The 55,753-nt window shown below is 59.8% G+C and carries 56 protein-coding genes (1 of these 56 cut by a window edge); 27 read left to right on the top strand and 29 right to left on the bottom strand.

All coding sequences use genetic code 11. The features are described from left to right. Positions 1–76 precede the first annotated feature (76 nt). The 7 genes from dnaA (at position 77) to ACM66T_RS00035 (ending at position 7,823) form a co-directional block, all read left to right on the top strand. On the top strand, positions 77–1,411 hold the full coding sequence (dnaA, locus tag ACM66T_RS00005) for a chromosomal replication initiator protein DnaA (protein WP_416768652.1): 1,335 nt from the start codon (positions 77–79) through the stop codon (positions 1,409–1,411). Between the two features lie 194 nt (positions 1,412–1,605). After that, complete coding sequence (gene dnaN, locus ACM66T_RS00010; RefSeq protein WP_231019527.1) at positions 1,606–2,676, top strand: DNA polymerase III subunit beta; 1,071 nt, start codon at positions 1,606–1,608, stop codon at positions 2,674–2,676. A gap of 116 nt (positions 2,677–2,792) precedes the next feature. After that, positions 2,793–5,105, top strand: coding sequence for a DNA topoisomerase (ATP-hydrolyzing) subunit B (gene gyrB, locus ACM66T_RS00015; protein ID WP_231019529.1), 2,313 nt, complete (start codon positions 2,793–2,795; stop codon positions 5,103–5,105). 3 nt (positions 5,106–5,108) lie between these two features. After that, on the top strand, positions 5,109–6,515 hold the full coding sequence (locus ACM66T_RS00020; RefSeq protein ID WP_231019530.1) for a GGDEF domain-containing protein: 1,407 nt from the start codon (positions 5,109–5,111) through the stop codon (positions 6,513–6,515). Positions 6,516–6,518: 3 nt separating this feature from the next. Further along, on the top strand, positions 6,519–6,902 hold the full coding sequence (gene queF, locus ACM66T_RS00025) for a preQ(1) synthase (RefSeq protein ID WP_231019531.1): 384 nt from the start codon (positions 6,519–6,521) through the stop codon (positions 6,900–6,902). Positions 6,903–6,996: 94 nt separating this feature from the next. After that, a complete protein-coding gene (locus ACM66T_RS00030) occupies positions 6,997–7,338 on the top strand; it encodes a hypothetical protein (RefSeq protein ID WP_231019532.1) in 342 nt (113 codons plus the stop codon). After that, positions 7,338–7,823, top strand: a complete 486-nt coding sequence (locus ACM66T_RS00035; RefSeq protein WP_231019533.1) for a SixA phosphatase family protein — start codon at positions 7,338–7,340, stop codon at positions 7,821–7,823. Before ACM66T_RS00030 ends, ACM66T_RS00035 begins: the two co-directional genes overlap by 1 nt. Here ACM66T_RS00035 and ACM66T_RS00040 read toward each other — a convergent pair. After that, on the bottom strand, positions 7,802–9,088 hold the full coding sequence (locus ACM66T_RS00040; RefSeq protein WP_416768653.1) for a CCA tRNA nucleotidyltransferase: 1,287 nt from the start codon (positions 9,086–9,088) through the stop codon (positions 7,802–7,804). The two genes, ACM66T_RS00035 and ACM66T_RS00040, sit on opposite strands and share 22 nt — an antisense overlap. Before the next feature lie 72 nt (positions 9,089–9,160). Between ACM66T_RS00040 and ACM66T_RS00045 the strand changes: the two genes are divergently transcribed. From ACM66T_RS00045 to eda, 6 genes are all read left to right on the top strand, one after another. Continuing rightward, positions 9,161–9,871 carry a YebC/PmpR family DNA-binding transcriptional regulator gene (locus ACM66T_RS00045; protein ID WP_231019536.1) on the top strand — a complete coding sequence of 237 codons (711 nt, stop codon included), beginning with the start codon at positions 9,161–9,163 and terminating at the stop codon, positions 9,869–9,871. 175 nt (positions 9,872–10,046) lie between these two features. Then, complete coding sequence (pyk, locus tag ACM66T_RS00050) at positions 10,047–11,537, top strand: pyruvate kinase (RefSeq protein ID WP_231019537.1); 1,491 nt, start codon at positions 10,047–10,049, stop codon at positions 11,535–11,537. A 15-nt stretch (positions 11,538–11,552) separates the two neighbouring features. Next, on the top strand, positions 11,553–13,019 hold the full coding sequence (gene zwf / locus ACM66T_RS00055) for a glucose-6-phosphate dehydrogenase (RefSeq protein ID WP_231019538.1): 1,467 nt from the start codon (positions 11,553–11,555) through the stop codon (positions 13,017–13,019). Further along, positions 13,006–13,701 carry a 6-phosphogluconolactonase gene (gene pgl / locus ACM66T_RS00060; RefSeq protein ID WP_231019539.1) on the top strand — a complete coding sequence of 232 codons (696 nt, stop codon included), beginning with the start codon at positions 13,006–13,008 and terminating at the stop codon, positions 13,699–13,701. The genes zwf and pgl overlap by 14 nt, the downstream gene beginning before the upstream one ends. A gap of 9 nt (positions 13,702–13,710) precedes the next feature. After that, a complete protein-coding gene (gene edd, locus ACM66T_RS00065; protein ID WP_416768654.1) occupies positions 13,711–15,543 on the top strand; it encodes a phosphogluconate dehydratase in 1,833 nt (610 codons plus the stop codon). Continuing rightward, positions 15,540–16,166 (top strand): bifunctional 4-hydroxy-2-oxoglutarate aldolase/2-dehydro-3-deoxy-phosphogluconate aldolase, encoded by a 627-nt coding sequence (gene eda / locus ACM66T_RS00070; RefSeq protein ID WP_231019541.1) that lies wholly within the window; start codon positions 15,540–15,542, stop codon positions 16,164–16,166. Before edd ends, eda begins: the two co-directional genes overlap by 4 nt. A 3-nt stretch (positions 16,167–16,169) precedes the next feature. Here the strand turns inward: eda and ACM66T_RS00075 are convergent, their stop codons facing one another. Next, the gene (locus tag ACM66T_RS00075; RefSeq protein WP_231019542.1) at positions 16,170–16,568 is read right to left on the bottom strand and encodes a hypothetical protein; all 399 of its coding nucleotides are present in this window, start codon (positions 16,566–16,568) and stop codon (positions 16,170–16,172) included. A gap of 88 nt (positions 16,569–16,656) precedes the next feature. Beyond that, positions 16,657–17,187, bottom strand: coding sequence for a DUF5615 family PIN-like protein (locus ACM66T_RS00080; protein ID WP_231019544.1), 531 nt, complete (start codon positions 17,185–17,187; stop codon positions 16,657–16,659). Between the two features lie 240 nt (positions 17,188–17,427). Between ACM66T_RS00080 and ACM66T_RS00085 the strand changes: the two genes are divergently transcribed. The 3 genes from ACM66T_RS00085 to ACM66T_RS00095 are packed head-to-tail and all read left to right on the top strand — an operon-like array spanning position 17,428 to position 18,455. Then, entirely contained in the window at positions 17,428–17,694 is a 267-nt protein-coding gene (locus ACM66T_RS00085; RefSeq protein ID WP_231019545.1) for a hypothetical protein, read from the top strand. 43 nt (positions 17,695–17,737) lie between these two features. Then, a complete protein-coding gene (locus tag ACM66T_RS00090; RefSeq protein WP_231019546.1) occupies positions 17,738–18,217 on the top strand; it encodes an MOSC domain-containing protein in 480 nt (159 codons plus the stop codon). Then, complete coding sequence (locus tag ACM66T_RS00095; RefSeq protein ID WP_231019547.1) at positions 18,204–18,455, top strand: hypothetical protein; 252 nt, start codon at positions 18,204–18,206, stop codon at positions 18,453–18,455. The genes ACM66T_RS00090 and ACM66T_RS00095 overlap by 14 nt, the downstream gene beginning before the upstream one ends. Before the next feature lie 8 nt (positions 18,456–18,463). Here the strand turns inward: ACM66T_RS00095 and ACM66T_RS00100 are convergent, their stop codons facing one another. Both ACM66T_RS00100 and ACM66T_RS00105 read right to left on the bottom strand, forming a co-directional pair. Continuing rightward, positions 18,464–19,660, bottom strand: coding sequence for an OmpP1/FadL family transporter (locus ACM66T_RS00100; RefSeq protein WP_231019548.1), 1,197 nt, complete (start codon positions 19,658–19,660; stop codon positions 18,464–18,466). A gap of 299 nt (positions 19,661–19,959) precedes the next feature. After that, the gene (locus tag ACM66T_RS00105; protein WP_231019549.1) at positions 19,960–20,976 is read right to left on the bottom strand and encodes a flavin monoamine oxidase family protein; all 1,017 of its coding nucleotides are present in this window, start codon (positions 20,974–20,976) and stop codon (positions 19,960–19,962) included. Between the two features lie 340 nt (positions 20,977–21,316). Here ACM66T_RS00105 and ACM66T_RS00110 point away from each other — a divergent pair, with 340 nt between their 5' ends. The 3 genes from ACM66T_RS00110 (at position 21,317) to proB (ending at position 24,379) form a co-directional block, all read left to right on the top strand. Beyond that, positions 21,317–21,655 (top strand): ferredoxin-thioredoxin reductase catalytic domain-containing protein, encoded by a 339-nt coding sequence (locus tag ACM66T_RS00110; RefSeq protein WP_416768655.1) that lies wholly within the window; start codon positions 21,317–21,319, stop codon positions 21,653–21,655. Between the two features lie 87 nt (positions 21,656–21,742). Continuing rightward, complete coding sequence (gene recQ / locus ACM66T_RS00115; protein ID WP_231019550.1) at positions 21,743–23,536, top strand: DNA helicase RecQ; 1,794 nt, start codon at positions 21,743–21,745, stop codon at positions 23,534–23,536. 81 nt (positions 23,537–23,617) lie between these two features. After that, a complete protein-coding gene (proB, locus tag ACM66T_RS00120; protein ID WP_231019551.1) occupies positions 23,618–24,379 on the top strand; it encodes a glutamate 5-kinase in 762 nt (253 codons plus the stop codon). Here the strand turns inward: proB and ACM66T_RS00125 are convergent. The 4 genes from ACM66T_RS00125 to selD all read right to left on the bottom strand — a co-directional run bounded on the left by ACM66T_RS00125 (position 24,366) and on the right by selD (position 27,980). After that, positions 24,366–25,064: a DUF429 domain-containing protein gene (locus ACM66T_RS00125; protein WP_231019552.1), complete on the bottom strand. Its 699-nt coding sequence runs from the start codon at positions 25,062–25,064 to the stop codon at positions 24,366–24,368. The two genes, proB and ACM66T_RS00125, sit on opposite strands and share 14 nt — an antisense overlap. Further along, positions 25,055–25,702, bottom strand: coding sequence for a uracil-DNA glycosylase (locus ACM66T_RS00130; protein ID WP_345970200.1), 648 nt, complete (start codon positions 25,700–25,702; stop codon positions 25,055–25,057). Before ACM66T_RS00130 ends, ACM66T_RS00125 begins: the two co-directional genes overlap by 10 nt. Beyond that, the gene (mnmH, locus tag ACM66T_RS00135; protein WP_416768656.1) at positions 25,674–26,825 is read right to left on the bottom strand and encodes a tRNA 2-selenouridine(34) synthase MnmH; all 1,152 of its coding nucleotides are present in this window, start codon (positions 26,823–26,825) and stop codon (positions 25,674–25,676) included. Before mnmH ends, ACM66T_RS00130 begins: the two co-directional genes overlap by 29 nt. A 123-nt stretch (positions 26,826–26,948) precedes the next feature. Beyond that, on the bottom strand, positions 26,949–27,980 hold the full coding sequence (selD, locus tag ACM66T_RS00140) for a selenide, water dikinase SelD (protein ID WP_231019556.1): 1,032 nt from the start codon (positions 27,978–27,980) through the stop codon (positions 26,949–26,951). Between the two features lie 93 nt (positions 27,981–28,073). On the opposite strand from selD, the gene ACM66T_RS00145 reads away from it, so the two are divergent. Beyond that, entirely contained in the window at positions 28,074–28,553 is a 480-nt protein-coding gene (locus ACM66T_RS00145; protein ID WP_231019557.1) for an HAD family hydrolase, read from the top strand. A gap of 4 nt (positions 28,554–28,557) precedes the next feature. Here ACM66T_RS00145 and ACM66T_RS00150 read toward each other — a convergent pair whose 3' ends face one another. Genes ACM66T_RS00150 through ACM66T_RS00175 form a run of 6 tightly spaced genes read right to left on the bottom strand, consistent with a single transcriptional unit; the run spans position 28,558 to position 35,929 of the window. Beyond that, positions 28,558–30,381 (bottom strand): mechanosensitive ion channel domain-containing protein, encoded by a 1,824-nt coding sequence (locus ACM66T_RS00150; RefSeq protein WP_416768657.1) that lies wholly within the window; start codon positions 30,379–30,381, stop codon positions 28,558–28,560. Between the two features lie 13 nt (positions 30,382–30,394). Continuing rightward, positions 30,395–31,195: a magnesium transporter CorA family protein gene (locus tag ACM66T_RS00155; protein ID WP_416768658.1), complete on the bottom strand. Its 801-nt coding sequence runs from the start codon at positions 31,193–31,195 to the stop codon at positions 30,395–30,397. Between the two features lie 45 nt (positions 31,196–31,240). After that, complete coding sequence (locus ACM66T_RS00160; RefSeq protein ID WP_416768659.1) at positions 31,241–32,032, bottom strand: inositol monophosphatase family protein; 792 nt, start codon at positions 32,030–32,032, stop codon at positions 31,241–31,243. Further along, on the bottom strand, positions 32,033–33,715 hold the full coding sequence (gene pgm, locus ACM66T_RS00165) for a phosphoglucomutase (alpha-D-glucose-1,6-bisphosphate-dependent) (protein ID WP_416768660.1): 1,683 nt from the start codon (positions 33,713–33,715) through the stop codon (positions 32,033–32,035). Between the two features lie 57 nt (positions 33,716–33,772). Continuing rightward, a complete protein-coding gene (locus ACM66T_RS00170) occupies positions 33,773–35,659 on the bottom strand; it encodes a mechanosensitive ion channel family protein (protein ID WP_416768661.1) in 1,887 nt (628 codons plus the stop codon). Between the two features lie 60 nt (positions 35,660–35,719). Then, entirely contained in the window at positions 35,720–35,929 is a 210-nt protein-coding gene (locus tag ACM66T_RS00175) for a hypothetical protein (RefSeq protein ID WP_231019563.1), read from the bottom strand. Between the two features lie 252 nt (positions 35,930–36,181). Between ACM66T_RS00175 and ACM66T_RS00180 the strand changes: the two genes are divergently transcribed. Further along, positions 36,182–38,278: a TonB-dependent receptor gene (locus ACM66T_RS00180; protein ID WP_231019564.1), complete on the top strand. Its 2,097-nt coding sequence runs from the start codon at positions 36,182–36,184 to the stop codon at positions 38,276–38,278. A 12-nt stretch (positions 38,279–38,290) separates the two neighbouring features. Then, positions 38,291–39,661, top strand: a complete 1,371-nt coding sequence (locus tag ACM66T_RS00185; RefSeq protein WP_231019566.1) for a 4Fe-4S binding protein — start codon at positions 38,291–38,293, stop codon at positions 39,659–39,661. A 15-nt stretch (positions 39,662–39,676) separates the two neighbouring features. On the opposite strand, the gene ACM66T_RS00190 is transcribed toward ACM66T_RS00185, so the two are convergent. Then, positions 39,677–40,369, bottom strand: coding sequence for a MerR family transcriptional regulator (locus ACM66T_RS00190; RefSeq protein ID WP_231019567.1), 693 nt, complete (start codon positions 40,367–40,369; stop codon positions 39,677–39,679). A 91-nt stretch (positions 40,370–40,460) separates the two neighbouring features. On the opposite strand from ACM66T_RS00190, the gene ACM66T_RS00195 reads away from it, so the two are divergent. The 5 genes from ACM66T_RS00195 (at position 40,461) to ACM66T_RS00215 (ending at position 43,136) form a co-directional block, all read left to right on the top strand. Further along, a complete protein-coding gene (locus ACM66T_RS00195) occupies positions 40,461–40,973 on the top strand; it encodes a YeeE/YedE thiosulfate transporter family protein (protein ID WP_231019568.1) in 513 nt (170 codons plus the stop codon). Next, positions 40,970–41,569, top strand: coding sequence for a YeeE/YedE thiosulfate transporter family protein (locus tag ACM66T_RS00200; RefSeq protein ID WP_231019569.1), 600 nt, complete (start codon positions 40,970–40,972; stop codon positions 41,567–41,569). Before ACM66T_RS00195 ends, ACM66T_RS00200 begins: the two co-directional genes overlap by 4 nt. 48 nt (positions 41,570–41,617) lie before the next feature. Beyond that, complete coding sequence (locus ACM66T_RS00205; protein WP_231019570.1) at positions 41,618–42,148, top strand: carboxymuconolactone decarboxylase family protein; 531 nt, start codon at positions 41,618–41,620, stop codon at positions 42,146–42,148. Beyond that, entirely contained in the window at positions 42,145–42,591 is a 447-nt protein-coding gene (locus ACM66T_RS00210; RefSeq protein WP_231019571.1) for a DsrE family protein, read from the top strand. The genes ACM66T_RS00205 and ACM66T_RS00210 overlap by 4 nt, the downstream gene beginning before the upstream one ends. A gap of 134 nt (positions 42,592–42,725) precedes the next feature. After that, the gene (locus tag ACM66T_RS00215) at positions 42,726–43,136 is read left to right on the top strand and encodes a DUF1566 domain-containing protein (protein ID WP_231019572.1); all 411 of its coding nucleotides are present in this window, start codon (positions 42,726–42,728) and stop codon (positions 43,134–43,136) included. Positions 43,137–43,142: 6 nt separating this feature from the next. Here the strand turns inward: ACM66T_RS00215 and ACM66T_RS00220 are convergent, their stop codons facing one another. From ACM66T_RS00220 to ACM66T_RS00280, 13 genes are all read right to left on the bottom strand, one after another. Then, complete coding sequence (locus tag ACM66T_RS00220; RefSeq protein WP_231019573.1) at positions 43,143–43,811, bottom strand: EF-hand domain-containing protein; 669 nt, start codon at positions 43,809–43,811, stop codon at positions 43,143–43,145. Positions 43,812–43,876: 65 nt separating this feature from the next. Further along, complete coding sequence (locus tag ACM66T_RS00225) at positions 43,877–44,584, bottom strand: pirin family protein (RefSeq protein WP_231019574.1); 708 nt, start codon at positions 44,582–44,584, stop codon at positions 43,877–43,879. 116 nt (positions 44,585–44,700) lie between these two features. Continuing rightward, positions 44,701–45,150, bottom strand: a complete 450-nt coding sequence (locus ACM66T_RS00230; protein ID WP_231019575.1) for a MarR family winged helix-turn-helix transcriptional regulator — start codon at positions 45,148–45,150, stop codon at positions 44,701–44,703. A 104-nt stretch (positions 45,151–45,254) separates the two neighbouring features. Then, a complete protein-coding gene (locus tag ACM66T_RS00235; protein ID WP_231019576.1) occupies positions 45,255–46,076 on the bottom strand; it encodes a DUF4405 domain-containing protein in 822 nt (273 codons plus the stop codon). A 32-nt stretch (positions 46,077–46,108) separates the two neighbouring features. Then, entirely contained in the window at positions 46,109–46,546 is a 438-nt protein-coding gene (locus tag ACM66T_RS00240) for a heme-binding domain-containing protein (protein ID WP_231019577.1), read from the bottom strand. 12 nt (positions 46,547–46,558) lie between these two features. After that, positions 46,559–49,630 carry an efflux RND transporter permease subunit gene (locus ACM66T_RS00245; RefSeq protein WP_231019578.1) on the bottom strand — a complete coding sequence of 1,024 codons (3,072 nt, stop codon included), beginning with the start codon at positions 49,628–49,630 and terminating at the stop codon, positions 46,559–46,561. Continuing rightward, positions 49,627–50,673, bottom strand: coding sequence for an efflux RND transporter periplasmic adaptor subunit (locus ACM66T_RS00250; protein ID WP_231019580.1), 1,047 nt, complete (start codon positions 50,671–50,673; stop codon positions 49,627–49,629). Before ACM66T_RS00250 ends, ACM66T_RS00245 begins: the two co-directional genes overlap by 4 nt. Further along, positions 50,670–51,857 carry a TolC family protein gene (locus ACM66T_RS00255; protein WP_231019581.1) on the bottom strand — a complete coding sequence of 396 codons (1,188 nt, stop codon included), beginning with the start codon at positions 51,855–51,857 and terminating at the stop codon, positions 50,670–50,672. Before ACM66T_RS00255 ends, ACM66T_RS00250 begins: the two co-directional genes overlap by 4 nt. 76 nt (positions 51,858–51,933) lie before the next feature. Next, positions 51,934–52,239, bottom strand: coding sequence for a hypothetical protein (locus ACM66T_RS00260; RefSeq protein WP_231019582.1), 306 nt, complete (start codon positions 52,237–52,239; stop codon positions 51,934–51,936). A 62-nt stretch (positions 52,240–52,301) separates the two neighbouring features. Beyond that, positions 52,302–53,567, bottom strand: coding sequence for a DUF2202 domain-containing protein (locus ACM66T_RS00265; RefSeq protein ID WP_416768662.1), 1,266 nt, complete (start codon positions 53,565–53,567; stop codon positions 52,302–52,304). 72 nt (positions 53,568–53,639) lie between these two features. Continuing rightward, positions 53,640–54,434: a class I SAM-dependent methyltransferase gene (locus tag ACM66T_RS00270; protein WP_416768663.1), complete on the bottom strand. Its 795-nt coding sequence runs from the start codon at positions 54,432–54,434 to the stop codon at positions 53,640–53,642. Beyond that, positions 54,415–55,251, bottom strand: coding sequence for a substrate-binding domain-containing protein (locus ACM66T_RS00275; RefSeq protein ID WP_231019585.1), 837 nt, complete (start codon positions 55,249–55,251; stop codon positions 54,415–54,417). The genes ACM66T_RS00270 and ACM66T_RS00275 overlap by 20 nt, the downstream gene beginning before the upstream one ends. Further along, positions 55,251–55,753: the final stretch of a TonB-dependent receptor gene (locus tag ACM66T_RS00280; protein ID WP_345970231.1), read on the bottom strand. 1,468 nt of this gene lie beyond the right edge of the window; only the last 503 of its 1,971 coding nucleotides appear in the window; its start codon lies beyond the right edge, outside the window; it ends in the stop codon at positions 55,251–55,253. The genes ACM66T_RS00275 and ACM66T_RS00280 overlap by 1 nt, the downstream gene beginning before the upstream one ends.

A 55,753-nucleotide genomic window follows, 5' to 3' on the forward strand; every position in this document is an offset into this window, starting at 1 on the left:
GCATTATGCCTCAAATTGTCTGCTATAATTCACATCATTATTCACATTGTGGAAATTATAGCGAACGGGAGCTGCGATGACGATCGGCGATACGATTCTGGAGATGCTTAAAGAGGAGATCAGCGAGGTCGAATACAACCGCTACGTCAAGCAGATGAGCTTTCTTTCCAAAGCGTCGCGCAGCGACCTCGCCGTCTTCGAAGTGCCCAACCCCCTCGTCGCCAGCTGGATCAAGAACCGCTACGCCGCCAAGATCGCCCACCTCTTCGAGATCAAGACCGGGAGCACGCGGGAGGTCAATATCCGCGTCAAAAAGGCCAAAGGCGCCGCCGGAAAAAGCAGCACGGCCGCCACGGTTGCCCCGGCCGAGGGGCCCAAGCACTCCATGCTCAACCCCGCCTACACCTTTGAGAACTTCGTCGCCGGCAGTTCCAACCAGTTCGCCTACGCCGCGGCCAAAAGCGTCAGCGAACGGCCGGGGCAGGTCTACAACCCCCTCTTTATCTACGGGGGGGTAGGACTGGGCAAGACCCACCTGATGCAGGCCATCGGCAACGTCATGCTCCTGCAGGGCAAAACCGTCGTCTACACCTCGGTCGAACAGTTCGTCAACGACTTTACCCGCCACCTGCGCAACCAGACGATGGACCGCTTTAAAGAGAAGTACCGCCAGTGCGACCTGCTGCTGATCGATGACGTCCAGTTCCTCAGCAACAAGATCCAGACCCAGGAGGAGTTTTTTCACACCTTCGAAACCCTGCGCAGCGAGGGCAAACAGATCGTCCTCACTTCCGACAAACCCCCCAAGCGGATCGCCGGCCTGGAAGCGCGGCTGCAGAGCCGCTTCGAATGGGGGCTTGTGGCCGACATCCAGCCGCCGGAGCTGGAGACGAAGATTGCGATCATCAAGAAAAAATGCGAGATCAACCGGGTTATTCTCGGCGACGACGTCGTCAACTATATTGCAACCGTCATCGACAACAACACCCGGGAGATCGAGGGGATCCTCTCCAAGCTGCACGCCTACTCCCAGCTGATGCACCAGGAGATCACCCTCGATTTCGCCAAAAACGCCCTGCGCGAGCAGCTCCAGGAGAAGAGCGACAACATCTCCATCGACGGGATCATGAAGACCATCGCCAAAGAGCTCAACGTCAAACCGAGCGAAATCCGCTCGAAAAGCCGCAGCCGCAACATCGTCGCCGCCCGGCGCGTCGCCATCTACCTCGCCCGCGAACTGACCCCGATGTCGATGCCGCAGATCGCCCAGTATTTCGGGATGAAAGACCACAGCACCGTCAGCCATACAATGAAAAAAATCCACCAGCTTCTCGAAGAGGATGAGAACTTCAAGGTCAAGATCAACGAGCTGCATAATAAAATCACCGCCATGCCGCCGGAGACTGTCTAAAAAAGCACCCTTTATCTATATTTTCTTTGCAAATAAAAAAAGATATAATGTGCCAAGTGAACAAATGTGAAGAAGGCAATCGACTTTATTCACATGGGAAAAGCCCTAAAAGTAGGGATGTTTTCTGCTTTTTCACAAAAAAACGGCAGACTACTATCATCTACTAAAAATTTAAATATATAACAGGAGCTTCGATGCAGTTCGAGATCGCCAAATCCGTGTTGGAAAATATCCTGATCCACACACAGCCGTTTCTGGAGAAAAAAGATCTCTCCCAGATCACATCCCACCTCTACTTCGAAGCGACTGCATCGAACACATTGACCGTCAAAGCCACCGACTATGAAATCGGCCTTGTGATCGAAGCCGGCAATATCAACGTTATCGAGCCCGGCATGGCAACAGCCAACGGCAAGAAACTCCTCGACATCGTCCGCATCCTCAGTGACGGCAACGTCAACCTCAATACGAAAGACGGTATGCTCGATATCACCCAGGGACACTCCGACTTCCAGCTCCCGATGTACAATGCCCAGGAGTTCCCGGCTTTTGCCTCCATTGAGAACAAACCCGGAGTCGAGATCGATTCCGGTCTGCTGATCAACTCCCTGAAAAAGATCACGCCTGCCGCCGATACGAACAATCCGAAGTTCGAACTCAATGGTGCGCTCATCGATATCAAATCCGACCAGATCAACTTTGTCGCTACCGATACCCGCCGTCTTGCCATCATCGCCATTCCGCAGACCAGCGGCAGCGAACTCTCCCTGATCATTCCCAAAAAAGCGATTATCGAGATCCAGAAACTCTTTACGAGCAATATCGACATCTACTACGATGCCACCCATCTGCTGATCAAATCCGACCAGTACACCTTCTTTACGAAGCTGATCAACGGAAAGTTCCCCGACTACAACCGCATTATCCCCGCATCGACACGCTACAACCTCACCCTGCCCAAAAGCGACATCGTCAATGCCATCAAACAGATCACGACAATCTCCAATGACATGAAACTAACCCTGGAGAGCGGCCGTATCCTCTTTGAAAGCCTCAGCGACGAGAACAACAAGGCTACGACAGAGATCAATGTCGACACCGGGATCGATTCCTCTTTCGTCTTTGCCGTCAACAGCCGTTATATACTCGACTTCCTCGGGCAGATCGATCAGACCCATTTTACCCTCGGACTCAACGAACCCAATATGCCTTTCATGCTGCAAGAAGAAGCGTTCAAAACAATCGTCATGCCGATTGTCATCTGACCTGCGCTTCTCTTTTTTCGCAGGCAGAGCCTGCTCCCGTCTCCTCTAAGCCCATAAAATTAATTTATTAGCCCTTTTTGGATAAAATTAAACCCATTTAGCCTACTGGAGCGATCATGGAACAAAATTACGGCGCAGGCAATATTAAAGTCCTCAAAGGACTCGAGGCCGTACGTAAACGTCCGGGGATGTATATCGGTGATACGGGCCATCGCGGTCTGCACCATCTCGTCTACGAAGTCGTCGACAACTCCATCGACGAAGCAATGGCCGGATACTGTGACACGATCACCGTAACGCTCACCAAAGCCGGTACCGCGATCATTGGCGACAACGGGCGCGGGATTCCGACCGATATGCACCCGACCGAGAATATTTCCGCCGCCACCGTCGTTCTGACCGTCCTGCATGCCGGGGGGAAATTCGACAAGGATACCTACAAGGTCTCAGGTGGTCTGCACGGGGTCGGTGTCTCCGTCGTCAACGCCCTCAGTAGCAACCTCCACATGACGATCCACCGCGACGGCAAGATCCATGAACAGGATTTCAAACAGGGGATTCCCCAGGAGATCCTCGAGGTAACGGGAAATACCCGCAAACACGGAACAACGATTGAATTTGCTCCGGATCCCTCAATCTTTACCGAAACGGTTATTTTCGAGTACGACTACCTTGCCAGACGTTTCAAAGAACTCGCCTACCTCAACCCGAGAATCAAGATCATCTTCAAGGATGAGCGCGACGGCAGAAGCGAAACCTACCATTTTGAAGGCGGTATTACCCAGTTCGTTTCCGATCTCAATAAGAAGATCCAGGTCGCTTCGCCGTATGAGTACAATGCAAAAATCGAAGATATCGAACTCGATATCGCGCTGATGTACAACGACAGCTTCGAAGAGAAGGTCTACAGCTTCGTCAACAATATCCGCACCCCCAACGGCGGGACGCATGAAGCCGGTTTCCGCGCAGCACTGACACGTGTCATCTCGACCTACAACAGCCAAAACGGGAATGCAAAAGAGAAAGACGTCAAACTCAGCGGTGAAGATACCGGCGAAGGGTTGATTGCCGTCGTCTCCGTCCGGGTGCCCGAACCGCAGTTCGAGGGTCAGACCAAGGGCAAACTGGGTAACACCTATGTCCGTCCGTTGGTCCAAAAAGCCTCATATGAGCAGCTCTCCAAGTATTTTGAAGAGAATCCTATCGAGGCCAAAGCGATCGTTCAAAAAGCGCTGATGGCGGCGAGAGGACGCGAAGCGGCGAAAAAAGCACGCGACCTTACCCGCCGCAAGGACTCCATGAGCGTCGGTACCCTGCCGGGGAAACTGGCCGACTGCCAGAGCAAAGACGCGACGATCAGCGAACTCTACCTCGTCGAGGGCGACTCCGCGGGCGGTTCCGCCAAGCAGGGGCGTGACCGTGTCTTTCAGGCGATCCTGCCGCTCAAAGGTAAGATCCTCAACGTTGAAAAAGCGCGCCTGGACAAGATCCTCAAATCCGACGAGATCACGAACATGATCACGGCGCTGGGCTGCGGGATCGGCGAAGAGTTTGACGAAGAGAAGCTGCGTTATCACAAGATCATCATCATGACCGATGCCGACGTCGACGGTTCGCACATTCAGACCCTGCTGCTGACCTTTTTCTTCCGCTATTTCCCGACGATCGTCGAGAACGGCTACCTCTACCTGGCGCAGCCGCCGCTCTACCGCTACAAGAAGGGTAAAAAAGAGATCTACTTCAAAAACGACCGTGTCATGAATGACTTCCTGATCGAGAACGGCGTCGAGTCGCTGGAGATCGAGGGAATCGGCCATAACGACCTTGTCTCCTATTTCAAGATGGTCGACCACTACAACAGCAGTCTCGAAGCGCTGGAGCGCCGCTACTCCCTTGTCAGCCTGATCCGCCACTTCATCGAGAACCCGGACATCATCGGGCTGGATTCGGAAAAAATGTACGCCGAGGTCGAACGTTTCCTCGCCGAACGCGGCAACAATATTCTCTCCAAACTCGTTTCCGAAGAGGAGATCCACCTCTTCGTCCAGACGGGAGAAGGGATGGAAGAGCTCCGCATTAACGATGAGCTTTTCAGCGCGCCGCACTTCAACGAGGCGCAGTTCGTTTATGACAAGATGAAAGAGTGGGGTATCGATATCGGCGGCGATCCGCTCGAGATCCTCGAAGAGATCAAGGAGTATGCACGCAAAGGCTCTTACATCCAGCGCTATAAAGGGCTTGGTGAAATGAACCCGGAACAGCTGTGGGAGACGACGATGACACCGGAAAACCGCGTGCTGCTTCGCGTGAATATCGAAGATGCCGAAGCGGCGAGCGATGCCTTCAACCTCTTTATGGGCGATGAAGTCGAGCCGCGCCGGAACTACATCGAGACCCACGCCAAGGACGTCAAACACCTTGACGTATAACCCATGAGTCTACTCTATCCCGAAGCCAAGGAGCGCGAAAACCGCTTTAAACTCGCCCTGCGAATGGGGCTCCCTGTTTTTGCGTTGGCAGTCATCACCACGGCATCGGTGATGCTGCGCTATTTCAATACGATCCCCAACACGTTTATCATTGTTGCCTTCAGTATGCTGGGCATTATGGTCTACTACCTCTTTTACCTGATCTACCAGGGATTCAACGAGCGGATCACGGACCCGATCAGCCATGCCTTTACCCGGGAGTACTTCAGCGCGCAGATGCAAAAGGAGCTGAAGAAAAAGGATTACACCTTCTTTCTGCTCAGCGTCGTCAACCTGGACGATATCAACCAGCAGTACGGGTTTACGAACGGGGACAAAGTGCTTTACAGTGTCGCCAACAGGATCGCCGCCTATCTGAACGAGCAGAAAATGTACCGCGTCCCGATCGCCCACTTCAAAGGGGGGGACTTTATCATCGCGCTCGAGGGAAAGCAGGAGGATTTCAGTTCGATGATGGAGCTGCTCTGCGTCAAGTTCCAGCACTACAGCCTCGAGGAGATCGAAATCGACATCCTGGGCTCCATGACGGATACCCGCCATTCGCGCTCCATCGAGAAGCTGGTCGACTGGCTTTATGAGCTGCAGGGCGAGAACGCGAAAATGCTCAAAACCGATGGGGAGGAGATCGACCCGGACACGGTGGAGCATCTGGTACTCGAAGCGGTCAATGCACGCTCTTTTTCCTATGCGTACCAGGCCGTGTTCGAGGGGGGAAAACCTCTGCTTTTCGAACAGGCCTTCAAGCTGGTCACGGGGGAGGGCAAACTCGTTCACCAGAAACGCTTTATGCCGGTGATCAACCGTCTGGGACTGCTGCGCCGTTTTGACGAAATACAGACCGAAGCGGCGCTGGCCGAAGTTGAAACACTCGAACCGGGGCAGATGATCGCCGTCGATGTCTCTCCCTCTTCGCTGCGCAACCCGCTTTTCCTGGAGCACATTATGATGCTGCTCTCCAATAACGACAAACTCCGATACCGCCTGGTATTCGTGATCAGCGAAAGCAACTTCTATCACCAGACGTCGCAGTTCAATACGAGGCTGCAGGCCTTCCGCCGGGCGGGGATCTACATTGCGCTGGACCGCCTGGGCGGGATTCACGCTTCGCTGCGTTATCTGCAGGATCTTGACGTGGACTTCGTCCGCTACGAGAGCACGCTGGGGAAAAGCATTACGGAACCGAGGGTCCGTGCGCTCGTCGAAGGGTTGCAGCAGACGGTGAAAACGCTGGGCTACCGCAGCTGGATCAGGATGATCGAAGACGAAGCCGCCTATGATGCCGCAAAGGCAGTCGGGGTCGACATGATCCAGGGGAACTATCTCAGTCCCATCGATACCATCAAGGAGTAAAGAATGAAATATGGTGAAGAGATTATCGCAAACTTTGATGTGGAGAAGGATCTTGAGATCTGGCCAAACGAGCACAAACGCGACTATATTATCAAGATGACCCTGCCGGAGTTCAGCTGTCTCTGTCCGCGCAGCGGCTACCCGGACTACGCGACGATCTACCTGGAGTATACACCCGATGAGTGGGTGGTCGAACTCAAGGCGATCAAGCTCTACATCAACGCCTTCCGCGATCGTCACATCTCCCATGAAAACAGCGCGAACGAGATCTATGAAGTCCTCGAGCGCAAACTCAAGCCCAAATGGATGAAAATCACGGCGGACTTCAACCCCCGCGGGAATGTTCATACGGTCATCGAGATCGACAGCAGCCGAATAACAAAATAAATCATATAAATAATATTAATATTATAACGCCATAATATTTAACGATTCTGTGGTAAAATTCTGCCCTAGATTCCATGAGGAGATGGGGGAGAAAATGCAAGAGTCATTAGCGGACTTTTTTCAGACGCAGATGGAGCGTCAACTGGCCAAACGCAGCGGCGACGGTGCGGAGGCGATCATGATGGACATGCGGGACGACGGCATCGATTTTTATGCCGTGCTGAAACAGGATAAGCCGCTCTGCTTCTTCTGCCGGGGTATCCGGTACTTCAAATCCCCCGACGGTACCTTTACGATGCAGGCGGCGGACGGCACGGGGCTTCCCATTGATGAGAACGAATACCGCAGCCGTCTGGATTATGCGCTTTCGTGCATCGGCGCCAGTTCCGAAACGGGCGTCGGCGTGCTCGTCAAGAAACATATCAAAACCCTCTGATGCGTACGTTGACACTGATGCGGCATGCGAAGTCCTCCTGGGACGACCCGGCCCTCGGTGATCACGAACGTCCCCTCAATGCCCGCGGCAAGAAAGCGGCCAAAACCATGGCGGAGCGCCTTCACGCCGAACACTATACCCCCGATCTCGTCCTTGTCTCTTCCGCCCGGCGTACCCGGCAGACGGCGGCGGCATTGCAAAAAGTTTATGACGGGGCGTTAGCCGTCCAAACGGAACCGTTATTGTACGAGGCTTCGTCCGAAACCTACGCCGAGGTGATCCGAAAGGTCGATGACGCCGTCGACGAACTGATGATCATCGGACACAACCCGACCATAGAGTGGATCGCCGAAACGTTGGGCGGAAAAGCCGTCCACATGCCGACCGCGGCCTATATCCGATTCGAGATCCCCTGCAGCTGGTCGGCATTTCAATTCGAACGCTATAAAACACTCGCCTACGATTACCCCAAATCCGACAAATAATCCTTCAGCCATGCCTTTGCACCTTCCTCATCCGAGAACGCGCCCTCGAGCTGGGCGTCGTAGGCCGCATCCAGGATCGTTTTGAAACGGGGGGAGGGTGATAGCCCGGCGGCGATAAGCGCCTCCCCGTTCAGCAGGGCGGCCCTGGGCGCATTCAGCACGCCCAGTCTCTCCGCCTTGTGCAGCAGCCAGGCCACGGCGTCGCTCGTCTCGGCGGCGGGGTGGCGTCCCCGGTAGCAGGCTTCGGCAACGGCGGCGATCGTATCGATGCGGACGTCCCGTGCCAGGCGCATTACCTCCGCGTCCGACGCCGCTTCGGCGTAGAGCCGTTCGGGTTGGCCGTGGTACTTTACATAATCAAGCACGTTCAAAACAAGCCGTTTGTCATCGGTGAGTGAGGTGAGAAAGGCGTTTGGATCTCGCATGCCGATGCAGAGCGGGGCGAACATCATGGCAAGGGGGTCGCTTTCCACGCGGCGGCGGATAGATGCCATCGTATCGAGCGCCCGCAGCACGACGTCCCAGAGATCGGTCGTCTCCAGGGCGGCAAGTTCGGGAAAGAACGGGGTGATGTGAAGAAGATGCATCGTCCGCAGTCCGACGGAGGGGGTGTCGGATTTGAGCAGCAGCTTTTTGAACTCTTCGAAGATGCGCTCTTTGGGCAATTCGGCAAGTACCCCCTGCGCCATCATCGTGTGCGCCAGGTGCACCAGATGCGGGTCCGGGATGAGACGGAAACGGGCGGAGAACTGTACGGCGCGCAGCAGCCGCAGCGGGTCTTCAACGAAGGTGCTCTCATTGACGCAGCGCAGGGTCTGCGCCTCCAGGTCTTTTTCGCCGCCGTAGGGATCGAGGAGGAGTTTTTCGAGGGGATCGTAACCGATGGCGTTCACGGTGAAATCACGCCGTTTGGCCGCCGTTTTAAAATCAAACGTTTCAAACGTCGTGACCGCAAACCCCGTATGGCCCGGCCCGGTTTTCGTCTCGACCCTGGGGAGGGAGAGGTCGAGGTCATAACCGTTCAGCGTGAGCTTCAGGACACCGAAGGATTTGCCGACGCTGTTGACGCTCCCGAAGGGCTTCAGCAGCGGAATAAGGGCCTCCAGGGAGGCCGCACCGAAACACTCGATGTCGATATCTTTGCTGGGCATCCCCAGCAGGGCATCGCGTACATAGCCGCCGACCAGTACGGGCCGTACCCCCTGCGCGGCGAGGGCGTTGATAAGCGGGGCGAGGGTATCGGGAACGGCGGGTATCGGCTTCATACCGTTATTGTAGCGAAGGCTTTTGCTATAATTGCGGAAACAAAAGGGGAGACCCCCTGTAAAGAGGATACGATGGGTAGAGCGTTTGAATACCGCCGCGCGGCGAAAGAGAAGCGCTGGGGCAATATGTCCCGGATTTTTCCGAAACTGGCCAAAACGATCACGATGGCGGCCAAAGCGGGGGGACCGGACCCCGATATGAACCCGCAGCTGCGTCTGGCGATCCAGACCGCCAAAGCGCAGAACATGCCCAAGGACAACATCGAGGCGGCGATCAAGCGCGCCAGCGGGAAAGACGCCGCGGACATCGCCGAGGTCAATTTTGAGGGCAAAGGGCCGCACGGCGCGCTGATCTTCGTCGAGTGCGCGACGGACAACAACAACCGCAGCGTCGCCAACGTGCGCAGCTACTTCAACAAAAGCGGGGGCGAACTGCTCAAAACCGGTTCACTCGAGTTCATGTTCGACCGCAAAGCGGTCTTCGAATTTGAAAAAACGGACGCGATGGATCTTGAGGAGATGGAGCTTGAGCTGATCGATGCCGGTCTTGAAGAGCTGGACGAGAACGAGGGCACCGTTTACGTCAACGGCGACTATACCAGTTTCGGTTCACTCCAGGAAGCCCTGGAGGGGATGGGAATCGAAGTGAAGAAGGCCTCCTTGCAGCGCCTTCCGAACAATCCGCAGAGCTTCACCGAGGAGCAGATGGAAGAGGTCGAGAAGCTGATCGACAAACTTGAAGAGGACGATGACGTCCAGGCCGTCTACACGAACATCGAATAACCCCCTGCGGGGGCCCTACTGCCTCCCCGCTGACCACCCACTGCCTTTTTTGTAATCATTCTGCTACTGTACCGCGATACGATTTTGGTTATCATAGTTCCAAGAATGCCATTTCCGGTCTGCGGTCCGGAGACGTGTTTTGGCGCAATGTCCGGAAGGACTCTGAAGGATTGCGATGAAAAAACATACCAAGATTCTGGCGACAGTAGGCCCCGCGTGCGAGGACGTCGACACCCTGGAACGGATGATCCGTGCGGGCGTGAACGTCTTCCGTCTCAACTTCAGCCACGGGACCCACGACTACCACGAAGCCAATCTCAAACGCATTTACGAAGCGGCGAGCCGCTGCGGCCTGATCGTCGGCGTGCTGCAGGATATCAGCGGACCGAAGGTGCGCATCGGCCTCATCGACGGCATCGTGGAGCTCTCCCCCGGCGACAGGATTGAGTTCACGGCCGAAGAAAGCGACGGGGTCTTTATCGCGCCGGGACGCCTGCGCCTCAGCCTCAACCACCCGGAACTGCTGGCCAAGGTTGAGAAGGGGGAGGCGATCTATTTTGCGGACGGCTCCCTGCGCACCACGGTCGTCGCGACGGGCGACAGCGTTGTCTGCGAAGTGCAGAACAGCGGCCAACTCAGCTCCCGCAAGGGGGTCAACTTCCCCCACACTTCCCTGGGACTGGAGGTCCTGACGGCAAAGGACCGCGAAGATATAGCCTGGGGGGTGAAGAACGGGGTCGATTTCATGGCGATCTCCTTCGTGCAGACGGCAAAGGACATGGAGGACGTTCGGGCCGAAGTGGAGCGCCATGGCGGGAATACCCAGCTGATCGCGAAGATCGAGAAGTTCGACGCCGTCGAAAACATCGACGCGATCCTCGAAGCCAGCGACGGGCTGATGGTGGCGCGGGGCGACCTGGGAATCGAGGTCCCTTTCTACAAGGTCCCGACGCTGCAGAAGATGCTTATCCGCAAAGCCAACGAAAAAAGTAAACCCGTCATTACCGCCACGCAGATGCTCCTCTCCATGACCCAGGCCGAACGGGCGACGCGGGCGGAGATCAGCGACGTCGCCAATGCCGTGCTCGACGGTACCGACTGCGTGATGCTCTCCGAGGAGAGTGCCGTGGGTGCCTACCCGGTCAAAGCGGTCGAAACGATGACGGAAACGATCCGCGAGACGGAGAAGATCTACCCGTACCACAAGTTCGCGCAGTTCGAATGTTTCGACGAGATGGACGTGATCGACGAATCGGCGGTCCTGCTGTCGCAGAAGATCGACGCCGAGGCCATTATCGCGCTGACGGCCTCGGGGCAATCGGCGAAAAAACTGGCCCGCTACCGCCCCGAGAACCCCATTTTGGCCGTGATGCACAGTGACCGCGTGGCGCGCCTTCTCACCCTGGTGTGGGGGGTCGTTCCGGCGTTTCTGACGCGGACGACGAGCGTGGACAAGATGCTCATCGAAGTGGTGCAGAGCGGTCTGGCGCGGCAGGTGCTTGACCGCCACGCCATGTACATCGTTACCGCGGGCGACCCCATCGGCGTGCCCGGTACGACGAACGCCATCCGCATTCTGCGCGAAAACGAGATGGAGTATTTCGCGTCGGCGGCGCTCAAAAAGCGCTCCAAGAAGATGCCAGAGGGTACCGCAACCCTCTTTTAATAAAGGACGACCGTTATGAGTGAAACCGCCAACGTTTGCGATATTGTTATTTTCGGAGGGCACGGGGATCTCTCCCTGCGCAAGCTCATTCCCGCCCTTTACCACCTCTGCAGCGACGGCTACGTCGCGCCGACGAGCCGCATCATCGCCACGAGCCGCCACGAGGTGTCGCGCGAGGAGCATCTCGCCCTGGTCAAGGAGAAGCTGCAGCTTTTCCTCAAAGAGGGGTGTTTTGAAGAGGCGCACTGGGAGAGCTTCGCCCGGCAGCTGGAGGTCGTTACTGTTGACCTGGGCGTGGAGGAGAGCTACGGTGCCCTCGCCCAGATGCTCGGCGAATACCCCGACCGCGACCGCGTCAACTACCTCTCGACGGCGCCCACCTTCTTCGGTCCGATCTGCAAAGCGCTCAACCACTGGGGGCTCATCACGCCGGTCAGCCGCGTGGTCCTGGAGAAGCCGATCGGCCGTGACCTGGCCTCCTCGAAGGAGATCAATGACGAGGTGGCCCTCTATTTCGAAGAGCAGGCGATCTTCCGGATCGACCACTACCTGGGGAAGGATACCGTTCAGAACATTCTCGCCCTGCGCTTTTCAAACATGCTGTTCATGCCCTTGTGGAACGGACAGGATATCGACCACGTGCAGATCACGGCGGCCGAGAGCGTCGGTCTGGAAGGGCGTCACAGCTACTACGAGGATTACGGCGCCTTCCGGGACATGATCCAGAACCACCTGATGCAGCTGCTCTGCCTTGTGGCGATGGAGCCGCCCTGTTCGCTTGAAGCCGACAGTATACGCGACGAGAAGGTGAAGGTGCTGCGTTCGCTGCGCCCCTTCGCCTCCGGCGACGTGAGCGAAAAAACGGTCCGCGGCCGCTACACGGCGGGGATCATCAACGCCGAGAAGGTGCCCGGATACCTCGAAGAGGGGGTCTCCCCCGATTCGACCACCGAGACCTTTGCGGCGGTGCGGGCCGAGGTGGACAACTGGCGCTGGCAGGGGGTGCCTTTTTACCTGCGGACCGGCAAGCGGATGAGCAAGCGCTACACGGAGATCGTCGTGCAGTTCAAAGAGGTCCCCTACCAGATCTTCGCGAACAAGGGGCGCTGCATCTCCCCCAACCGGCTGGTGATCATGCTGCAGCCCGAGGAGAGCATCAAGCTCAAGATCATGACGAAGATCCCGGGGCTCTCCGAGCAGATGCACCTGCGGGAGATGGCGCTCGACCTGAACATCCCGGAAAACGCGCCGCGCACCCCGGAAGCGTACGAACGGCTGCTGCTCGACGTCATCCGCAACAACGCGACGCTCTTTATGCGGCGCGATGAGGTCGAAGCGGCGTGGCGATGGGCGGACCCCATTCTCGAAGAGTGGGAAGGGGGCGCGGTCGGCCTCAAGAGCTATGCCGCCGGGACCGACGGACCGACGGCGGCCATCGCCATGATCGAGCGTGACGGCAGGAGCTGGTATGAAGAGCACTGAGACCGTTTTTCACATCTACGATTCGCTGCCGACCCTGCACAAGACGCTTGCCTACAAGGTGGCGCGGGACCTCGATGCGGCCATAGCGGAAAAAGGGAGCGCCTCGCTGCTGCTCTCGGGCGGCAATACGCCCCGTCCCTTCCTCGTACAGCTGGCCGCCGAGAACGTCGACTGGAGCCTGGTGACGGTGGGGCTCGTGGACGAACGCTGGGTCGACCCGGAATCGGGGGCGAGCAACGAAAACCTGGTCCGCAGCGAATTGCTCGCCAACGGGGCGGAGGCGGCCACCTTCGTCGGCATGTACCGCCCGGGCGAAACGGCGGCGGAGGCGGTAGCCGGGGTTGAGGCCGCTTACAAGGCTTTTTTCCCCTTTGACGTCGTGGTGCTCGGCATGGGAAGCGACGGCCACACCGCCTCGCTCTTTCCGGGCCGTCCCGAGCTGGAGGGTCTGCTGAACGATGCCGCCCTCTGCGGGGCTGCCGAGGCCCCGACGGAACCGAAAGAGCGGATGTCGCTCTCGCTGCATGCCATCGCCGCCGCCGCGCACTGCTACCTGCACATCGAGGGCGGGGCGAAACTGGCCGTATACGAAGCCGCCCTCGACGGTGATGATGTGGCTATAATGCCTGTTCGTGCCGTGCTGAACCACCCCGACATCGCACTGGAAGTCTTTTACGCCTAGGAGGTCATCATGCATCCCGTTATCCTTGAAGTGACCGAGCGGATCCGCACGCGATCCACCCCGACCCGTGAGCGCTACCTGCAGCGGATCGACGCGGCGCACCATGCGCACCGCGCCAACCGCGAAGTGCTTGGGTGCAGCAACCTTGCCCACGCCATGGCCGCGGAGTCCGAAGATGAAAAGAGCAAATTGGCGGGAACGGTGACGCCGCATATCGGGATCGTCACCGCCTACAACGACATGCTCTCCGCCCACCAGCCCTACGCCACTTACCCTCCGCTGATCAAGCGCGCGCTCATGGATATCGGCGCGACGGCGCAGGTGGCCGGCGGGGTTCCGGCGATGTGCGACGGGGTGACCCAGTCGCAGCCGGGGATGGAGCTCTCCCTTTTCAGCCGCGATACCATCGCGATGGCGACAGGCATCGCCCTGTCGCATAACGTCTTCGACGGCGCGCTTTACCTCGGCGTCTGCGACAAGATCGTACCGGGGCTGCTCATCGGGGCGCTGACCTTCGGACACCTGCCCGCCGTCTTCGTCCCCGCGGGACCGATGCCCTCGGGGATCAGCAATGCCGAAAAGGCGCTTGTGCGCCAGGAGTACGCCCAGGGCAAGGTCGGCAAGGACGCCCTGCTGCGGACCGAGGCCGCTTCGTACCACAGCAGCGGGACCTGCACCTTCTACGGCACGGCCAACTCCAACCAGATGCTGATGGAAGTGATGGGGCTGCACATCCCCGGCAGCGCCTTCGTCAATACGAACACGCCGCTGCGCGACGCGCTGACATCGGCGGCGGCGCAGCGGGTGGCGGCGCTCACCCAGCTGGGAGAGGCCTACCTGCCCGTCGGACGGATGATCGACGAGCGCAGTTTTGTCAACGCCGTCATCGGCCTGATGGCAACAGGGGGGTCGACGAACCACACCCTGCACCTCATCGCCATGGCAAAGGCGGCGGGAATCGTGCTGACCTGGGACGACTTTGACGCTCTCTCCGCCGTGACGCCTCTGCTTTGCAAGATGTACCCCAACGGCCAGGCGGACGTCAACCATTTCCGCGACGCGGGCGGCATGGGGCTCGTTATCCGCGAACTCCTCGACGCGGGGCTGCTGCACGAGGATGTCCAGACCGTGATGGGGACGGGGCTGCGCCGCTATACGGAGCGCCCGGCGCTGGAAGAGGGTGCGCTCGCCTTCCACCCCGCGCCCAAGGCGTCACTCAATCCCGAGGTTGTTTCGACCGTGGAGGAGCCCTTCTCCCACGAAGGGGGGCTGGCCCTGCTGGAGGGGAACCTCGGCCGCAGCGTCATCAAGATCTCAGCACTTAAACCAGAGCTGATGCACATCGAAGGCGAAGCGCGGGTCTTCGACTCCCAGGAGGCGCTGCAGAGCGCGTTCAAGGTGGGGGAGCTCGAACGCGACTTTATCGCCGTCGTCCGTTTCCAGGGGCCGGGGGCCAACGGCATGCCTGAGCTGCACGGTTTGATGCCGCCGCTGGGCGTGCTGCAGGATAAGGGGTACAAGGTCGCCATTGTCACCGACGGCCGGATGTCGGGGGCGTCGGGCAAAGTGCCTTCTGCCATCCACATGACGCCCGAAGCGGCCCACGGCGGTCTGCTGGCCAAAGTGCGCGACGGGGACCGCATGGTGCTCGACGTGCACGAAAAGCGGCTGGAGCTGCTGGTCGATGCGGCGGAACTGGCTGCGCGGGAACCCGCGTCGCCGTCGCTTCTGCACAATCGTCACGGCATGGGCCGCGAACTTTTTGCCCTGATGCGCCAAAACGTCGGCAGCGCGGAAGAGGGGGCGACGATCTTTGACGCCGTCGGAGAGGAGCGGGCATGACAGCAGCGGAACTTTTTAATATCTCGCCGGTCGTGCCGGTCGTCGTGCTTGAAAAAGCGGAAGACGCCGTACCGTTGGCCGAAGCGCTGCTTGAGGGCGGTGTCGGCATTATGGAGGTGACCCTGCGCAGCGACGCGGCCCTGGCCTCCATCGAGGCCATTGCCAAAGCGGTGCCGCAGATGCATGTCGGCGCCGGGACCGTTATTGACGCTAACGGCCTGCTACGGGTCCGTGAGGCGGGCGGCCAGTTCTCGTTCAGTCCCGGCATCAGCCCGGAGCTGTTGGAAACGAGCGCGACGGAGGGGATCGCTTTCATCCCCGGCGTCGCGACGGCGAGCGAAGTGATGATGGCGATCAACGCCGGCATCACGGGCTGCAAACTCTTCCCCGCCACCGCCGTCGGGGGCGTCGAATTGCTCAAGGGGTTCGCCGGGCCTTTTCCGGAGATGCGTTTCTGCCCCACCGGCGGCGTCAGCCTCACTAACATGAACGACTTTCTCGCCCTGCCGAACGTCTCGTGCGTCGGCGGCAGCTGGATCGTGCCGAAAGCGGACGTGGGTGCGGGGGCGTTCGGGAAGATTACGGCGCTGTGCAAAGAGGCGATTGCGAAAGCGCAACGGTAGCGCTCACTGCTCGATCTGGCGCAGGATCTCCTTGGCTATCCGCTCCATCCGTTCCAGGCTGATATGGGCCTTTTCCAGGAACACCGGGTTGTACTGCTCCGGGTCAGACCACTCCTTGCCCTTGATCTGGCACCTTCGGGCAAGCTTTTCGATGCCGAGGTCGTGCAGGGCGAATCCCAGTTCCGTCCACAGAAGGGTTAGATCCTTCTCCGCGGCGTGGTCGCGTTTGCCGGTGTCGCGCACCTGCCGGATATAGACGGAAGTCTCCCGCGCGGCGGTGATGACGTTTCGCAGCGCAGTGACGGATTGCCGTTTGCGCGCTTCACCGGCACGGCCCAGGTTGATGAGCCATGACCCGGTATGTTTGAAGATGTCCCAGAGTACGCCGGCGCTAATATCCATCATTTCCCTTTAAAGTGTTTACGTTAAAAATAAGCAATCTCTACTTGGTTCGTGGCTTATTGATTACTTCGTATAGGGTGCTAGTTCCCTAATTGAGTTCATATACATGGTTCCTATCATTTAGATCATATAGGGTCTTTATTATCTTGCCAGTTTCTGATATTGAGTGGAGTTCCCAATGCCCATTTTCTCTAATAATCAATTTCTTTCTATAAAGAAAGCCTGCACCACTTGAAATAATATTATACATTTGAACGATTTTTTGTGTGAGTGGAGACTCGCCCCCTTCTTTGTGAGGGAGAAGAATATAACCATAGCATTCTCTGATAGGGTATTTACTTTCATCCATAAAGTCATCGTCATGGGAAAGGATGATTCGTCTTTCTTCCCTTGCAAATCGCCAAACACGATCATCTTTGTATCCAAGCATCCCCTGTTCCCATGGGTCAGTAACGTTACCACCAAGATAGCGTATCAGGTCAGTGACACCTTGTCCAAGATTTTCATCTACAAAATATCTTGGTTTCCTGATGAACTTAAAACCATTTTCTTGTTCAAATGTTTTCTCGAATTCTTTGATTTCTTTATCCGATGGATATCTTATTTTTTCCCAACCCATATCTTTATCTCAATTACTTTATTAGTTTAGGAAATATTACTCTATCAAAAGAAACTCTGTCAAATGAACAGATGTATCCAGCAGTAACACATTGGAAAATGTTATGCGTAGTGATGAAAAATAGCGCAGATTTAATAGGTAGAGAACATGAATTTTTGTAATAATAATGTGACAAGGCTGAGACGCTGCAGAGTCGGTAGCGCAGTAGACTTACGCATTTTATTATTAAGGAATTATCAGATGTTCATCACGTCAAAAGAGGTTGAAACCGTCATTGGAAAAGAGCTGGCAGACCGCCTGTGTGAATGGCTGCGTACGAGTTCGCCGATCAGCTGCATTGTCGAGCAGGGCGCTGAAGATGCCATACGGTTCAACGTGGACGAGGCCATGGATTTTTCCAAGATCAAGATGCACAGCGATGCACTCAAGCGCGAGTTTTTCCCCCACATTGCGAAGCTCAAACAGTACATGGCCAGCACCCCGGCACGCCCGGATCTTTCCGCCTAACCCCTCTTTCCCCACCCTGCCCGGGCCTGGTATGATTTCAGGCATGAATGAACGAAGCGGCAGGGTGGTCTCCCTCATTATCGGTCCCGAAGCAAAAACGGCGCTCGAAAGCGTACCTTCCGTTACTGCCGTTGCGGGCAGGGGGCTTGCCGGCGACCGCTACTATTTCGGCCGCGGCAGCTTCAACGCGCCCCAGTTCGACCCAGGCGTGCGCGAGGTGACGCTGATCGCCGCCGAGGCGATCGCCGAGTGCAACCGGAGGCTCGGTACGGCGCTCTCCGCCGCTGATTTCCGGCGCAACATCGTTACGGAAGGGATCGACCTTGCCGCACTCAAGGGACAGCGGTTCCGTATCGGGGAGGTGACGCTGCGGTGGGTGCGGAGCGCGCCGCCCTGCCGCTACCTTTCGCGGCTGCTTGGCGAGGATATGATGGCGGGTCTCAAGGGAATAGGCGGTATCCGTGCCGTGATTGAGAGGGGCGGGGCGATCAATGAAGGAGACACGGTCCATGTCCTATCGTGAAAAACTGCGTGCCTTTCCCGACGGGGCGCAGGAGGTACTCTACGAGGGGAAGCGTTACCTGATGCGCAAAGAGACGCACCTGGACGGCAGGCTCATCAAACTCTACGCCGAAGAGCTCGGGGGCAACGACTTCGTAAGCCTGAACTACTACGAGACAGCCGCCGCCCCGCTGCTCAAACCCTGCGAGATGCCCGCCGAAAAAGTGATCGCCTTTATTGAGAACGCTACGTTGCGGTGAGCGCGCCCTTAGAAGGCGTAAGTCACCTGCATGCTGACGCTGGACTGGCTGTGTTTCGATCCGATTTCGTATGGGCCGGAGAGGTTGGCGGAGGTAAACCGTTCTTCGACTTCCGGCGCATAGGCGATGGCGAGGTCGCACGCGAGCGTTTCGTTGAGGTGATAGGTTCCCCCTACAGTGAAGTGCTGTTCCACGGTGGCCGGGAACCCGAGCAGGTTGAACATATTCAGTGCCGCGCCGCCGTTGCTCATCCAGTCGAGCTCTTTGATCGGGCTTTTGGCGTAGTTGTATCCCGCTCTGAGCTGTCCCAGTTCGGACGTAAACTCATAGCCGATCATAAAGACGTCTTGATCGCTCCAGCCGAAATCTTTGTACCCTTTGGCGTCGCTCCAGGCGATACGCTTATAGTCGAACGCGGCGGTATGGCTGCCTAGAGTGTAGGAGAGCCCCGCACCGTATTCGACCGGCTGCTCCAGCTCCGAGGAGATGCCGGTAACGCCCGCAGTGGCAAACGGGGCCGTTGCATTCGTCAGCTGGTCTTTGTAGTCCATCGTGATGGCGGATTTATAGACGAGGCCCACCTTGGCGCCCGTGATGCCGGCTTCGCCCAGGTCGTAAGAAGCCCCCAGGGTGTACCCAAAAGCGATATCCTGTGCGATGCCCGAGCCGACGGTGCTCCCGTTGTTATAGTTGATATCGAGTGCGCCGTACTGGATGATCGCCGTCGCGCCGATGCTGAAGCCGTGGGAGGTATACGCTACCGGGACGCCGAACTGCATCAGCTGCAGGTTCGTCACCATCTGCATCGTGGTCCCTGAGGTGTCTTCGCGGTAATCGGTTCCCATGCCCCCGGTGCCCCACATCCCGACGCCGAGGTAAAGGTTGTCATTGATCTTGGCCGCAATCGATACTTCCGGAATGACATTCAGGTCGGCATCGCTCTGCTGGTAGCCCGCACCGCCGTCGTATTTGACATCCGGCATGAAGATCGTGCCGCCGAATGAGATCTCCGTGGCGGGGACTTCGGTAATCATTGCGGGGTTGGCCAGGGCCGATTCCGCCCCGTGGCTCAGCCCGATGCCGATACCGCCCATGCCGCGCGCTTTGGCTCCGAGACCGATAAGGTGGTCTCCGTTGGTCGCGAATGCGGACGTTGCCCCGAGTGCTGTCACGGCAGCAAGCGCCAGTCGTGTTGATTTGTTCATTTGTTCTCCTAGAAAGCTTTTTAAAAATTCAAAAAAAGAGTGCGACTATCTATCACAATTTTTTGGTTGCATAATAATCTATTGCCTGCGTAAAATGAATGGGCAATTCTGTCAAAAATTTGCCTATTTCTATAAAAGAGGGACGTTTTTGTATGAAAACAGTGTTAATTGAAATGGGGTTTAAAAAATAAATTTTTTTAAAAAAACAAGGATTTTTACAGATAGGTTTCAGTGGTGTAACATATGTGATACCGATCACAGGATGGCAGCGTGCTGCGGCATCCGGCCGAGCCGTGCGGTCAAGCTTCCATCAACGTTTTTGCCAGCCGCATTGCGGCGATGACGGCGCCTTCGAGGTAGCCGCCCTCCTCGGCGGAGGTTTCCGTCCCGCAGAAGCGGATGCGTTCCGAAGCCTCCGTTTCCATCCCGTAGCGGGGGTGGGCGTCGAGGGGTTCGCGGTCGGCGGGGACGGAGGTATAGGGGTCGCTGCGCCAGTTGTGGTAGCGGAAGAGTTCGTAGTCGCGGGCCTGCGCTCCGAAAAGGCGCTCAAGCTGTTCGATCACGCGTTCAGGCTGGGAGTCGTCGGCGGAACGGGTGTGGTAAAAGCCGAAAAGCGCCCCTTTGTTCCGGGTCGAAGCGTCGTGCACTTCGGAGAGGGGGCCGCGGTGGCTGGTGGCGAACCCGCTGAGCCCCCGCTCGCGCCAGAACGGTTCGGCATAGGTGACGATGCACTTGGACGAAAAGCCCATCCAGGTCGGGATGGCGAGCATCTTTTCACGCATCGGCGCCGCCAGCGGCGGTTCAAAAGCGATGGTGTCGGCACAGAGGCGTGGCGGGAGGGTGATGATGCAGTGCGAGGCCCGCAGCGTTTCGCCGTCGGTCTGCACGGTGACACCCTCGCTGTCGGAGTGGATCGTACGCACGGGGGTTTCCAGCCTGATGTCGACGTCGCCTAAGCGTTCGGCCAGGGAGGATGTCAGCATGCCCGCCCCCCCTTCGATCCTGTAGGAGGGGGCATTTTGCCCGGTGCGGAAGTACTGCACGCCTTCGGGCGCGTCATAGGCGAAGGCGCCCTGGTCGTAGTGGCGGAACAGGGTGAGGCCCAGGGCATCGATGAGGTGCCGTATGTGGTGCTGGTGGGGCCAGATCCAGGTAGGGCCGAGGTCGAAGCGCTCCCCCGCCTCCTCTACCGTAAGGATCCTGCCGCCGATGCGCGGCCGCCCTTCGAGCAGGGTGATGCGGTAGCGCTCTTGCAGCAGGTAGGCCAACAGCAGACCGTTCAGGCCCGCCCCTACGATAATGAGTTCCGGTTTCATGTGCGAAGTATATTCCTTTTAGGATCAACCCAAACGCTTAAACAGTTTCTGCATTGAAAGCTTTATGTTGGCATCATCTTTTGCTTCGGGGGTGTGCACAATCCGTTCCGCTCCGCCCCGTCTGTGGCTTCTAATGTTAAGCAAAATTTCTGCTTTGCGGAGGGCTTGCCTGGCAGGGCTGTCAGGGCTTTCGGCGCCGATGATGTATTTCGTACGGTGACACATCAACCTTACGGATTCACGATTTGGGAAAAGGGTTTCTTGCCTTTAAGTAGCGTCCCCCTATACTTGTGGCAACGAAAAAAGGGGCGTAGAACCCCGAAATAACAAGGAATCGATGATGCAGATGGTCGATATGAGTTCACCGGAGTTCCTCGCCGAACTCGAAAAAACGAAAAAATTCACCGACAAAGTCAACGCCCAGTTCGGATGGGTCTACAACCCGAATCATGACGTCAACGAGGGGGTCTTGATGGGACTGGCCCGTCACAAGATACTGTACGGAAAGCGTTTCTGCCCCTGCTTCATGGTCCTCGAAGACGAGAACGGCAAACACAAAAGCGCCGATGACCGCATCTGCCCCTGCAAACCCGCCATTGAGCACGAAGTTCCCGAAGAGGGCAAGTGCCACTGCGGTATCTTCTGTACCCCCGAATACGCTTCTACCCACGACATGTAAGGTCCCGTCCGCCTTGTGCGGATGACACCGCTGCCGCTTTTTTTACGTTGCCGTCGCGATTTGGCTATGATGTGAAAAAGTTTTGCCATGACCGATCACGCTACCGATAAATATTCCGTACTCAAAGACCGTTTCGGTCACAACGCCTTTCGCCCGCTGCAGGAGGAGGCCGTTGATGCCATTCTCGCCGGCCGCGACCTGCTGATGATCCTGCCTACCGGCGGCGGGAAGTCGCTCTCCTACCAGCTGCCGGCGCTGCTGATGGAGGGGACGACCGTCGTCATCTCCCCGCTGCTTGCGCTCATGCACGACCAGGTCCAGAGCCTGAAAGCCCAGGGGATGCGCGCGGAGATGCTCTCCTCGATGCAGACGGCGGAGGAGAGCAGCGAGATCGTGCGCCGCCTCTACGCCGGGGAGATCGATTTTCTCTACCTCTCCCCCGAACGCCTCAATACGGAGGGGATGCGGAACATCCTTTCCTCGATTAGGCTCAACTACTTTGTCATCGACGAGGCGCACTGTATCAGCGAGTGGGGGCACGAGTTCCGGGCCGACTACCGCGCCCTGTCGCAGCTACGGGACTTTTTCCCCGGGATCGCTATCGCCGCGTTCACCGCGACGGCCACGTCGCATGTGCGCGAGGACATCCTGCGCCTGCTGCGCCTGAACGACCCTAAAGTCCTGCAGGGACAGATCTACCGCGACAACCTCCAGATCACCGTGCGCCACCGCATCAAAGACGGGTACGACCAGCTCCGGGACTTTCTCGACGACCACAAAGAAGAGAGCGGCATCGTCTACGCCTTCTCCCGCAAGAGCGTCGAGGCCGTCGCGCACTTTCTCCAGCAGAAAGGATATGCGGCGGCGGCCTATCATGCCGGGATGCCGACGGAGCAGCGCAACGCTGTTTTTCACGACTTCGTGCACGACCAAGTCCGGATCATCGTCGCGACGATCGCCTTCGGGATGGGCATTGACAAGAGCAACATCCGCTACGTTTTTCACATGAGCCTGCCCAAGACCGTCGAGAACTACTACCAGGAGATCGGGCGGGCGGGGCGCGACGGCGACCATGCCGACGTCGTCATGCTTTTCGGGGCCCAGGACCTTATCCAGCAGAAGCGGTTCGTCGAGATGAACGAGGACGAGCAGTACAAGGCGCACCTGATGCAGAAGCTCGGCGCGGTGCACCGCTACGCTTCGGCGGAGACCTGCCGTCACCAGCAGCTCGCCGAATACTTCGGCGACCGCATCGAGCCCTGCGGGACGCACTGCGACAACTGCCTGGAGCCAGAGTACGACCGGCGCGACATCACGACCGAGGCGCAGATGCTTCTCTCGGCTGTCTACCGGACGGGGCAGCGGTTCGGCAAGAGCTACCTGGTTGACGTCCTGCGCGGCTCGCGGGAGCAGAAGGTACTCGCCAACGGGCATGACGAACTCTCCGTTTACGGGGTCGGCGAGGCACTGAACAAGAAGCAGTGGCTCGTGCTCATCGACCGGATGCTCGAGATAGGGGCGGTGGACCTGAACGAGCACCATGGTCTCTTTCTCACCCAGGAGGGTCTGGCCGTGCTCAAAGGCGAGGTGCCGGTCCTTATCCGTGCCGACCGTCTCAACGTCCGGGCCAAAACCGTGAAAAAGGCCGCGCCGGAGAGTTTCGACTATGACACGGAGCTTTTCGAGGCACTGCGGGCACTGCGGTTCGAGATCGCCCAGGAGCACGGGGTGCCGCCCTATGTCGTTTTCGGGGACAAAACCCTCAAGGAGATGGCGGCATCGCGGCCGCAGAGCAAGGCGCAGATGCTTGAGGTGGGCGGCGTCGGCGAGGTGAAATTCGAGCGCTACGGGGCGCAGTTTTTGGTGCTGCTGCAGAGCTGACTTTGCAATTTTTTCGATTTTCTGGTACTTTGGAGACTTACTGCCATCATTCTAAATGGCAAAACAGAGCGAAAGAGATGAATGAAACGTTTAGTGATCAAGGTCGGGACCGCCGTCCTGACCGAAAACAATAATATCGCCAAGGAGCGGATGCTCAACCTTGTCTCCATGGTGGCCGAATTGAAGAAAAAATATGATGTTGTTTTGGTCAGTTCCGGCGCCGTCGCGGCGGGCTACTCGGCGCTCAAACTCGACAAGCGCAAACAGATCGGCAAGAAGGCGCTGGCGGCGGCGGGGCAGCCGATTTTGATGACCAGCTACAAAAAGAAGTTCGACATCTACGACATCGACACCGCCCAGATCCTTCTGACTGAGGATGATTTCGACTCCCGCAAACGCACGAAGATGTTCCAGGAGATCATTGATGCGCATCTTCAGAACGATATTCTGCCCATCGTCAACGAGAATGACATCACCTCCACGCCCGATCAGCTTTTCGGCGACAACGACCAGCTCTCCGCCAACGTCGCCTTTGCGATCGGGGCGGAGCAGCTGATCATCCTCAGCGATATCGAGGGGTACTTCGACAAGAACCCCAAAGAGCACGCGGATGCGCAGCTGCGCAAAAAGGTAACGATCCTCACCCCCGGAGAACTGCTGGATGAAGCGACCCCCAGCAGTTTCTTCGCCACGGGCGGGATCGTCACCAAACTGAAAGCCGCCGATTTCGTGATGCGGCGCGGCATCGATATGTTTTTGTGCAACGGCTTCGACCTCACCGCCGCCCGCAATTATCTGCTCGACGGAGAACAGACGTCGGGGACCCTCTTTACGACGGAGTGAGCCCCGGCGGCGTCAGCAGGACGCCGCACGCCGCATCCCCGAACGTCAGACATCTTTTCTCGGCAGCGTAACAGAGCGTGTAGGCGCAGACGAGGCTGTCGAGAAAATCCTCTTCGGCCTTGAGTGCTTTGCCCCTGAGCGTCCCCAGAGGCGTTTTAAGGCTGTTTGGGAGCGTTAGGACTTCAAACAGGGCCGTTTGCAGCTTCGCCATGGCTCTCAGGCGCGTCTCCCTCGGGGCGGACGCTTTGTAGCGCAGGACCTTGCCTCCGTTGAAGAGAGCGAGGATGGTGGCGTGGGGGTAGACTTCGAAAAGGGTGCCCTCTTCAAAACCGATCCCCTCGGCTTCGAGCCCTTCGTAGAGGGCAAACCCCGCATAACGTTTAAAACGTTTTTCAAACAGCTGCGTGTTGACGGCGTGAACCCCGAGGCCGTAGCGGGCAAAGGTTTTGAGGAATTGCAGCTCGTTGGGGCGGTGGCCCGTAGCGTTTGGGATGATCATCGGGGCGTCGACGCCGACGCGGCAGCCCGGATAGGCGCGGACGACGTCGAGGATCGCTTCGACCGTCTCCGCATAATTGTAAGCGACGAGCCGCGCCTCCCCATCGAGGACAGCGACGCCGCTGGGATTGCCCTCCGCCCAGGCGAGGTCGATACCGATGTAAAACGGTGCCGGTGTCAGCGGCATGCCAGTAGTGCTTCCATCCCCGCAGTGAAAGCGGGTTTGCCGCCCCGGGCGGGATGGCGGACTTTGGTATGGGAGATCTGCAGCCGTTTGAGGGCCTCTTCCGCGCTGTTGCCGACGGCGACGACGGTGGTCACGGAGGGGAAAAGGGCAAGGAGGCGGCGCAGGAAGGGGGCCGCGTAGTCGATCTCCTTGCTTGTCGGTTTGCGGTTGGAGTCGGGATCGCCCCGGCCGTGGGGGTGGAAACAGAAAGCGTTCCAGCAGAGCGCGGCGGTGCGGTGCTTCTGCAGTACTTCCCAGACGATGCCCGCACTCTGTTCGCGGGTGTAGGGGGGCCTGGCGACCCGGTAACCGTGTTGTGCCGTAAAGAGGCTTCCCTCCAGCACGCCTTCGGCGACGAGGGCTTCGGAGCTGAAGGGGATGCCGGTCAGGCGGCAGCCGTTGTAGCCGGGGGCTTCGCCGACGAGCAGCAGGGTGGGCTGCAGCGCGCGCATCTGCTGCATGTAGCACTGCAGGTTGTGGCGCTGGGTGTTGGTGCGTTTGGCGGCGTAGAAGTTGGCGGCGTCCGCAACGACGACGGCGTCCTGGAGGCGTTTGCCAAAGCGCTTGATGTCAGCGTCGATCTTCACGGCTGCGGACATAGTCGATCACCTCGCCGGCATTGCCGCGGAAGAGGACGGGGATGGGGCTTTTGGCGATCTGGTAGTCATACATGGGGTCGTAGTAGTCGCGCAGCAGCATCCTGATCCACGGTTTGTGCTGCTCGGTCTCCCCGCTGCGGAGCTGCTCGGCGAAGGCGCCGGCGAAGAGCTGTTTGATCTGCCGGAAGCGTTCATCGCCGAGGCGCCTTCTGATGCGGTCAATTCCCGCGTTGGCGTCATCGAACCAGTGCCGTTCAGGCTGCTCGGGGAACATGATCCGGTACTCCTCCAGCGCGTGGGCGACGTACTCGTCGAAAGTGATGTCCACCCGCTCTTCCATCGTGGCGGTGAGGATAATGAGCCCCCCTTCGAGGAAGTTGTCGTAGACTGGCTTTGGGATGTAGACCCGCCCGACGTTGTGGCTTTCGTGCTCGATGACGAGGTGGCGGTGCTGCGCCGCCTCGTGGCGGATCAGGGCATAAGCGAGGCGGTCCTCGAAATCGATCTGGGAGGGCTGCGGCGTGATGTGCCGCCCGAAAGAGGAGCCGCGGTGGTTGGCGAGCGCTTCGAGGTCGACGGCGTTTGCCAGTTGGTGGATCAGCAGGGTTTTGCCCGTCCCGGTACGGCCGCTGATAATGAGGGTGTCGGCCTCTGCGCTGATGCGTTCGCTCTCCGCCATCAGAAAATTCCGGAAAGCCTTGTACCCCCCCTTGAGGCGGGGCAGGGAGACCCCCGCCTCTTCCAGCCACGCCTGGGCGATCTGGGAGCGCTGGCCGCCCCGGAAGCAGTAGAGCCAGGCGTCGGGATGGGCGCCTATAAAGTCGGCCCAGGCCCGGACCCGCTCCTGTTTGTGGGGACCGACGAGCTGTTTGCCGAGGGCCACGGCTTCGGCGTTGCCGGCCTCTTTATAGCGGATCCCGATGAGACGGCGCTCCTCGTCGGTCATCAGCGGCAGATTCACGGCACCGGGGAAAGCGCCCTTTTCGAACTCGACGGGGGCACGCACGTCGATGAGGGGGCGCCCTTCAAGTACGATGCTGCGGAAGGCATCGGTGAGCGGGAGGTTCTTGCGTTTTATCGCCTCGATCTCGTCGACTGTACCGATATTAATTTCCTGAGACATTAAATTATCTTTTTGTGGGAAATGGTAAAAGCACCAAAGGTGTGTGGGCCTGCTGCCGAAGCAAACATAGCGTTAGCGTAGGCAGAGGGGCTTTGCTCCTTTGGCGTTTTCAATAAGATGATATCAAACGACATCGATCAGGTGGGCTCCGCGTTCAACGGTTTGGCCGATGCTTTTGAGGTGCAGCCCCTCTGCTTCGGCGAGGGCGAGGAAGTCGGCGACGGCCTCTTTGCGCACGGCGCAGAGCAACCCGCCTGAGGTCTGGGCGTCGCAGAGGATATCTTGCTGCTCCGGGGTCATCGGGCCGACCTTGTGGCCGTAGCTCTGGAAGTTGCGGCGGGTGCCGCCAGGAACGCACTCCATGGCGAGGTACTCCTTGACTTTCGGCAGCAGGGGGACGTCGTCAAACCGGACGACGGCACCGATGCCGCTGCCTTCAACCATTTCGGCAAGGTGGCCCAGAAGCCCGAAGCCGGTGACGTCGGTGACGGCGGTGACCCCCTCCATGTGGGCGATCGCCGCCCCGATGGCGTTGAGCGTCGTCATCGCCTCGACGGCCGGGTCGATATCCCCTTCGGCGATTTTGCCCTGCTTCTGCGCCGTCGTGAGGATCCCGATACCGATCGGCTTGGTCAAAAAGAGCTCGCAGCCCGCTTCGGCGCCGTTGTTACGCTTGAGATGTTTATTGTCGACAATACCGGTGACGGCCAGGCCGAAGATGGGTTCGGGGGAGTCGATACTGTGGCCGCCCGCCAGCGGGATGCCCGCCGCTTCACAGACGGAACGTCCCCCTTCGATCACCTCGCGGGCGACCTCGTCGGACAGTTTGGCGATGGGCCAGCCGAAGATGGAGATGGCCATCAGCGGCTTGCCGCCCATGGCGTAGATGTCGCTGATGGCGTTGGTGGCCGCGATGCGCCCGAAGGTGAAGGGGTCGTCGACAATGGGCATGAAGAAGTCCGTCGTGGAGAGGACGGAAGTGCCGTTGCCCAGGTCAAAGGCCGCCGCGTCGTCGTTGCTGGCGTTGCCCACCAGCAGGGCGGGGTAGCTGATGTTTTCGCGGGCGCTCTGGAGGATATTGTCAAGCTGTTTTGGGGAGATCTTACAGCCGCAGCCGGCACCGTGGCTGTATTGGGTCAGTCGGATGTCATCCATGCGTGGCCTTTTCGCTTTTTCCGAATCATAGTCCTCTTTCGATAAGAACGCACTTTAGAGGCGCCATGGTATGATGCTGCAAAAGGAACGCTTATGCCGAATGAAACCGTCATTGACATCCCCCACTACGCGACATTGCGGTTGCGCCACGTCGTGCTCGATTATAACGGGACGCTCGCCCTGGACGGGGCGCTGACACCGGAGGCGGCCGCACTGCTGGGTGCGCTTTGCGCGCGTTACGACGTGCATGTCATCACCTCCGATACCTTCGGGACCGTGGCCAAGGCGCTGGCGGCGTTTGACGTCACCGTCAAGGTGCTGCAAAGCAGCGACCATACGGGGGAGAAAGCGGCTTACATCTGGGAGCTCGGCGCCCCGCATTGCGCGGCGGTCGGCAACGGCGGCAACGACGCGCAGATGCTCAAAGCGGCGGGGCTCGGTATCGCCCTGGTCGGGGACGAGGGGTGCGCGACGGCGACCCTGATGGCAAGCGACATCGTCTGCAAGCAGATCGGCGAGGCCCTGGGGCTGCTGCTGAACGAGAAGCGCCTGATCGCGACGCTGCGCCGCTAACGCGCTACAGACCGTCCTTGGGCAGCTGTTTGACGTAGAGGTCGAGCTGCGGGAAGGGGATCTGGATGCCGTGTTTGTTCAGGGCGTTGTAGATAAGGATAAGGAAGTCCGAACGCAGGGCGCTGGGGCGGTTTCGGTTGGCCCACTCCACCCAGACGATCAGCTCGAAATCGACGCTGCTGCTGTTCATGTTGACCATCCACACTTCGGGCTGTTTTTCCGGGTCATGCCGGAGATAGGAGAGGCTGCTCTCTTTCAGCTCTTCGAGCACCGCCTTTTTCACCGTATCGACCTCGGTACCATAGGCAACGCCGAAGGGGATGTGGATACGCCGGGTTGCGTCCTCGAGGGTCCAGTTGATGACGTTGTTCTGGATGAAAGAGGAGTTGGGCACGACGATGTCGATGTTGTCGAAGGTTTTGACCGTCGTGGAGCGGATGCGCATGTCGGTGACGCGCCCGCGCAGGACGTCGCTGATCTCGATGGTGTCCCCGATGCGGATGGTGCGCTCGAACATCAGGATGATCCCCGCGATAAAGTTGGAGACGACCGTCTGCAGCCCGAAACCGACCCCGATGGAGAGGGCCCCGGCGATGAGGGAGATGGAGGTCATGTCGATGCCGAGGCTTCCCATGGCGATGATGACGGCGACGAAGACGATGAGGTAGTAGCCGATATTCGACGCCAGGCGCATCGACATCTGGCTCATGTCCGGCCAGCGCCGTGCCAGTCGCGCGATCCAACGCTTGTAGAACGCGCCCAGGAAGAAGCCTGCGACCAGGATCGTCAGCGCCTTGATGAGGCTGAGGATGCTGATGGGGCGTTCGTTAAAGATGAAGAGCGGGGCGGTCAGGGTATCGCCGGCGCGCTGCAGCAGCGCTTTCGTTTCGTGGAGGGTGTCGCCGACGACAAGGGCCGTTACCCCGAAGTGCGCCTTGGCGAGCGCGCGCAGCTGCGCATTCTGGGCGCGGAAAAGGCTGCGTACCTCCCCGGAGAGCCGCGCGGCGTCTTCATCCATGGTATCGAGCAGGGTGAAAAAAGGTTCGTTCTTCGCTTCGATGAGCATGCACAGCGCCAGTTTGGCGGCCGATTCCAGCTTGGCCTGCAGCGCTTTGCTGTACTCCTTACCCGCTTTCTCCAGGGCCGCGGTCAGGCGTGCACTGTCTGCGTTCTCCTCCAGTTCGGCCCCTTCCAGGGCGATTTCGGCGGCGAGCTTGCGCTGCAGGCTTTTGTCGATTTCATGCCCGGCCGCTTCCACCGTTGATGGCAGGTCGGCATCCGTGCAGCGGATCTCTTTGAGCCGTTTTGAGAGGGTGTCGGCCACGGCTTTGCCGTAGCGTTCGAGGCGCTCCCGCCTCGTTTCGAGATTCTGCTGCTGGACCTTGTAGTAGGCGAACTGGAGCTGGTAGGCGCGCAGTTGGAACTTCGCCTCGGCGGTGAGCTGTTCGATCGTCTGCTTCAAGAAGGTGAGCTTGGACTGGATGTCGTGCAGTTTGCGATCCGTACTCTCTTGCTTGACGGAGGCCAGGGCCGCCGCCGACAGGGCCGCATACCCCTGCTCCAGCGTCGGGCCGGTTTGTGACAGGAGGGCTTCGGGCTTCTCTTCGGGTGCGGGGGTCTGGGTTGCTGCACGGCGCAGCCGCTCCAGTTCGGCCCGCTCCGCGTCGGCCTGGGTGGGGGTCAGGCTCCCTGCGGCCTGTGCCGCATCGATCTGGAGGCGCAGGGCCTTGTAGAGGGCAGGTTTGTCGCTGCTCTCATAGAGGGTGGCGTTGACGTCGGCGGCCTGAAGGGTGCCCAACAGCAGGAAAATCAGTAGCAGTATGCGCATTGTCGGGCTCCTGTCAATGGTGTTGCGTGACCCGCCGCCGGTGCCACAGCAGCAGTCCGACCGATGTCACCAGCAAGAGGGAGGCCATCAGGATAACGGCATTCACGGTACCGGAAGGGGTGTCCGCAAAAGGGAGCCCGCCCGTATTCATCCCGAAGAAGCCGACGACAAGATTGAGGGGCAGGAAGATCGCCGAGATAACGGTGAGCAGGTAGATCAGCCGGTTCATCTTCTCGTTGGTGCGGGCGTTGTGGAAGTTGTAGATGTAGTCGAGCTTGGAGAGCTGGTGCAGCGCCGAGCGCAGGAGACGGTCGGTGTGCTCCTGCAGGTCGGCGTAGTGGTCGACGGGGAAGCGCTCAAGGGGTTCGTAATGCTCCGTCACCTCCGCGAGAACGGTGGTGGTGCGCGCCAGGACCCGCTCGACCCGGAGGATGTCCCGCTTCAGCCCCAGCCACTGCGTCATGAAATTGGTTTCGGCCCTGTCGGTGTAGAGCCGCTCCTCCATGTCCGCGACGCGCTCCAGGTAGCCGTTGAATCCCTTGAGCAAACGGTCGATCAGCGGGTCGATGATGCGATGGGGCCCCTCAAAACGGCTCTCGAGCGCAATGAGATCGTTGCGTTCCCTGTCGAACCGGTAGCTTCCCGTCGGGGTCAGGATAAAGCCGGTAGAGACGATCTGAACATCCTCGCCGATGACCGGCAGGCGTACGATCAGCATGTCGTAGTCGGGGTTGACGTCGAACAGGGAGGGGTGATGTTCGTTGCGGAGGTCTTCGAGGTGCAGCGGGTTGATCTTGACGCTGATGCCGTCCATAGCCGGCTCCTGGATTGGTATAGTGTCATTGTAGCGCAAACGCGGCTACGTTGCGGACGCCTCTCCCAGTTTGGCTACCAGGGCATCGTGGATCTTCCCGTTGGTCGCGACGATGATGCGCCGTTCCAGGGTATAGGGCTCCCCGTCCTCGCGGCTCACCGCCCCGCCGGCTTCAAGAACGATCAGGATCCCCGCCGCGACGTCCCACGGTTTGAGGTTGATCTCGTAAAAGCCAGCGAAAGTGCCTTTGGCCGTGTAGCAGAGGTCCAGGGCCGCGGAGCCGAGGCGGCGGATGTCGCGGGTATAGGGGAGCATGCTGCGCATGGTGCGCAGCACCCATTCGTAGTCGCCGCCCTGCTCGATCTTGGTGTAGGGGAACCCCGTCGCGATCAGTGCCCGCGGCAGGCTGTCGGCTTCGGCATCGACGCGGATGGGTTCACCGTTGAGCGTGGCACCCTTGCCCTTTTCGGCATAGAAGAGCTCTTCGAGGACGGGGTTGTAAACGCAGCCGGCCAGGGGCTGCTGCGCTTCCCAGATCCCGATGGAGATGGCGCAGAAGGGGATGCCGTGCACGAAGTTCGTCGTACCGTCGATGGGGTCGATGTAGATCGCCTTTTCGGGGTAGGTGATCGTTGCGCTGCTCTCCTCGCCGACGAGGGTGTGGTCGGGGAAGGCCTCGGCGAGCCTGGCTTTGAGCAGCTCTTCGACGGCGACGTCGTACTGGGTGACGAGGTCGATGTCGCTTTTGTAGCGCACCTCTTTGGGGGCGTGGTAGCCCTCCAGAAAGAGGCTGCCCGCCTCCTGGGCGATAGCTTTCAGAAGGTCGTAGCGCGGCATCTATCGGGCGAAGAAATCCGAGAGGATCGCCTGGGCCTCCTCCTGGATCCTTTTGAGATGGGTTTCGGAGATGAAGCTTTCGGCGTAGATCTTGTAGATGTCCTCCGTGCCCGACGGGCGCATGGCGGCCCAGCCGTTTTCGGTGACGAGCTTCAGCCCGCCCAGGGGTGCGTCGTTGCCGGGGGCGTTGCTGAAGCGCTGCACGATCGGCTCGCCGGCGAGGGTCTCGGCGGTGATGTCCTCGGGTCTGATTGCTTTGAGTTTCGCTTTCTGTTCCGGGTCCGCAACGGCGTCGATGCGGGCGTAGAAGGATTGCCCGAACTCCGCTTCGAAACCTTCGTAGATGGCGCCCGGGTCCTTGCCGGTGACGGCGCGGATCTCGGCGGCCAGGAGGTTCATGATGATGCCGTCCTTGTCCGTGCTCCACGGGGTCGAATCCATCCGAAGGAAGCTCGCCCCCGCACTCTCTTCGCCGCCAAAGGCGAGGTCGCCGCCGTAGAGGCCGCCGACGAACCATTTAAAGCCGACGGGGACCTCATAGAGTTTTGCGCCGAGGCTGCCCGCAATGCGGTCGATCATCGAGCTTGAGACGGCCGTTTTGCCGATGCCCATGTTAGTGTCTTTCCACGCTTTGCCTTCGACGAAGGGGATAAAAGAGAGCACGCCTTTTTTCCGGCGGTGGGTGAAGAGATACCAGATGGCAACGCTGAGGTAGTGGTTGGGGTTCATGAGCCCGCTGTGGGGCGTGACGATGCCGTGGCGGTCGGCGTCGGCGTCGTTGCCGAAGGCGATGTCGTACTTGTCGCGCAGTTTGATCATGGAAGCCATGGCATAGGGCGACGAGCAGTCCATGCGGATTTTGCCGTCGTGGTCCAGGGTCATGAAGGAAAAACGGGGGTCGACCTTCTCGTTGACCAGGAGAAGGTTCAGGCCGAGGAGCTTGTTGATCTTGCGGTAGACCGGCAGGGCCGTCCCGCCCATCGGGTCGACGCCGATGCGCAGTTTTGCCGCTTTGATGGCCTCGATGTCGACGATCTGCGGCAGGGCTTCGACGTAGGGGGTGATGAAGTCATAGGTCTGTACGTATTCACTGGCCATCGCCGTCTCGAGGTTGAGGGCGTGCACCGCTTCGAGGCGGTGTGTGAGGATCTCGTTGGCCCGTTTCTCGATCACGGCGGTGACATCGGTGTCCGCGGGGCCGCCGTTTGACGTGTTGTACTTGAAGCCGCCGTCGGTGGGCGGGTTGTGCGACGGGGTGATGACGATGCCGTCGGCCTTGTCGGCGTGGGTCTTGTTGTATTCGAGAATGGTGAAGGAGAGCACCGGCGTCGGGGTAAAGATGTCCTCCCCGGCGATGCGCGTCTGCACTTCGTTGGCGGCGCAGACGCGGATGGCCGTCATCTGGGCCGGGTCGGAGAGAGCGTGGGTGTCGCGGCCGATAAAGAGCGGCCCGGTAATGCCGGCGCTTTTACGGTATTCGCAGACGGCCTGGGTGATGGCGAGGATGTGCTCTTCGTTGAAACTGGCCTTGAGGGAGTTGCCCCGGTGACCGGAGGTCCCGAATGCGACCCGCTGCGTCGGTTCGGACGGGTCGGGTTTGAGCTCGTAGTATCGGGCGATCAGATCGGTCAGGTCGATCAACTGGGCATCGGTGGCCTGGGTGCCGGCGTCGGGGTGGGCCATGGGGGTCTCCTCATTACATGATTGCCCATATTATAGTCCCTTTTTTGTTGGCGAGGGTTATTTTTCCGGTTGATTTTTGAACATGGGCTCCACCGTATCACGAATGTTATCTTTGTCAAAGTAGAGCGACTGTGACGGGAAGGCGAATTCGAGGCCGTTCGCGTCGAGGATCTCCCAGATCTTGAAGATAATGTCCTGTTTGATCCGGAGCCACTCCTCCCAGTCGACGGTGTTGGTGAAGGTGTAGATGAGGATGTCCATCGACGAGGCGGAGAGCTCATCGAGGTAGACCATCAGGCTCGTCTTGATGCCGAACTTGTCCTCGACGGAGATGAGGCGCTTTTCGCGCTTTTTCAGCCGGGCGTACATCTCGGTGTCATATTCGCCCGGGACGACGGTATCGGGGTGCTCCAGGAGCATCTGGCGGATTTCGTCGATGGCCTTGGCCAGCGCTGCGCGGTCCGAACCGTAGGTGACGCCGACGTGCATCTTGATGCGGCGGCCGACCTTGCGGCGGTTGTAGTTTTTCAGCGGGACGTTGGCGAGCTTTTCGTTCGGCACCGTGATGAGAGCGTTGTCGAAGGTGCGGATATCGGTACTGATGAAGCCGATCTCGACGACGGTCCCTTCGACATCCCCCGCAGCGATCCAGTCCCCCTGGGAGAAGGAGTTGTCCGAGAGGATCTTGAGCAGTCCGAAGAAGTTGCTGAGCGTGTCCTTCGCCGCCAGGGCGACCGCCAGACCGCCGATGCCCAGCGAAGCGACGAGGCCCGTGATATTGACGCCGATATGCACCAGGAAGAAGAGGACGGCGGTGATGACGATGACGATCTTGGTGATCGAGAGGATGAGGTTGACCAGTTCGCTGCGCATCTGCCGGTTCTTGAGCGCGGTGCGCTGGTGCAGGAAGTGGTAGAAAAAGTTGTCGACCAGCCGTATGACGATGTAGCTGAAGGCGGCCAGGTAGACGAAGTAGAAGAGGGTGCTCTCATCCTGGGAGCTGCTCGGATGCTGCAGGATCTCCAGACCGACCTGCAGGCCGTAGGCCAGGATAATGATAAAGAGCGGGCGCCGGATACTTTCGATGTTGTTGAGCATCATCTCGTCCGTAAGATCCTCCTTGCGGGTGATGAGGTGTTGCATCATCCGGTAGACGCGGTAGTAGAGCAGCGCGGCGACGAGCCAGGCGAGCAGCAGGCTGGCCGCAAAGAGCGTGAGGCGGCCGACGTCGGTGTTGACGTAGCGCAGGCCCGTGTTGATCTCGGCGGCAACGGCGTTGTCGTTGAGGAAGGCGAGCAGGCTGTCGAGCTTGATGCGCTGCAGCAGCGAGCGGTACTGGAGGCTCTGGGGATGAAGTTGGAGGTAGTCCAGCAGCTCCTTATAGAAAAGGTAGTGGGTCTGCAGTGCCGCCGCGTTCTTGCGCAGGGCATCGGCAATCTCCCCCTCTTCCGTCACCTCCGCCGCGGCATGGACATCCGCCTCCACGTCGATCGCCTGAAGCTGGCCGATCTCGTCGCGGACCCGTGCGCTCAGCGCTTCCGTATCGAGGGTGGTCCACTCCGCCGCCAGGGAGGCGAAAAAGACAAAGATGCGCTGTTGCAGCTTCAGCGTCTGCACGGCGAGGCGGTCACGGGTTTCGGCGAGGCTGTTCCCCTGTTCGCGGTTGACGCGGATCTTGGCGGAGAGCCGGTAGAGCTGCGCATCCGCTTCGGAGGGGTGGAAAAAGGGATTGACGGGATTTTCAACACTGTAGGGGGCCGCTTTCAGGGCCGAGACCAGACCCGCGAAGGCATCAAGTTTTGCATCGACCCCCGCCGCTTCCGAGGCATTCGTATCGCCGCGCGGCGCGTAAAGCTCCGCTTCGACGGAGAGGACCTGCTGCCAGAACGGTTCGGCCGCGAGGAGCTGAAGACCGAGCAGCATCAGGACAAAAAAATGTTTCATTCGTATCCCCCTGTTTGATGACGACAGTATAGCGTCCGGGGGTTAAACCGCAGGAAGGGCCTAATCGAGCCCCAGCTCCTTGAGCAGCGGGTCGAACTTTGAGGAGAGGCCGACGAGGGCGTCATAAAGCAGGCCGAAACCCTTGTCTTCGGCGATCCACTCTTCGACGAGTTTGACGCCGTTGCTCTTTTCGGCATCGCTGAGTTCCGGGGAGGCGGCAATATTGTCGCGGATCGCTTCGAGATGTTCGCGGTTTTTATGACTGGGCATAATCGTCTCCTGTATGGGTGGTTTTAATAATCATAGCGAGAATAGCGTTAAATCTCTCCCGTTTCAGGGCAAACACAATTTCCGATCACGCAAACCTTAATCGTTTGAAAAAATTGGATGATGCGCATTAAAAAGATTTATTTTAATCAAAAAGAATATATGTCGTTAAACGCCAAGGTACAGGGGCTTTTCCACTTAACACTTAGGTAACACTCTTCTAATAATATTATGTATTATATTTAAGGAGTGTGTATGAAAAAGGGGATTTTGCTGAGTATCCCGGCGGCACTCACGACGCTGATGGGAGCGGATACCTACTCCCTGGACGCCGTGAGTGTCACCGCGACGAAATTCGAACGCGAAACCAAAGAGGTGCCGCAGAGCGTCGCTGTCGTCGACAACGAGGAGATCGAAGAGCGCAACGTGCTCAACGTCAAAGATGCCATCGAAACGATCCCGGGGGTGATCACGATGAGCAAGAACAACGGCTACGACAGCCGGCTCATCATCCGCGGCGCGGGGCTGAAAGCGCGCTACGGCATCCGGGAGATCATGGTCATGCGCGACGGGGTCCCGATGACGGACCCGGACAGTTTCACGCGGATGGACTTTATCGACGTTGACGACATGGAGAGCGTCGAGGTCTTCAAGGGGCCGGGTTCGATCTATGCGGCCAATGCCAGCGGCGGGGTCGTCTTTATCAAGTCCAAATCCGTTTTCGATACGGACAACAACCGTGTCAAGATCGGGTACGGCACCTATGACACCCTCAATGCCAACATCAAAGGCTCCTTTGCGATCGATGAGAGCAACTACGTCGGCGTCAGCGTTTCCCGCCGCCAGTCGTCAAACGACTGGAGGGACTGGAACGAGTTCGATACGACCCAGGCGAGCCTGAAATACGGCCACCTCTTCGAGGATGACGCCTCGCTGCAGATGGAGTTTGCCTATACCGAAGCGAACCTGCAGCTGCCCCAGTCCCTCAGCGCTGACGAATTCGCCGCCTTCAAAGAGACGGGGGAGACGACGAACACCAACGGCGCGTGGCAGCAGAGCGGCCGCTATTCCGATACCTACTTCTTCAACGTCCAGTACGAGAAGAGCTTCGGCGACCTGACCTTCAAGCCGCAGGCGTATTTCACGAAGTGGGGCCACTACCACCCGGTCACGGGGATGATCAACGACGCGCCGGACAACTACGTTATCGGGACGGACCTCGCCTTTGATGCGAAACATACGCTTTTTAACCGCGACGCCTCCCTCGTCTTCGGCCTGACGGCGCGCAGCGACATCCGTGACAACAGCAAAAAGTACACCTACCGCGACTACATTGACGTCCCGGGACCGAGTACGCGTATTATCAAGGTCACCTCCGATGCGAAAGGGGACCTGGCCGGGGTCGAAGACGGTACGAGCACGCTCTACGGCTTCTACATTCAGGAGACCTTCGCGCCCGCGGAGCGCCTGCTCGTGGACGTGGGGCTGCGGTACGACCACCTCTCCTTCGATATCGACGGGACGGAGTACCTGGCCTACGACTACGCCGACGGCAACTATACGACGGGCGAGGGCGACTACAGCGTCACCGAGTCCTACGATCTGCTCTCGCCGAAGGTCGGCGCGACGTTCGCGCTGACGGAGACGCTCAACGTTTACGGCCTCATCGCCGCGGCGAATCAGGCGCCGACGGACAGCGAAGTCCGTGCCAACCTCGCCTACGGCAGTTCCCCGTCGCTCAAAGCCTCGCTGTCGGTCAATTACGAGGTCGGTATGAAGCAGCGCAGCCGCGACTGGAGCATGGATCTGTCACTCTACTATAACGCCGTGCGCGACGAGATCGTGGCGGTCAAGGGGGCCGACAATACGACTTATTACACCAATGCCGGTAAAACGAAACGCATCGGGGCGGAGCTCAGCGTCGATTACTTCCTCAGCGACATGGTGGACGTCGGTGCCAACGGCGCCTGGTTCGATTACAGCTACAGCAGTTACGTCGACGGCGGGGTGGACTATTCAGGCAACAGGCAGCGCTACATCCCCGATTACCAGTATTCGCTCTTTGCCGGCTACCATGACGGCAGCCTCTCGGCGCGCATCGAGGGGATCAGCTACGGTCCTTTCTACATGGACGACCTCAACACGGAGAAGTACGACGGCTTTACGCTGGTCACGAACCTGAGCCTTGCCTATACCACCGGACACCACCGCTACCAGTTCAACGTCAACAACCTCTTCGACCAGCGCTACGCGACGGAAGTGGACAAAACGACCGGCTACGGCGGACCGAAGTACTACTACACGCCGGGCATGCCGCAGTTCGCGATGTTGACCTACACCTATTCGTTCTAAAAGGAGGAGCAGATGGTCGACCATATTACTCGGAGGGGAAACGACCTGCTGGGCTGGCCGCTGGTAGCGGCCCTGTTTAAAAACAGGCGCGTCCTTTTCATCGTGCGGACGGCGGCTGCGCTGCTTTTCGTCTCCGCGATAGGGTTCGGCCTGCGCTATCCGTCCGTAGCGGAGAACCCCTACACTACGGCCGTTTTCTGGTCGCTGTTCTGGCCCTTTTTCATGATCGTCAGCATCGTGCTGATCGGGCCTGGATTCTGCGGGGTCTGCCCCCACGGTGTGATCGGCCGCTTCTTTTCGAAAATCGGTACGCAAAAGGAGGCGCCGGCGTGGCTGAAGCATCGCGGCATCGGGCTGGGCATCCTGATCGCGGCCTACTGGGTGCCGGTCTACCTCTTCCCGGGCGCGCTCAAGACTCCCTGGGTCGCCGCGGCGCTCTTCGCCGGGCTGACGCTCCTGGCACTCTTTGTCTTCTCCCGCTACAAGGATATGGCCTACTGCACCTACCTCTGCCCGATCGGGAGCGTGACCAAAAGCTACGGGAAACTGGGGGCGGTCCGTCTGCAGACCTACCGCGACGCCTGCGACGCGTGCACGACCTTTGACTGCGCGAAAGCCTGCGAGACGGGGCTGCAGCCCTACCTTTTTGAGAAGAAAAACTCCATGCGCGACTGTACGCTCTGCATGGATTGCGCGCAGGCCTGCGAGGCGGTATCGCTGCAGCTGGTGAAACCTTCCAAGGGGATGTTCGGCGAGGTCAACGACCGCCACACCATCCATACCTCTGTTTATATCCTGCTGCTGGCGATCATTACGATCACCATGCATTTCCACCACGGGCTCGGGCATTCGCCGGTGAAGACGCAGACACCGTGGTACGCGGCAGGAGAGTGGCTCGCATCGTTCCTGCCTGCCGGGGTGGACTGGGTCGGTTTTGCGGCACTCGTCATGGCCCTGAGCGTCACCGGCGCGCTCGTGCTCGGCGGCTATGCCGTCGCCGCGGCGCTGGCGAACAAGCCCTTTAAGAGCTTCCTGCACCGCAACAGCTACGCTCTGGCCCCGATGATGATCATCGGGTCGCTCTCGCACGTGGGATCGTTCTTCTTCCTGGAGTACGCCTCCGAGCTTGCCAATGCCTGGTACTGGCTGACAGGCAGTACGGAGACGATGCGTCCGCTGGCCTCCATGCGCGACGGCTGGGTCCACCTCTTCTCGCTTTTCGGCTATGCCGGGGCCCTCTGGAGCGCCGTCATCCTCTACAGCCGCCTGGGCATGTACGAGTTTTCCACGGCCAAACGCCTGGCGGCCTTTGCCGCCTCGGGGGCGATGATCTGGTTTTATATCGGGCTGCTGGTGCTCTCGATGGTAGTCAGGAGTCACTGACCGGGGCTGAAAACCTTATGAATGCGTCTCGTCCGCGTTGAGCTCCTCTTTGAGGGCGGAGACGAAGACCCGGTAGGTGTTCCGGTCGAAGAGGTAGGGCTTGGCGGTAAAAAGGGTCTCGAAAAGGATCTTCCACAGCGTCGAGAAGTTGTCGTCCGTCCGGGCGTTGCAGAGGCTCTGCTGCATCTGGCGCTCCAGTTTGGCGAGCCCCCTGGCGTGTTCGGCGTAGGCTTTGAGGATGTCGGGGGCGACCCCGACGCTCTCGAAGGCGGCGGCCAGGTTGACGATGGCCGCGTCTTTATGGGTGAAGTCCGCCTCCCCCGTCGGCAGGAGGATACCCGTCTCCATCAGACGCCGAACGACGGCGGCGTCCAGCGCGAATGCCTCGACAAACTCCGCCTCCGTATAGTGCTCCGCGTCGGCGGGGACGCGGCTAAGCGTATTCATCAGCGGCTCGATCATCGACAGCGAGCTTGAAAGCGACCGGTTCGGGTTCCCCAGCGCCGCTTTGATCTGCTCGATGCTGCTCCCCACCTCCTCTTTCATATACCGGATGTAGCGCAGCCGCTCCACATGTTCGTCGTTGTAGCGGTGGACGTTGGGTTTGAGCTTCCGCGCTTCGGGCAGCAGCCCCTCTTTGATGTAGTAGAGGATGGTCGATTTGGGCACTCCGGTCTTGGCGACGACTTCCGAGATCTTATACTCCACCGTGTTCCTTGTTCAAGAAAGTTTAAGCATTATAGCATAGAATTCAAAACGTAAAGTATAACTTGACGATTTACAAAATAAGGGGGTCATTATGCCTCGTAAAATACCATGGTGGGCCGGCGGCATCCTGATGAGCCTGCTCTTCTTTTTTACCTTTTCCGAATGGGGAGCGGGGCGGCCGATCGGTGCCTCGACGGGCATGGCCTACCTCTCCGAGGTGCTGTTCGGCCTGGATGCCGATGCGCACGAGTATACGGCACTGATCGAGACGTCGGGCGCCTGGGAGGGGGTGATGCTGATCGGTGTTTTCTTCGGCGGCCTCTTCATGTCGCTCTTCGTGACGAAGACCTTCCACATCAGTACCATCCCGACGCTCTGGAAAACGCGCAAAAACAGCTCGGTCCCTTCGCGGATGGTCTGGAGCTTCATCGCCGGGTTCCTGCTCGTTTACGGGGCGCGGCTCGCCGGCGGCTGCAACGCGGGGCATATCCTCTCCGGGGGGAGCCAGACTGCCGTCAGCGGGATGATCTTTACCGTTGTCGCCCTGGGCACCGGCATGATCACCGGCCGCTTCTTCTATAAACGCAAAAAGAGCTGCGCATGATTGAGCGTATCACCCATATGTTCGACGTCGTTGCGGCGCAGGGGCACGGTTCAGTCTGGACGGTGCTCTTCATCGGTTTCTGTTTCGGGGCGGTTATCCTCTGGTCGCGGCTCGACAAGTTCGAGAAGATGGCGGGCTTCATGATCTTCGAGGACACCCTGGCGCCGCGCATGGCGATGATGACCGTAGCGCTGTCCGGGGTCGGCTTTTATGCGCTCGTACAGGGCGGCGTTGCGGAGTACCAGGTGAAACCGACCCTGCTGGGCGGGCTGCTGGTCGGCGCAGTGCTGTTCGGCATGGGGCTCGTGATCCTCGGCAAATGCCCCTCGGCCTTTTTCGTCTCCGTCTCCGAAGGGCGCGTCGATGCGCTGGTGGGGGTGATCGGCGGGATGGTCGGCGGCGCGGTCTTCACCCTCACCTTCCCCTGGATCAAACAGCTCATGGGGCCGGACCTCGGAACCATCAGGCTCAGTGACGTGCTGGGCGGTTATGAATTGACCATCGTGCTGCTGCTGAGCCTGATCCTTTTCGTCGTCGCCCTGCTGATCCCGACCGTCGACTACCACGACCCGGCCGATGAAAACCAAAAGCGTTAAGTACGACTTAACGCTTTTTCAATTAGAATTGTCGCAAAGGAGAAGAAGATGGCATACATAGCACTACCCGAATTCGAGGAGATGTCCCCGGCAATCCAGGAGAAGGCGCGCCCCATCCTGGAGAAGACAGGCAGCCTCGGCGAGATTTTCAAACTGCTGGCGCTGGACGAGAAGGTCTATTTCGCGACCGACATGATGGTGCAGAAGTTCCTGCTGGAGCCGACGGAGCTCTCCTATGACATCAAGGAGGCGATCGCCCTGCTCATTTCCAAGGAGAACAGCTGCAAGATGTGCGTCGACGTGCACAAGAACATCGCGAAGATGCTGGGACTGAGTGAGGATCGTATCACCCAGATCCTCGAGGGGATCGACAGCATCAGTACCGACGAGAAAGAGAAGGCGCTGCTGCGCTTCTGCGTCCGCGCGTCGAAGAAAGACAACTACAAGATGCAGCAGGAAGATATCGACGCCCTCAAAGCGCTGGGCTACAGCGACGTGCAGATCATCGAGGCCGTCGCGATCACCGGGTATTTCAACTACATCAATACCCTCTCCAACGTCTTCGGTCTGGGGCAGTGAAACGGATTCCGGCCCTTCTGGCGCTCCTGGCCGTTCTGGCATTGGCCCAGGAGTACAAGGCCGTCTTCGACTGCAGCTCCTCAAACCCGCGCTATATCCTTTCGCGATTCAACCTCATTGAGAAGACCAAGCAGATGATCGAGGCGCAGGGCGATACGGTCCGTTTCGCCGTGACGATGCACGGCGGCTGCGCCAAGGTGGCGTCGGAGAGCGCCGATTACCTCGTCCCCGAGGAGGAGGTGCTCTATATCACGAAGGCACAGGAGAGTCTTGAACGCCTCTCCAAAGCCAAAGAGGTGGAGCTGGTCGTCTGTGCTATCGCGCTGGAGGGCAACGGGATCGACCGCGAAGACGTACTGCCCTACCTGCGCATTTCGGAAAACAGCTACATCGACACCATCGCCTACCAGAACCAAGGCTACGCCCTGATGCCGTTGAAATAGCGGCGGTGTTTATTAAGCGTTCGCACAATCCGTTTAAGATTTGATGTGTAAAAGTGACCCCGTAAGAGAGGACGGGCGCGTGTCCCGGCAGTGCAGACGAAGGTCTGCCGCGCCGGCCAAGAAAAGGAGGGTTAATGATTCGAGTGTTTTCTCTGTTGCTCGCGGTTTCGGCGCTGGCCTGGGCGGGCTGGAAGCGCAGCGGTGATACGGTCATCGATACCGCGGCGAAACTGCAGTGGCAGGATAATGCCATGGCGGCCAAGAAAGATACGGTCTGGAAAGATGCGCGCAGCTACTGCGCGAACCTGGAGCTTGAAGGGTTCCGTGATTGGCGGTTGCCGACCCGCACGGAACTCGAAACGCTCCGCAAAGCCACTGTCGCCAAGAAGGTGGGGCTCAAAAACACGGTCTCCAACGCCTACTGGACATCGGAGATTTACCGCAAAATGCCCGTCAATGCCTGGGCCGTCTACTGGGGCAACGGCCACATGTTCGATACGGACCGCTGTGACGAAGCGCACGTACGCTGCGTCCGCAAGCGCTGACGCGCTTTAGCGGTTCGGGCCGCCCATTCCGCCGCCGCTGCATTTACCGCTGCCGCATTTCATCCCTTTGCCCATTCCCTGGCCGCCGGGGCGCTGCTTCATCTGGTTCATCTGGTGGTTTCTGAATTCGGTGGGATCGATCGTACCGTCCCCGTTGGTATCGACGTCGCCGAAGGCGGGTGCATTGGCGGCGTTACGCATCATCTTGCCGCTTTCAGCCTGCTTGGCCATCCGCGCCTGTTGGGCGTTCTCGAACTCGGTCTGGGTGATCGCGCCGTCGCCGTTCGCGTCAAAGTCGTTGAAAGAGGACATCATTCTGCCCTGCATTCCACCTTGCATTCCGCCCGGCATGTTGTTCTGAACGTTGCCCTGGCCCATACCGGCGGGACGCTGCTGCATCCGGTTCATCTGATGGTTTCTGAATTCGGTGGGATCGATCATGCCGTCCCCGTTGGCATCAATGTCGCCGAAGGTGGGTGCATTGGCGGCGTTACGCATCATCTTGCCGCTTTCGGCCTGCTTGGTCATCCGCGCCTGCTGGGTGTTTTCGAACTCGGTCTGGCTGATCATGCCGTCGCCGTTCGCGTCAAAATCGTTAAAAGAGGACATCATTCCCTGTGCGGCGAACAGGGTTCCTCCGAGCAGCAGTGCCGCCGCGAGACTCATACGTTTCATCTTATTCTCCTTTGGGTGCGTTCTAGTAATAATGATACTCCAATGTAAGTAAACTGTGAGTCATTTCACAGGGGCACGTCGAAAAGGAGCACCTTCGCGTCGTGCACGGCAACGAGATCATGGACATTGTCATCCATAATCTGCAGTTCGTCCCGGGCGCCGAGGTGCAGATCCTCGACCGCGACCTCCCCTTCGATGACAAAGAGCAGCCGTGCATGGCCCGGCGCGACTGTCGGCATCGCCAGGGTGTGGCCCTCATCAATGTCGCTGACATGGATGGCGGCGTCCTGTTTGATACGGATCGAATTCTCCCGGCCGTCCCCGCTGACGAGCAGGGTCCAGCGGTTGGGGTGATAAAAGGCGTTGAAATCGCGCTGTTCGTACCGGGGTTTGCCGCCCTCCTCGTCGGGGTATATCCAGATCTGGAAGAGGGCGGTCTTCTCCGTTTCGGAGGCGAATTCGGAGTGGGCGATGCCCGCACCAGCACTCATGTACTGGATCTCCCCGGCGCGGATGACGCCCGCGTTCCCCGCGGAGTCGCGGTGTTTCAGGGCACCCTGCGTGACGATGGAGACAATCTCCATGTTGCGGTGGGGGTGGGTCCCGAACCCCTGCCCGGCTTCAATGACGTCGTCGTTGATCACCCGCAGGGCCCCGAAACCCATCCGCGTGGGGTTGTAGTAGTCGGCAAACGAAAAACTGAAGCGGCTGTGCAGCCATCCGTGTTCGGCGACGCCCCTATCAGAGGCGCGGTGGACAAACATTCTTGACATAAGGGTCTCCTTTGAATTTGTTTCGGCATAAAGCGCCAGCGGCGGCAGAAACAGCATCTGAAGCAATGTGCGGCGTTTCATGGCATCCTCCGGTGTTGACGCGTCGGGCAAAGATCCTATTGCGCCTTTTCCAGTTTGCGCAGCAGGCGCGACAGGGTATGGAGCTCTTCGGTTTCCAGCGCGGCACCGTACCACGCCGCCAGGTTGCGGACGTGCTCCGGGAAGTGGGCCGCGATCAGGCTCTGTCCCGTTTCGGTGATCTCCACCATGCGGATGCGACGGTCCGTTTCACTTGGGTAGACACGGATCCACCCCTTGCTTTCAAGGTTCTTGATGACGACGGTGATGTTGCCCGGCGTACTGAGGATCAGTTCGGTGATCTGGCCGATCCGCAGCGTCCCGAGGTGGTAGAGGGCCTCGAGGATGGCGAACTGCGCCATCGTCATCCCCTGGTCGGCTATGGTCGCCGTCTCCTTCGCACGGAGTTTGTTGAAGGCGCGCGACAGTTCGATATGCGCCCGTAGTACGGCGTCTTCGAGCGTTCCGTACTGTGGTGTGCGTTTCATGGCGTCTCCTTGAAAGATGGGATAAGAGCATTATATTACTAATTAGTAATAATGTCAACGGCGACCGCCGCTCGGCAAAGCGCTCCCCTCGTGGGGAAGGGAGTTTACGGCAGGTCTCTCAGGGTTTCGAAAAGGGTGTAGGGGGTGGTGCCGAGCTGTCCGGCGGCGTCGCGCATGGTGGTCTGCGGCGTGGCGTCGACGCCCTCCGCTTCGAGATAGGCGAGCGCCTTTGCCAGGTCGATATGCCCCGCGTCGGCGAGCGAACCGATGCTTCTGCGTCCCATGCCGCTGAGCGGCGCAACGCTCTGCTGCGCCTGCGCGTGCGGCACCATGGCGTTATAGACCTTCTGCGCGGAGACGCCGTTTTCGACTGCGATCTGCTCCAGGGTCTGCTGGCCGTTTTTCGCACGGAAACCGGCGTCGCGCAGCCGCTTGAGCGCCGTGGGCGTATCGATACCGTTCTGGGGCGCGAGGATGGCGACGGTGGCCTCTTCGGCATGACCGAACGGCGGGGCGCCTACCTGTCGCTCCCAGTAATCCTTGATCGCCGTATTGAGATTGACGATGCTTTGCATCGGCGGCAGGTGGAGCATGGTGGCACCGACGAAAAAGAGGTTGAGCACGAGGGCGGCGAGGAACTCTTTTTTCAGCGGGTTCAGGCGGTGCGCATGGGTCTTGAGGTAACTGACCAGCGGTTTCCAGTTGTAGTAGATGTGCCAGACGCCGGCCGCGAGAAAGAGGAACATCGAGGTGATGTGCAGGTCGGTGTACTGGGTCTTGGTGAGCCCCAGCAGCGTCCAGTCGGTCCAGAACGCGATCTTCCCTTTCGGCGTAAAAAAGAGCATGATGCCCGTGTAGCTCATCACGAGAAACGAAAGCCCGAGGGTCAGCGAGACCGTTTTCTTGAGCGAGAATTTATCTTCCATTGGTTGTCCCTTTCACGCGCCGGGCGCGGGAGTCAGTGTCTCGGCTTTTTGGTACCGAAGGTGGCTTTCAGGCCGGCGATCAGCGCTGTTTTTTCCTCCGGAGTGAGCCGCGCCTCGGGGTGGGTCGGCAGGTAGACGGCCGGCGGCATGTCGTCCTCTTCCACCTCTTCGGCGGCGTCGTACCCCTTGTTTTTCTTCTGCACGCCCCAGACGGAAACATTGAAGTTCTCGCGTCCCTCTTCGACGTCGTGGGCAACGAGCCAGGAGACGGGGGCGACATGGCTGTACCAGGGCCAGACGGTCTCATTGGAGTGGCAGTCGGCACAGGCGCGCATAAAGAGCGTGCGGGTCTGCGGGGTATCCCACGCCGGTTCAGCCACGACCGGAGGATTGGTGTGGTCGTGGCCAAAGGGGATGATTTGGATGGCCGTGACGAAAGCCAGGGCACCGATAAGCAGTTCCGTTTTCATCGACATTCCTTTTCACACAGTATATTGTAACTCTTTCTTCGCTTCGATCCGCCGGTAGAGGATCGGCAGGATGATCAAAGTGAGCAGGGTCGAGCTGATCAGCCCGGTGATCACGACGACGGCGAGGGGCTTCTGGATCTCCGAACCGGGGCCGGTCGCAAAGAGCATCGGCACCAGGCCGAAGGCGGCGATAAGTGCCGTCATCAGGACCGGGCGCAGGCGCCGTCTGGCCCCCTCGAGCACCGCGTTTTCAAGCGGCATCGTTTTGACCAGCTCGTTGAAGTAGCTGACCATAACGACCCCGTTGAGCACGGCGATCCCTAGCAGGGCGATGAAGCCGACCGAGGCGGGGACGGAGAGGTAGTGGCCGCTCGCCATCAGCCCCGCAATCCCGCCCGTCAGCGCCAGGGGGATCATCGCGAAGACGGCCGCGGCCTGCCGCAGGGATCGGAAGGTGAAGAAGAGGATCATAAAGATCACCGCCAGGGCAATGGGCACGACGACGGAGAGGCGCGCCATGGTGCGCTGCTGGTTCTTGAACTCCCCGCCGTATTCGAGGCGGTACCCTGCCGGGAGGGCCACTTCCTGCTCGATTTTCGCGGCGATCGACGCCACGAAGGTTGTAAGGTCGGTGCCGCTGACGTTGGTCTGGATGGAGACGAAGCGCTGAGCCCCCTCATGCTTGATCTCGACGCTCCCCTCCGTGCGCTCGATGTGCGCGATGTTGGAGAAGGCGATGCGTTCGCCCGCCGGGGTCGTGAGGTAGATCGACGAGAGCGGCAGGTCGTTTTGCGCGTAATCGCCGCGGATCAGGATGGAGAACTGCTTCATCCCCTCGTAGATCTTGCCCGCCTCGGCGCCCATCACGGCGATGGCGAGGATCTGCGCCGCTTCGTCGAGGTTGAGACCGTACTTGGTGAGCTGTTTCTTGTCGAAAACGACCTGTTGGTAGCTGACCCCCTCGTTCTGGCGCATGTAGACGTCTTCGCTCCCCTCGGTTGCTTTGAGGAGGTCGGCGATGTTTGTCCCCAGGGTGTTGAGGGTGTCGATATCGTCGCCGAAGAGCTTGACGACGACGTCGCCGCGCGCGCCCGTGAGCATCTCGGAGGTGCGCATCTCGATGGGCTGGGTGAAGCCGTACTCGATGCCTGTGATCCCTTCAAGCACCGTGCGCATCTGCGCGCGGAGCCAGTCGGGGTCGGGCGTGCGCCACGCGGACTTGGGATGCAGCACCAGGAAGGTGTCGGTGTCGTTGAGCCCCATGGGGTCGAGTCCGATCTCGTCCGAGCCGCTGCGGGAGATGATGGATTTGATCTCGGGCACCGCGGCCATGAGCTGCTGCTGGATCTGGGTGTTGAGCATGATCCCCGCCGGGATGTTGATGGCGGGGTCGGACTCGACGCCGATGACGATGTTCCCTTCGTCCATCGTCGGCATAAAGGTCTTGCCGACGCTGCCGAACATGTAGACGGAGAGCGGTACGAGCAGCACGAGCAGGAGGTAGATCGGTTTTTCGAACCGGAAGGCGCGGATGAGCGTCGGGATGTAGATCTCCTCGAGCTTGCGCACGAGCCAGGTCGGTTCGTCGTGGGCCTTTTTGATGCTCATCCCGGCAATGACGGGGATGAGGTAGAGGGCGAAGAGGATGGAGGAGGCGAGGGTAAAGACGATGCTCAGCGCCACCGGGGCGAAGAGCTTACCCTCCAGCCCCTGCAGCATCAGCAGCGGCGAGAAGATCGTGATAATGATGACGACGCCCGAGACGATGGGGAGGCTCACCTCTTTGGCCGCCAGGTAGATGAGGCGGCTGCGCGGTTCGTGGGCGTATTTGGGGTGCCCCAGCCAGGCGACGATGTTCTCGACCATAACGACGGCGGAGTCGACGATCATCCCGATGGCGATGGCGATCCCGCCGAGGCTCATCAGGTTGGCGCTGATGCCGAAGAGGTGCATCAAAATAAAGGCGCTCAGAATCGCCATCGGCAGGATGAGCGCGACGGTGAGCGCGGAGATGATGTCTCCGAGCATCAGCAGCAGGATGACGATGATGAGCACGACGGCCTCCATCAGCGCCTTCTGGACGGTGTTAACGGCTTTGCCGACGAGATCGCTGCGGTCATAGAAGACGTCCAGCTTCGTGCCCTCGGGCAGGTTCTTCTCCAGTTCGGCCAGGCGCGTTTTGACGGCGGCAACGGTGCGGGAGGCGTCGGCGCCTTTGAGGCCGAGCACGAGCCCTTCGACCGCTTCGCCTTTGCCGTCCTTGGTGACGTAGCCGTAGCGGGTGACGGCCCCGACGCTGACATCGGCGACATCGCCGACGTAGACGGTGCTGCCCTCGCGCTGGGCGAGGACGAGCTCGCGGATGCTCTCGATGCCGGTCTGTTTCCCCAGTACGCGGACAATCATCGCTTCGTCACCCTGCTCGATCCGCCCGGCGCCGTAGTTGGCATTGTTGCGTTCAATCACTTCGATGAGTTGGGAGACAGGGATGCCGTAGGCGGAGAGGCGGGCGAAATCGGGTTTGACGATGAAGCTTTTCACGAGGCCGCCCAGGGCGTTGACGTCGGCGACGCCGGGGACGCTGCGCAGGGCCGGACGGATCGTCCAGTCAAGCAGGGTACGCTTCTCCATCAGGCTGAGGGTCTCCGATTCGATCGTGAACATCAGGATCTCGCCCAGCGGTGTTGTGATGGGGGCGATGCCCCCGCCGATGTTCTCGGGAAGCTCCTTCTTGACGGCCGTAAAACGCTGGTAAACGCGGTCGCGGGCCCAGTAGAGGTCGGTGCCCTCTTCAAAGTTGATCGTGATGTCGGCCAGGGCGTACTTGGAGATGGAGCGGACCATCGTCTGGTGGGGGATGCCCTGCATCTCCAGCTCGACGGGAATGGTAATCTGCTGCTCCACTTCGCTCGGGGTCATGCCGGGGGCTTTGATGATGATTTTCACCTGGGTCGAGGAGACGTCGGGGAAGGCGTCGATGACGAGCTTCCCGTAGGAGAGCACCCCGTAGACGGCGACGGCGGCGGCCAGCAGGAGGATGATGATGCGCTGCGAGAGCGCGAAACGCAGCAACGCGTCCATCATTCACCCCCGGCGGCGGCGCTGCGCAGGGCCAGCACGGAGGAGGCGGCAACGCGGTCCTCCGCGCTCAAAGCGCCGGTCACGTAGCAGAACCCCTCGCGGCGCGAAAGCACGGTGACGGCAAGCGGTTCGAAGCCGTCGCTGCGCTTGGCGAAGACGACGCTGCGTCCGTCGAGCTCGGTGACGGAAGCGGCGGGTACTTTCCACGCCTTCGCGGTGCGAGAGAGCGCGATGTTCATGCTGGCACCGCCCCGTTCGCCGCATTCGTCGCCCTCGTGAAGGTCGATGGCGCGGGTCTGCGAGACGGGGTCGATCTGCGGTGCCTTGGCGAAGACCGTGAAGTGCTTGCCGTCGGCGCTCAGCTTCTCCCCAAGGGCAAGGGTATCGGCGGTCTCCCACGGCATGTCGATCTCAAAATGGCACTCGGTCGTGTCAACGAGCTGCGCGAGGACGGCGCCTTCGGCGACGTAGCCGCCCTTTTGCGCGTTCATCGAAGCGATGCTTCCCGTTGCCGGGGCGGAAATGGTCAGGACCGGGTCGGGCTTGTGCTGCGCGGCGATCCGCTTGAGCTGCGGGGGTGTCAGGCCGTAGGCGAGCAGGACGTCACGCTGGAAGGCGGCGGAGGCGTCGAGCTTCTGGCGGCGGTTGCGGCTCTCGGTCAGCTGTTTGGAGGCGACGACCCCTTTGCTCGCCAGCGGCTCGAGGCGTTTGACCTCTTTGTCATAGTACTCCAGCTCCAGCAGGGTCGCGATGTACTCGGACTGCATATCAAGGAGTTTCGGGCTTTTGAGGGTAAAGAGCGTCTGCCCTTTTTTCACATGGGCAAAGGGCTTGACGGCGACGCGGGTCACGAACCCATCGGTGTTGGCGCTGACGGTAAAGCGGGATGCGGGCGGATAGGTGTAGGTGCCGAGGTAGTTGCCGAGGGGGAGCTGCTCCTGGGCTTTGGGAGCGCTCAGGGCCACCTGCAGGGTGCCGGGGTCGATACGGTCAGCCGCGGCGAGCGGCAGCAAGAGGGTGAAGAGTATGGGCATAATGTATTTCATTTTTTATCCTTGGTATCGGGGGTGATGCCGAGATCGGCAAAGAGGCCTGCTTCGGCCTTCAGCGCATTCGCGCGGAGCTGGACCCCCTCCATGAGCAGGGCGAAGAGCATCTTCTGGCTGTCGATGTACTCGAGGTAGCTCGCCTCGGAGCCCATGAAGCGCTCCTCGAGCAAAACGGTCGTCTCGTACGCTTCGGGGATCATCTCGTCGTTCAGCCGTTTCAGGTTCTGCTGCCGGGTCTGTTGGGCCGAGGTGAATGCGGCCACCCGTGCGGCGAGTTCGGCATGCATGGCGCGCAGTTCGGCGCCGGCGGCGAGGGCGTCGCGGTGGGCGGCCTCGCGGTCGTTGGCGCGGCGGCTTCCGCCGCTCAGCGGGATGGAGAGATAGAGGTTGGCGCGCTGAACGTCCATCTCGTTGTCATAGCCCGCGGCAAGCGTCACCTCCTGCAGCCAGCTGTTGCGGTAGGAGGCAAGGGCTTTTGCGCTGCCGTGGCGGTTTTCAAGCTGCCGCAGCAGCGGGGCGTCGGCGAGCAGGGTCTGCTGCGGTAGGGCGATGGTGCCGGGGAGGTCGTGGCAGAGCAGGCTGTCGGCTTCCGTCTGCGCCGTGGCGCGCAGGAGGCGGAACGTTTCATTGTAGCGGCTGTTGAGGTCGTCGATCTGCAGGGTCAGGGTCTCGACGTTCAGCCGGCTGCGCAGCCAGGCGCTGCGGTCGAACTCGCCCCCCTCCATCCCGGTGCGGATCAGCGTCTCCATCTGGACGCCGCGGGTTTTGGCGTCTTCGAGGAGCCAGAGCTCCTCCTGGAGGGTACAGGCGTCGATATAGTAGGCATAGACGCGGTTCTGCAGGCGTGCCGTTTCGAGCGCGGCGGTCATTTCGCTGCCGGTGCCAAAGAGCCGTTCCAGTCTGCCGGTATCGGCGGTGCGGAAGGGTTTTTCAACGCTGACGTGGTACTCCATGGCATTCTTGGACATGGACTTGGCGTCGGCGTAGCCCGCCTGAGCGTTGAGGGCGGGACCGTCGGTCAGCAGTTCGCTGCGCCGCTGCAGGCTGTTCGCCTGCGCGGCGAACTGCCTCGCCTGCGCCGCGTCGGAATGCGCGGCGGCATCGAGGAACTCCTGCAGTGAGACCGGGGCCGCCGAGAGCGACACGGCGGCACAGAGGGCCAGAAGTCGTAGGGGTGTCATTTACGTTACCTTTTATGCGGGTCGGCACAAGGGAGTGCGCGCCCATGGGAATTTTTGAATAGGGTTGAAAAAAAGGTTAGGCTAAAGGTGGCTTGGAGGGGACGGGTGAAATATAGGAGTGGAGCTGCTGCGCTGCGGTGTGGCTCCGGAGGGCAACGGGCCGGTCGGCGTCGGGAAGGGGTAATGCTTCGGGGATGCTCATCAGGGAGTGGATGTGTTCGTGGATCTTGGTGGGCAGATCAAGCGCGCCGGTGCTGCTTTGCGCGAGGCAGAGTTCGTATTGGGTGTCGGTATCCACATCCGTCATAACGTAGTCGTGGACCACGAAGAAGGAGAAGGCCGACAGCAGAACCGAGAGCAGGAGCTGGCGCAGTGTTTTCATTTCGCAGGATTCTAGCCAAACAAGCCTGTCCGTAACTGAAGATTCGCACTTAGGCAAAATCTTTAGGCCCCGCCTCCACCGCGGGTATCAGGATACGTTTCGGGCGTTTTGCAGAAGGTCTCACCGAGCACGCAGCACCCCTCCGGTACGCCGAGCACTTTGAGGGCGCCGTCAAAGGCCCAGTAGTGGTTGTAGCTGCCCTTGCGCAGGGTGGTAAAGGTCGCGGCAAGGTCATCGGCCTTCGCCGCTTCTGCCAGGGCGATATTGACATTAAGGTCATTGACGTCGGTGACTTCGACCATACAGCCTGCCTCCAGGGCGTCCCGGTCGCTTTGCACCCCCTTCGCATAGCGTTCGTCATAGAGGGATTGGACGGCGGCGTCGGGGAAGGTGCCTGCATCGTAGGCCTGCAGCTCTTCCGCGCTGTAGTGCGCCTCCTCGCCGTCGATATCGGTGATATTGATGTCGTAGACCTGCAGCAGGCTTGCGATGGCGGCCTGGTGTTGGCTTTCGGACATCATCGCAATATTGTAGAACTCCTTGTGAGGCCATTGCGTGTGCAAGGCGAGGTAGAGCTCTTTGGCCATCTTCTCCTCATTCCACATAAACGCCAGCGTCCCTCTGAGGGTACTGTTGAGCTCGGAGAGCAGCGGTGTGCCATCACCTTCGCCGAGCTGGCGGTTCATCGCGTCGGCTTCGGCCTGGGTCATCGTCTGCAGCCCGAGCTCGTTTCTGATGAGGTAGCGTTCGCGCTTCGTGGCGTTGAACTCTCCGGAGCTGTACTCTCCGATCCGCGCGGCAATCTGCGTCTGCAGGCTCTGCATGACTTTCAGCGTCAGAGTGGAGGGGTCGCTGACGTTGTGCTCGACGCAGTATTTGTAGAGCTCGTCGCTGATGGCGGCAATAGTGCTGTCGCCGGAGGGCGTCGCATTGTAGAGGCGCGTTTCGCTCAGGTTGAAATCGTTTTGCAGCATCGTCGCGATCTGGGCCTTGTGCGCCAGGGAGGAGACGAGGGTGAGGGCGAGTCCCTGCGGCGTCTGCAGTTTCAGTTCCGGTGCGGGGAGGTCGCCGGCGTCGATGATGCCGTTACGGTTGATGTCGATGACACCCCCCAGACTGGTGACGGGGTAGACCGGGTCGTTGGCGAAGCGGTAGCGGCCGCCTGAGAGCATCGTCGCCTGTTGTCCCGAGGCATCGGTGACAAGCGCGTAGAGCATCGGGCCGCGTTCGGCGGTAAGATCGGTCGCGCTGTTGTCGCTACTGCTGCCGCAGCCGCCGAGCAAGAGGGCAGCCGCGCCGGCGCACAGGGCGAAAAAGAGGGGTTTCATAAGCAATCCTTGGAAGCTGAAATCGTCGTGCCAGTGTACGCGAAGAGTGTTAGGAGTGTGTTAGACGGCGCATTAGCGCACCGTCTCCCAGGCGACGAAGGCCCAGTTGAAGGATCGGGGGTGCCGGTTGGTTCTGGCGACGACCTTGTCGTAGTAGTGGTAGGCCTTTTCCTCCTCGTCGCTGCTGAGGCTGCCGAGGCTCCAGCGCAGGGAGGTGACGAAGGCGTCGGCGCTGCCGCTGTTGATGCTGCCCTGTTCGGTCTCGATGTAGTCGATGCGCGGCAGCAGCCCTTTTTGGTAGAGGATCAGCGGGATGTACCAGAAGTCGGGCTTCGGGGTGATCTGCCTGCCGATGAACTCGAGGATCTCCAGATCGACGTAGCTGCCGCCGGCCTTGTAGGTGAGGTAGCAGGCCTTCGCGGCGTGGCGCGTCATCTTCGCGAGGGCCGTTTCGATATCGCCGACTTCCAGGCTGCGCGACGCGACGGCAATGTCGGCCTGCGGCAGCGCGCTCCAGTCATCTTCCCAGCTCAGCCGGTGCGTTTCGATATTGGTGATCCCTTCGCGTTCGGCGTAGAGGCGTAGTTGTTCGAGCATCTGTTCGGCGTAATCGATCGCGATGACCTTCTTGACCTTTTTGGCCAGGGCGAGGGCCAGGGTGCCGGGCCCGCAGCCGATATCGAGTACGACGTCGTCCGCATCCAGCTCCATCTTCGAGAGGAAGGTGTCGACGTAGGGGCTGTTGACCATGCGCGGCGCCATGTCCGCGGCCTTGGCGTTCCATTCGTCCGCGCTTTTGCCTTTGAAGTCGGTGGCGAGCTTGTGGGCCTTGTACATGGTGGCAAAATCAATGGGTTCGAGAAACATCATTATCTCCTTGGTTGGGGGTGAGGGGGTAAAAGACCGGGTAGCCCGGGTGGCCGTCGATGCGGAAATCCTTCAGTATGCCCTGTGCCTGCGGCGACGTCAGAAAGGCCAGCAGTGCCTCGGCACGGGCGTGACGGGCGGCGCTGAGCCGCCCTTGGCTGCCGATGGCCGCCAGGTAGGGGCGCCGCAGGGCGGGATCGTCGAAATAGAAGCCCAGGATCTGGGGATGGTGCTGTTTGTGCATCAAAAAGGGGATGACGCCGTAAAGCGTATACCCCTTCAACGCCGCCGTTTCCTTGAGGAAACCGCGTTTGGCGGGGGTGAAACGGAGCTGCTCCGGCGGCATGCGCCACCCCTGTTTCGTGCGCAGCGCGTTGAACACTTCGAAGGTGCCGCCGCTCGCATGGACGAGGAAGGGGGCCTCCGAGGCAGCGAGCTTCGCCAGCGCCTCCTGCAGGTTCCCGGCCCCGGTCAGCCCGGCGGGATCGCTGCGGTGGCCCAGGAGCATCTGTGCGTTGCGCGTCCAGGGGGTGAGCTGCTCGAAGAGGCCGTCGGCGGCCAGGTCGGTGATGGTGTCGCTGGCATGCATCGTCACCAGGTCGACGGGGTGCTCTCTGCAGTAGGCGTCGAGCTCCGATTTGGGGCCGCTGACGACGACGTCGACAGGGATGCCGCGGGCGGCCTCAAAGGCGGCGGCGATCTGTTGCCACATGCCGCTCATGGTCATCCCGCCAATGACGGCGACGCGCAGCGGCGGCACCGGTTCCGCGTGAAGCAGTGCCGCCGAAAATAGCACGGTCAGGAAAAGGCGGCGCATCAGAAGCTGTACGTGAGTCTGCCGTAGAACTCCCGCCCCGGTTCCGGATAGCCGTCGTCGTAATAGTTCAGTTTGTCCGCCATGTTTTTGACGCCGACTTCGACCGCGACGGAGGTGATCGGCAGGTAGGTCACCTTCGCGTCGATCGTCTGCACGTCGCCCAGTTTCTCGTAGCTGCTGTCGGCCAGCTGCCCGTAGGCACCGCTCTGGCCGTGGAGGGTGACGAGGCCGCTCAGATTCGGGGCGAAAAAGACGCGGGTGAAGAGGTTGTATTCGCGCGTCGGTACGCCGATGGGCTTGTCGGAAGAGGCGCTGCCGATTTTCAGGAAAGTGGCATTCGCCCCCGCTTCGTAAACGTCGGCAATGTAGGAGAGGGCGAGCTCCGCCCCCGAACGGTAGAAGGTGCCGATGTTTTGGTTCTGCGTGCGGTTGACACCGTCCAAGGTGTCATAGTAGACGGCCTGGATGTAATCCTCCGTCACCAGGTAGAAGCCGGCCGCCT

It is taken from the genome of Sulfurimonas sp. ST-25, assembly GCF_048079205.1.
Classification (GTDB): domain Bacteria; phylum Campylobacterota; class Campylobacteria; order Campylobacterales; family Sulfurimonadaceae; genus Thiomicrolovo; species Thiomicrolovo sulfuroxydans.

Bases quoted from the DNA above. Each gene is read 5' to 3' on its own strand.
- dnaA (WP_416768652.1), top strand. From the start codon at position 77: ATGACGATCGGCGATACGATTCTGGAGATGCTTAAAGAGGAGATCAGC.
- dnaN (WP_231019527.1), top strand. From the start codon at position 1,606: ATGCAGTTCGAGATCGCCAAATCCGTGTTGGAAAATATCCTGATCCAC.
- gyrB (WP_231019529.1), top strand. From the start codon at position 2,793: ATGGAACAAAATTACGGCGCAGGCAATATTAAAGTCCTCAAAGGACTC.
- ACM66T_RS00020 (WP_231019530.1), top strand. From the start codon at position 5,109: ATGAGTCTACTCTATCCCGAAGCCAAGGAGCGCGAAAACCGCTTTAAA.
- queF (WP_231019531.1), top strand. From the start codon at position 6,519: ATGAAATATGGTGAAGAGATTATCGCAAACTTTGATGTGGAGAAGGAT.
- ACM66T_RS00030 (WP_231019532.1), top strand. From the start codon at position 6,997: ATGCAAGAGTCATTAGCGGACTTTTTTCAGACGCAGATGGAGCGTCAA.
- ACM66T_RS00035 (WP_231019533.1), top strand. From the start codon at position 7,338: ATGCGTACGTTGACACTGATGCGGCATGCGAAGTCCTCCTGGGACGAC.
- ACM66T_RS00040 (WP_416768653.1), bottom strand. From the start codon at position 9,088: ATGAAGCCGATACCCGCCGTTCCCGATACCCTCGCCCCGCTTATCAAC.
- ACM66T_RS00045 (WP_231019536.1), top strand. From the start codon at position 9,161: ATGGGTAGAGCGTTTGAATACCGCCGCGCGGCGAAAGAGAAGCGCTGG.
- pyk (WP_231019537.1), top strand. From the start codon at position 10,047: ATGAAAAAACATACCAAGATTCTGGCGACAGTAGGCCCCGCGTGCGAG.
- zwf (WP_231019538.1), top strand. From the start codon at position 11,553: ATGAGTGAAACCGCCAACGTTTGCGATATTGTTATTTTCGGAGGGCAC.
- pgl (WP_231019539.1), top strand. From the start codon at position 13,006: ATGAAGAGCACTGAGACCGTTTTTCACATCTACGATTCGCTGCCGACC.
- edd (WP_416768654.1), top strand. From the start codon at position 13,711: ATGCATCCCGTTATCCTTGAAGTGACCGAGCGGATCCGCACGCGATCC.
- eda (WP_231019541.1), top strand. From the start codon at position 15,540: ATGACAGCAGCGGAACTTTTTAATATCTCGCCGGTCGTGCCGGTCGTC.
- ACM66T_RS00075 (WP_231019542.1), bottom strand. From the start codon at position 16,568: ATGGATATTAGCGCCGGCGTACTCTGGGACATCTTCAAACATACCGGG.
- ACM66T_RS00080 (WP_231019544.1), bottom strand. From the start codon at position 17,187: ATGGGTTGGGAAAAAATAAGATATCCATCGGATAAAGAAATCAAAGAA.
- ACM66T_RS00085 (WP_231019545.1), top strand. From the start codon at position 17,428: ATGTTCATCACGTCAAAAGAGGTTGAAACCGTCATTGGAAAAGAGCTG.
- ACM66T_RS00090 (WP_231019546.1), top strand. From the start codon at position 17,738: ATGAATGAACGAAGCGGCAGGGTGGTCTCCCTCATTATCGGTCCCGAA.
- ACM66T_RS00095 (WP_231019547.1), top strand. From the start codon at position 18,204: ATGTCCTATCGTGAAAAACTGCGTGCCTTTCCCGACGGGGCGCAGGAG.
- ACM66T_RS00100 (WP_231019548.1), bottom strand. From the start codon at position 19,660: ATGAACAAATCAACACGACTGGCGCTTGCTGCCGTGACAGCACTCGGG.
- ACM66T_RS00105 (WP_231019549.1), bottom strand. From the start codon at position 20,976: ATGAAACCGGAACTCATTATCGTAGGGGCGGGCCTGAACGGTCTGCTG.
- ACM66T_RS00110 (WP_416768655.1), top strand. From the start codon at position 21,317: ATGCAGATGGTCGATATGAGTTCACCGGAGTTCCTCGCCGAACTCGAA.
- recQ (WP_231019550.1), top strand. From the start codon at position 21,743: ATGACCGATCACGCTACCGATAAATATTCCGTACTCAAAGACCGTTTC.
- proB (WP_231019551.1), top strand. From the start codon at position 23,618: ATGAAACGTTTAGTGATCAAGGTCGGGACCGCCGTCCTGACCGAAAAC.
- ACM66T_RS00125 (WP_231019552.1), bottom strand. From the start codon at position 25,064: ATGCCGCTGACACCGGCACCGTTTTACATCGGTATCGACCTCGCCTGG.
- ACM66T_RS00130 (WP_345970200.1), bottom strand. From the start codon at position 25,702: ATGTCCGCAGCCGTGAAGATCGACGCTGACATCAAGCGCTTTGGCAAA.
- mnmH (WP_416768656.1), bottom strand. From the start codon at position 26,825: ATGTCTCAGGAAATTAATATCGGTACAGTCGACGAGATCGAGGCGATA.
- selD (WP_231019556.1), bottom strand. From the start codon at position 27,980: ATGGATGACATCCGACTGACCCAATACAGCCACGGTGCCGGCTGCGGC.
- ACM66T_RS00145 (WP_231019557.1), top strand. From the start codon at position 28,074: ATGCCGAATGAAACCGTCATTGACATCCCCCACTACGCGACATTGCGG.
- ACM66T_RS00150 (WP_416768657.1), bottom strand. From the start codon at position 30,381: ATGCGCATACTGCTACTGATTTTCCTGCTGTTGGGCACCCTTCAGGCC.
- ACM66T_RS00155 (WP_416768658.1), bottom strand. From the start codon at position 31,195: ATGGACGGCATCAGCGTCAAGATCAACCCGCTGCACCTCGAAGACCTC.
- ACM66T_RS00160 (WP_416768659.1), bottom strand. From the start codon at position 32,032: ATGCCGCGCTACGACCTTCTGAAAGCTATCGCCCAGGAGGCGGGCAGC.
- pgm (WP_416768660.1), bottom strand. From the start codon at position 33,715: ATGGCCCACCCCGACGCCGGCACCCAGGCCACCGATGCCCAGTTGATC.
- ACM66T_RS00170 (WP_416768661.1), bottom strand. From the start codon at position 35,659: ATGAAACATTTTTTTGTCCTGATGCTGCTCGGTCTTCAGCTCCTCGCG.
- ACM66T_RS00175 (WP_231019563.1), bottom strand. From the start codon at position 35,929: ATGCCCAGTCATAAAAACCGCGAACATCTCGAAGCGATCCGCGACAAT.
- ACM66T_RS00180 (WP_231019564.1), top strand. From the start codon at position 36,182: ATGAAAAAGGGGATTTTGCTGAGTATCCCGGCGGCACTCACGACGCTG.
- ACM66T_RS00185 (WP_231019566.1), top strand. From the start codon at position 38,291: ATGGTCGACCATATTACTCGGAGGGGAAACGACCTGCTGGGCTGGCCG.
- ACM66T_RS00195 (WP_231019568.1), top strand. From the start codon at position 40,461: ATGCCTCGTAAAATACCATGGTGGGCCGGCGGCATCCTGATGAGCCTG.
- ACM66T_RS00200 (WP_231019569.1), top strand. From the start codon at position 40,970: ATGATTGAGCGTATCACCCATATGTTCGACGTCGTTGCGGCGCAGGGG.
- ACM66T_RS00205 (WP_231019570.1), top strand. From the start codon at position 41,618: ATGGCATACATAGCACTACCCGAATTCGAGGAGATGTCCCCGGCAATC.
- ACM66T_RS00215 (WP_231019572.1), top strand. From the start codon at position 42,726: ATGATTCGAGTGTTTTCTCTGTTGCTCGCGGTTTCGGCGCTGGCCTGG.
- ACM66T_RS00220 (WP_231019573.1), bottom strand. From the start codon at position 43,811: ATGAAACGTATGAGTCTCGCGGCGGCACTGCTGCTCGGAGGAACCCTG.
- ACM66T_RS00225 (WP_231019574.1), bottom strand. From the start codon at position 44,584: ATGTCAAGAATGTTTGTCCACCGCGCCTCTGATAGGGGCGTCGCCGAA.
- ACM66T_RS00230 (WP_231019575.1), bottom strand. From the start codon at position 45,150: ATGAAACGCACACCACAGTACGGAACGCTCGAAGACGCCGTACTACGG.
- ACM66T_RS00235 (WP_231019576.1), bottom strand. From the start codon at position 46,076: ATGGAAGATAAATTCTCGCTCAAGAAAACGGTCTCGCTGACCCTCGGG.
- ACM66T_RS00240 (WP_231019577.1), bottom strand. From the start codon at position 46,546: ATGAAAACGGAACTGCTTATCGGTGCCCTGGCTTTCGTCACGGCCATC.
- ACM66T_RS00245 (WP_231019578.1), bottom strand. From the start codon at position 49,630: ATGATGGACGCGTTGCTGCGTTTCGCGCTCTCGCAGCGCATCATCATC.
- ACM66T_RS00250 (WP_231019580.1), bottom strand. From the start codon at position 50,673: ATGAAATACATTATGCCCATACTCTTCACCCTCTTGCTGCCGCTCGCC.
- ACM66T_RS00255 (WP_231019581.1), bottom strand. From the start codon at position 51,857: ATGACACCCCTACGACTTCTGGCCCTCTGTGCCGCCGTGTCGCTCTCG.
- ACM66T_RS00260 (WP_231019582.1), bottom strand. From the start codon at position 52,239: ATGAAAACACTGCGCCAGCTCCTGCTCTCGGTTCTGCTGTCGGCCTTC.
- ACM66T_RS00265 (WP_416768662.1), bottom strand. From the start codon at position 53,567: ATGAAACCCCTCTTTTTCGCCCTGTGCGCCGGCGCGGCTGCCCTCTTG.
- ACM66T_RS00270 (WP_416768663.1), bottom strand. From the start codon at position 54,434: ATGTTTCTCGAACCCATTGATTTTGCCACCATGTACAAGGCCCACAAG.
- ACM66T_RS00275 (WP_231019585.1), bottom strand. From the start codon at position 55,251: ATGCGCCGCCTTTTCCTGACCGTGCTATTTTCGGCGGCACTGCTTCAC.